This is a genomic window from Bdellovibrionales bacterium (assembly GCA_016714165.1).
Taxonomy (GTDB): domain Bacteria; phylum Bdellovibrionota; class Bdellovibrionia; order Bdellovibrionales; family UBA1609; genus JADJVA01.
On the sequence record JADJNU010000004.1, the window covers coordinates 115,344 to 160,176 of the forward strand.

Below are 44,833 nucleotides of genomic sequence, written 5' to 3' on the forward strand. Positions count from 1 at the left end.
TGATTCACAGTTGGAGTTTTTGGCAGATTCCGTATGGGAGCACTATGCCTACGGCAAGAACGCGGTTTACCAGGAGGGAAGTCATGGCAATGCTATCTTGAGTTGCTTTCCTGTTCGGCAATGGACCAATTTGGATATCTCCACCAACCCCTTAGAAAAACGAGGGCTTTTGCATGTTTCAGTGTTACATCCGAAGTTGGGCGATTTGCATTTGGTATGCCTGCATCTGAATCTCTTGGCCGGAGGTCGGCTACAGCAATTGGATCGCTTGATCATGCGCATTTCTGAAGAGGTGACTGATGGTCCACTCCTTGTTGCGGGTGATTTTAATGATTGGACTCAGGGAGCGAGTCGGCACATTGGAGAGCGCATTCGTGTTCGTGAGGCATTTCATACCCTCTATGGCAGGTATGCTCGCAGCTTTCCAAGTCCGCATCCGTTGCTGTGCCTAGATAGAATCTATTACCGTGGCCTGACTCCAATCGAAGCAGTCGTCATGACAGGTTCGCCCTGGAATCGGCTTTCCGACCATGCGCCTCTGGTTGTTGATTTTAAGCTCCAGTAAGGGCGCATCAAAGCGAGACGAAAATTTGCTGAAATGTTAATAAATTTTCATAAACATTCTTCCGATCATATAGATGATATGTTGGTGCCTGAGAATCAGAGGTACAGAAAGAAGCTTTTTGGAGAGGTGTTGTATGTCATTGCCCAAAGTGCTGTTGGTAGAGGACGAAGAATCTCATCGTTTGGTGATTGGTAAGGCCTTACATGGCCATTGTGATTTAGAAATGGCCAAAAGTTTTGCCGAAGGGGTTTCTAAACTGGAAAAGAGCCGTTACAGCCTTTTTATTCTCGATATTATGTTAGGAGATGGAGATGGATTCGAGCTGTGCAGTCGTATTCGAAAACTTGAGAGGTATGCTCGGACACCTGTTATGTTCCTTTCGGCGAAAAGCGAGGTGTCTAGCAAAGTTCTTGGATTTACCCTTGGTGCTGACGATTATATCGTGAAACCCTGCGACCCCTCCGAACTGCGAGCAAGGGTTGAGGCAAAAATAAGGTGGACCCGCATTGAATCTGAGAATTCCAGAGTCCTTCGCCAAGGACCTTTTACTTTCTTTTTGGATATGCAACGCCTGGACATTAATTATGAAGGCCAGGAAGCCTCAATTAACCTAACGCCCCTTGAATTTAAGCTACTCTACTATCTTGCCTCTCATAAAGACCATATTATCAGTCGAGAACAGATTCTTGATGGAGTTTGGGGAAAATCTACAAATGTTCTAGATCGCAGCGTAGACACCTACGTGGCATCTTTGCGGCGAAAAATGGGTGACTACAAAAGATGCCTGCGCTCAGTTCATGGGGTGGGATACAAGTTTTCCTTGGATGAACTCGCCCACAAGAAGGCGTCTTAATCTCAAAGGATCAACTGGGCCACGGGGCTATTTGATTTCTTTGTGAATCGTATGCTTACGCATATTGGGGTTGTATTTCTTTTTCTCTAACCGTTCGGGGTGGGTTTGAGTATTTTTCTTTGTCGTGTAGCGAGAAGGAGGAATCCCAGCCTTCCGAGACTCGGTGCATTCCAGCGTGATTATCCGAACTTTCCCTTTTTTCTTTGCCATTTCATCAACCTCCGGGATTTGGTCTTATAACGCCAACATTTGGTTAATGCCAGCTAAAATAACAGGAAAAAGATCTCTTCGAGCCAAGAAATCTCAAATCCTGGGCCGGGAGCTCAAAATTTGAAGGGGGAGAGCAGACAAAATCCCTTTCCAGAGGCTCTTCTTCTTCGATTCACTTTGACTAATTCCTGAATATACACGATTGGTCCCCGAGCGGGGCCGCTGGTTTTGGCTGGTACCAAAATCGTGTGGGCTATATCAGCTTCGCCGGGCGGATTCCATGGGAACTGAATGTCTGGCCTTGGTGTCTGCTTTCGCTTAGCGGCCTTGAGTTTTTCAGGTCGGGGAGTTTCCTTTAGTTCTTTTATCTTTTTCGACCTTTTATTTTGAAGCTCCTCCAGAGAAAGGGCCATTGTTATCTCCTAACTGAGTGTCTTTACAGGAACGATTCTGGTGTTCTTTGATGGACTGTATTCGTACTCTTGGTAAGAATGAGGCTTGCCTTGTCGGCAGGTAGGTTTGGAAGCCAAATCGATTTAATTAATTGATTCATTTCAAGTGAGGCATTAGATCCGGGTTGGTATTCGGGGACAGAGAGGTGCATGGCGGTAGCTTCCTCTCCCTGGCCGTGCTCCCGAATGGCAAAGTTCAAACAGTCAGGGATATTCTTGAGATACCATTCAAAAATATCGCGACTGAGGCGCCGAGAGAAATTCAGCCGAGTTGGAACATAGAACTGTCGGAAATTGAGCAGAAGGTCTCTCTGAATTTGGCTAATAAAAACGCGAAACATCTTAAGATTTCTGAAATTGTTGATCTTGCATTCAAGGGGAGAGATGAGGACATCAGAGGCAACAAGGGCGTTTGTGATCAATTGATTCCAATTCGGAGAACAATCGAGCACTACCAAATCAAACTCGCGTTTAAGAGGCTGAATGACGGTTTCCTGTAACCACTGTTCTCGGCGAGGGCGATGCAGAAGGCTCTGCTCGAGTGACACGAGTTCAGGAGTTTCTGGAATATAAAAAAGTGTTGGAATGTCAGTTGGCAAGATAACTGTTTGGACTTCGGCCTTTCCAACAAAAATATCATAGAGGCCGCGCGTACTCTCCATCCATCGGAGGGCGGCCTCTAAATCATTGGCCTCAACTTCCTCCATGTGACCCAGGGACGTTGTGATATCACACTGCATATCAAGTCCAACGACACAAGTCCTGAGACCATGCAAAGCTGCCATTCGGGCAAAATTCAGGGCTAAGGAGGATTTGAGAACTCCCCCCTTCGTGACAAAAAAACTATAGACCAGTGCGGTTGAAGGTTTTCTCAAGAATCCAAGATGTTGACCAATCAGAGGAACATTCTGAGTGGACCAGCCACGAACGCGTCGCTCATCAACATCGTTCCTTGTAGCCTTTGGTATGCTCTTGTTCTTTTCCAAACAAACGAGATTTGCAGGAGAAAGCGCTGTCTCTTTATCGAAAGAAAATAATTTGATTACCTGCGAACGGGAATAAAACATGCCTCCACCTTTCTTCTCAGAAAGAAGAACTCGAAACAGTTCAACAGCTTTCATTTAAGGGGTCAAGGGGAGTCGATTTTTTGATGGAACATGTAATAGGTGTCGAATGAGCCTTATTTGGCAAAAGCCTTTCTAAACCGAGCATCAATATCTTTAATTGGAGTCGGGCCCTCCCAGTGATCAACAACCTGATGTTGCCTATTAAAAACAAAGAAGGCCGGAGTGGTTGACGAGGCGACCGGGGTTAATGACTTTAAGAAAAGGAGGGCCTCCCCCTCGGGTCTCAGGATGGGATAGTCTGGGGTTGATTCAAGACCATCAAAAACAGTTTGAATTCCTTCATCCTCCCCTTCCCGATCCAGGTTAAGAAACTCAATTCCGACCTGATAGGGGGCATAAAAGACTTTCATTTTATGAAGAAGCCGCAATTCACTTCTAAAATTAGGTGTCTGGACCGAAAACGTGTACATCAAGGTGGCCTGATTGCCAGCGGCTTTTAGCATTGCTTGCAGCGACTGGGGATTTATGGAAAGGAGGCGAACGAGAGGGGGCGCTGCTCCCTGAGAGGATTCGGCAGGAGAGCGATGAATATTTTTTGAGTTGAAGTGCGCTTCTGCCGCAAGGTTTTGACCTTTACGCATGCTGACGCTTAGGAACATGCCGAACAAGATAAATGCTCCTAAACCTGCCATCAAGAGTATTTTGCGTCTTTGGTCCATTGAGTGACTCCTCGATTCAGCGGTGAACCCAAGCAGAGGTGGATATGTTCCACTCAAAACCTCGAATTCCAATAAACTACATGAGAAATAACAATTTTGGTTGTTGTGCCAAATTTCCTATAATTCTGGATTCCTGGCAATAGGTCGACAGGGCGTTTGTCTAGAAAATTCTTCTCTCGTTGCGCCATGGCCAACGGTTTCCGATGTAATAGATGTGAAATTTTTTAATAATCTGCGAATTCCAATCAGTTTCAAATTGGTCATTTTGACTTCAATTCTTATTCTCAGTGTGGCGGCTTTCATATCTATTAAGAGTGCCGAGTTATTCGAAAGGATTACAATTTCTCGCGAAGAGGATTCCAATCGAGGGCAGGCAGGTGCTCGGGCGACTGAGGTTGAAAGTCTTGTCATTGCTTATATTGATAAAATCAAAATGATATCATCTTTGCTCTTGAAAGAGTATCCAACTCAGGAAGAGAAGGAAAAGGCGCTGAGCTTGACCTTTAGACAAGATCGAGACCTTGTCTCTCTTGAAATCTGGCACAAAGATAAACCTAAGCCGTTGGATAGAATCGTCAATGTGGACTATCTTCAGCAGTATCGTCTCTCTTCTGACTACATTGACAGAGTGAGAGCTTACCAAGAGCAGAACCAGCGTTTTAGTCGCGGGGCGATCTTTGCCGGAGAAATCGAAATTCGAAATGCGACGATGTCAGGTGGGGCACCTCTTCTTACGATTGGACTTCCCTTTGTGCAAGATGACTACGGCACAATCACCCATATTGCTGTAGCCGAGATACGTCTAGATCGACTGCAGAAAGTTTTTGGCAAGGTGAGCGAGAGGCTCCTCTATTTGGTTGATCGCGAAGGCTTTTTGTTGGCTCACCCAGATGAAAAAATGGTTTTCTCTGGGGCCTCGATGATTCAAATACCCATCGTTAAAGAGGCTTTGCAGTCTAAGCTCAGGCAAGGACAATTGCGATTCAAGAATACGCTTGGTGAAGCTTTTAGCGGGGCCTATTCTCGAACATCGGTGGCCGTTACGGCCATCTCTCAGGCCTCTGAGGAAGTTATCCTTGAAGCGGCCCATTCTGTCAGACGCGAAGCCTTTTACGTTGCAGGTAAGTTTTTGTCGATCTCGCTTTTTCTTATTTTTGTTGTTTCTTTGACTCTTACGGCCCCTCTTGAAAAGTTAGTCGTAATGACTCGCGCGGTCGCGGCTGGCAATTTTAATGTGAAGTCTGGAGTTCGCTCTCGGGATGAAGTTGGACAGCTAGCCATTGCTTTTGATCACATGGTGTCGGGTCTTCAAGAACGCGACAAAGTGAGAAATTTGCTTAATAAATTCCACGGATCGAGTGTTGCCGATGACTTATTAAAAGGTGACCTCCAGCTAGGCGGGAGTCGGAAAAACGTGACCGTCTTTTTTAGCGATATCCGCGATTTTACGAAATTTAGTGAGGGTCACACTCCAGAAGAGGTTGTGACCATGCTAAACGAATATTTCCAAATCATGGTTGGAATTATCAACCGCAACAATGGGGTTGTTGATAAGTTCATCGGAGATGCCATCATGGCCGTGTGGGGGGCTCCTACGGCATCTGATCGTGATTCACAAAACGCGGTCAAGGCTTGTATCGAAATGCGACAAGCGCTTGAAAAACTCAACGAGACCAGAATTTCCCGCAATCAAGTTCCGCTCAAAATGGGTATAGGACTCCACTGTGGGTTTGTCATTTCAGGGACGATTGGAAGTGATGAAAGAATGGAATATACTGTCATTGGAGATACGGTCAATCAAGCATCCAGAATTGAGGCTTCAACCAAGGCTTTCGGAACGGACTTGCTTCTCAGTGATGAGGTTGCGGAGCTTGTTAAGAAGGAATTTGTCACTGAAGAAGCTGGAAAAGTGGAAGTCAAAGGGAAGAGTCAGCCTCTGACTTTATATAAAGTTCGCGGATATTACGATCAAGCGGGACAGCCCGTAAAAGTTCAGACGGCCTACTCCGACTACGAATCAGGCGAAGTAGACAAGGTCAAAGTCGCCTCCTAAGGCAAACTTTATCACATCTCACATCGACGAGGCTAAAAGGAATATTCCAACATGAGATTAAGGTAATGTCCTTCGATTGAAATTGTATTGAGATCCCCAGAAGTAGCAAAACTGTCAGGAAACGAAGGTCCAAAGACCCTTGACTTATAAAAGGCCCTATCCGCACGATAGACATACCCCGCATACCCCATGGTTTGTTGATCCAGTCTGTAGGTTCCGAGAATGCCCGCCTGATATGACAGACTGGTAACGATATCTTGATCATTTGCTCCGATGCCTAGCATAGAAACATAAAGGCGACCTTGGACTTGAATACCCAATCGATCGGACAGGGGGTGCCAAAGTTGTGCTCCTGCGTGAGGACCGTAACTTCGTGTTTTTCCGAGTCCTGAAAAGCCGTTTGTTTGATTTCCCCTCAAGTCCGGTAGTTCCTTGAAAAAAAATCCAGTCGCGTAGCGAATTTGATTATTTCCTAAATAATGCTGCCAAGTGCCGTGAACTTCAGCCGCTGCAAAAGTGTACCTGCTTTCATCCAAATCAAATCCGCTAAGATCAAGGATGCCAAATATTCCCCAGGGAGTCTCTCGGCTGTTGTAACCGATTCCGAGCCGCCCTGTTCCTCCAATCGAACGAAAGGCTGCCCCTGAATTAAGTTCGGGATCTGTGCCTTCATACGTAATCTGAGTGATGAGGTAGCTGGCAATGAAATATCGATTTGTGGACTTGATCAGCGAGTCCTTTAGGCGGGCCTCCGCGAGGGCGTTAGGATCCTTAATATTGCCGCGCACCTCGAAGGTGAGCTCAGCAATCGACGAACTTGGTCGAAGGGGAGCCTTTGCCTGAACTTTGATTTTATAGGTTCCGCTTGGGCGTGACAGGTCAAATGGATAAGCCTCTGATTTGTAAGATTTCACTTTTTGGATTTCTTTCCAACCTCCCTTCGAATTGATGGATAGAATCAGATCGTATTCTTCTGAAAAAGCTGGCTTCGTCCAGGTCAGTTCGGTCACATATTTGTTTAATGGTTTGCTGATCAGAGGAGGATCCAGTCGCTTCCCAAATACTGAAAATGTCGAAGGCCTGTCCGGTAGATCTTGCTTGTCGCCACCATCTACGAAGACTTCGACTGTCCACTTAAAAGCCTCGGCCACCGGAAGAGGAAGGCTCAGTGAATTGGCTTTGGTTGTTTCTATTTTTTTTAAAGATCCATCAAGTGATTCGATCGTAACGGTGTATTCAGGGGCTCCAGCTATCATTTGCCATTCCAACTTTGCCAGATGTTCTCTTTCTTCGTTCGTTGCAATTTTGCTTGCATCTGCGGGAGAAAGTATTGGAGGCGCGGGGAATTTTACAGAAAACTCTGTTGGATCACTCCAATCTCCTGGAACGCTTCTGTCGTCAAAGGAGCGCAGCTCCATTGTGTAGCGTCCAGGATGGAGTGATCCAGTCCATTCTGGATTTTTAACAACAAAGGTTTGACTTTTTTCTCCTTTTTTTAGGGGCGATGACAACCGAGAAATTCTAATTTCATATTGAGTCGCTTCGTCAACTTGTTCCCAACCAAAATTAACAGTTCGAAGATAAGTGTTGGGCGCTGCTAACGCAATCAGGGAAATCGAACACAAAAACAAAAGGGAACTTAGCTCCCAAATGAATTTTTGTCTGCGGATTTTCCGTTCGGGCATTCGCATCTTGTCTCTTTCTCTTTATTTGACCTGTATTCCCTTAATTTTTGGCGCTGCAATGTCACTGACACGTGGAACTTCGATTTTTTTGGTAGATCCAGGTGGACCTGGACGATCATGCTCGTCCAGGCTTTGAACGGAAACTTCGTATTGACCAGGTTGAAGACGATTGAGTTCAGAACCCGTGGATTCAACGATTTCCTTTTTGATGGTTTTTCCGTTCAAGTTTTTCAGGTTGAGTTGGTATTTTTGCGCTCCTTGAACGGGGTCCCATTTTAGGCTCAGATCGCCTTTGCGGCTGGCCTTCAATATCTCAGGGAGATCTGAGGCAAATTGTGGCCCTGGCAGCAGAGGTTTTGGAGTTACCTTGACAGTTTTCTTCGAACTCTTCGCGACGCTCTGCCCATGACTGTTTAGGGCCTCAACCTCGACAAAAAATGTTCCATCCTGATCGAGGTACTTCCGAATCTCAGGATTTTGAGTTGGTACCCAAGAAGACGAGCTGAGTTTTTCTTCGGCGTCTGAAAGGCGATATTGCCAGCTAGCCACAGTACCTGTTGTCCCTTTCAACCATTGCAGAATGAGAGAGGGTCTGGCGGTGTAGTATTGGTACTCTTCAGGCCCGGAACCACGGGCCCACTCGATTTGTGGCATATCATTTATTGAAAAATAATGAAAAGGGGCTTGAACGGATTTTGCTCCTTCGCTGTCAATAGAACGGGCCGTCCAACGGTAGTTTCCCGGTTTTAAATCATTGGCACGAGCCGGGCTCGATTTCAGTTCTTGCGTCAGTATAGTTTCGTATTGGAGACCTGACTGAGATTTTCCATCGTTCTTTTCACCTGTGGAGGCTAATTTTCTTGTGTTGCTTATCTCCTTCTCGATGACCACTTCGTAGTTAAAAAGTCCGGGGATCAGCTCCCAAGAAAGAAAAACTCCCTTCTCCATGACTTGGTTAAACGGGAGACTCTGATTATTGCTGGGCGAACGAAGGACTGGTGGTATGAGTTCGGCGCCAACTTTAACATGAAAGGAGAGGACTTCGCTTGCGGCCGGAATCATTTTATTTTTGAGGTTCATAAATCCGGTGACTCTCCAAAAATAATCACCTGCTACCGGAATTTTGAATTCTGAAACACCATTCTTGCTTTCGATAGATTCCTTAACTATTTGCTCTTTGAGGAGAGGATCTTTGGCAATTTCAATGATGAGTTGTTCAAGCTTTGCAGGATTGGCCCATTTGAATTTCACCATGGGATTTGCCTTTTCGATAACCACCTGGGATTTCTGGAAAGGCTCTAGTGGGACGGGTGGTTGTTTAGCCACTACGGCAAAAGGTATGATTGCTGATTTTAATACCGGACGGCCGGGGGTTATCGGTTCGCCTACGAGTCGCCAAAAATATCTTCCCAATTTAGAAGTAATTTGAACTGAACCCGAATTTCCTAAGCTGCTCTCGCTCAGATCTCGAACCATATTCTGTCGTGAAGTGCCTCGCTCAACGTAAATCTTGTAGTCAGCGGAGAGCTTTTCCCAATAGAGCGAGATTTTTTCTCTCTTTTTTGGATCAATATAGAGGTGATCTCCCGCAAGAGGCGAGGTCATTTGAATTTGGTTTTTTCCCACATCGAGACCACCCTTGTTCAGCGATCCAGATTGGCTTTCATCAAGAGAGAGGGTCTTATTTCCTTGTTTTATTTGCGCTTTGCCCCCGAACACTTGAATGTCAACCTGATCATTGCTTCCCTTTGAAAGAGAAATATCAGCGTTTTGTAAATTGATCTCGCTGCCACCGGATTTTAGAGTGAGGCTTTCCTTTCCCGGTTGTGATCCGGTGCTTTTGACGAACATATTGCCTTTTAGAAAATCGAGGGAGAGTCCTTTATCCGTTTCTTCGAGGACAACCAGGGAGTCAGGTTCAAGCTCGATGAGTGTTCCTGTTTTTATAAACAAAATTTTTGCATCCGCATTACTCGCTGTGCGAATGGCCTCTCCCGCATAGAGATCCTCGTCCTTCGAGATCGTTTCCCAGATCACGCGAGACATAGGTTTTCGTTGAACCTCATTTTTAGATCCTGAAGTTGAGCAATTCTTTCCTGCCCTGTGTGATTGACTCTGCGGCTTTTAGTCCTTTTGTACCAATCCTCGGTTGCAAAGAAGAAGGAAGCCGAACTACAAAAAGCGAGAAGAAGACGACTCAAATATTTAGACATAGGACCTCCTCCCTACTTTTCGGAAAAACACTCGCAAATTCTAATGCTTAGCAGGTACTTCTGGACTCTGATAACCAGACGTTTGTCCTGACTTTGGGATTTGAACTGGAGGACGATCCAAGTCATAATCTGATCAACAGTTCATATCTCAAGGAGGAGAAACGGTGAAAAACAAATGGGCGAGGTTATTTGCGATTTTTGTTATCGGCAGCTTGGGGATAAGCGAAGCATGGGCTGCAGACGGCAGCTCGGGCTGTGGACCGGGGTGGTATGTTTTAAAGGACAATTCTCTCGTTTCATCATCCTTGAGGTCCACAACGAACGGGATCTTATTTCCTGTCTACACAATCGGTATGACAATTGGCACCTCTAATTGCACACAGCACAAACTGGTCTTGAAAGAGCAAGAAAGCCTGCATTTTGCCACGATGAACCATTTTGAGTTGAAGAGCGAGATTGCGAAGGGGCATGGTGAGTATCTCTCAGCATTTGCCGAGACCATGGGTTGCCCTGCTAAGGCCCAGGAGCGCTTGAACGAGCAATTGAGGTTGAAATACTCAAAAATCTATTCTGACTCACAGGTTCATCCCGAAAAGGTTTTGGAGGAAGTTTATAATGCGATTTTATCCGACCGAGATCTGACCAATCAGTGTTCGCTTGGTATCGGTTAGGCGAATAATTTTATTCCTATCCTGCTTTTTGGTTTTAAGAGCCAAAGCACTCTCTCTCGAGAAAGCCAGTGTGGACTCACACTGGCTTCGCATTTACCAGTACGAGAGATCGATGGGGGGATACGAGAGTGACGTTAAGAATCTCTCCTTCTATTTTTCTGAAAACGGCAGAAGGGATCCAAGAGCAGAGATGGAAGCTGCTATTGAAGCATTTGAATCTGCGCATAAGCGATATGGCAGCTTGAACTTGCCGGCTGCTTGCGCATTTCCCGCTCGTAAACGGGTTTTGGAATTGATTCTGAATCGCAACTTTCCAGACTTCGAGTGCCCTGAGTTAAAAACTTGGCAGGAAAGGTTGAACGTCAATAGCGCTCATCTTGTTTATGTCGGCTCATATACAGGTAATCCTGCTTCAATTTTGGGCCACACATTTCTAAGGCTTTCAAATTCGGATCGAGAGAATTCAGGTCGCAGCGGCTTGGATCTTTTGAGTTATTCTGTTGGCTACAGCGCACACACGGATCCTCGAGACAGTCAGGCGATTTTTATGCTGAAAGGACTCACAGGAGGCTATCCGGGATTTTATGATATTGAGCCTCACTACATGAAAGTGGGACTCTATAACAATTCGGAAAGCCGAGATGTTTGGGAGGTCCAGTTGAGTCTCTCCTCCTCAGAAATTGATCTCCTTTCCAAGTTGATTTGGGAATACACGTTCAATGCGGAGATCGATTACTATTTTATCGGAAAGAATTGTTCTTATCGAATACTAAAACTAATTGAGGCCGTAAAGCCTGAAATTCGTGCGAGCGAGCGCTTTGGAGGAGCTGTTTTACCTGCTGAAACAGTGCGAGCATTGACTGACCAGAAGGTCATAAATCCGGGATTGAGGTTTCGCTCCTCGATCAAGAGAAGGATGGAGTTAAAGTTGGCTCTCCTTTCATCAGACGATCAGGGACTCTTTGAGGGAGCAAAGCGGGATTTATTTCAATTAAGAAAAATCCAAAACCCCACAGTTCTCGACGCCTTGATCGATTACTGGATTTATGAAAATTACCAATCTAAGACGGAACTACCCTCTCTCCAAAGGGAAATCATGGAAGTCACTTTCCAGCGAGCGGCCGAGGTAAAGGGTCAATCGTCTTTTCAAATCACAAATGAGGAGATTCGGTCTGAGCACCGACTTTCGCCGCCATTTTTGGGCCACAAATCCAGTTGGGTGGAGGCAGAGGGAGGAATGGCTCATCAGGAAGGAGTGGGAGGTCTGAGCTTTCGTTCCGGAGTTCATCCCGCGTGGTCAAATGATCCCTCTTATCAGGATATTTCGCCGATCGAGTATTTGGGGGGGGAGATTCGCTGGTTTGAGAGGAGGCCGAGTCAGTGGAGCTTATTGGTGGCCAAAATCCAAAATTTGGAAAATTACTTTAACTCGGAAAGACCAGGATCATGGGGCTTTGAGGCCAAATTGACGAACACCTGCGAACTCTGTTTGAGTAGTTCTGCGGCGGCCACGGTGTCAGGTTCTTACGGCCTCTCATTTGAAGTGAACGATGTTCAAATTTCCTTTCTTCCAGAAGTTCAGTTGGATGTGTGGACAGAGAGAAGACAACTGTCAGGACTTTTTGCCTCAGGTTTAAGATCAGTTCTCAGAACAGAGTCAGGCCCTTATGTGTTTCGCCTGGAAGCTGCAGTTCATTGGTTTCAATCCCTGAGAGATGAAAATCTTGATGGAAGGATTGGATATTTGATCAATAAAAATCGTCAAGTTTTTTTGAAATTCAGCGATCGAACCCTTGGGGTCAGTTGGGTTGAATTTATTTGATATTTAAAAAATATTTTTTAAATTTCTCATTGCTGTGAAAGATTCCAAAGGAGTTTTCTCAGTGCTTATGCCGAGAGATTTCAGTATTTCTGTGCTCAAGGGTCGAAGAAAGGGGTTGATCCTCTTTTCCTCTCCCAAGCTTACAGGCAAAGTAGGTAGGTCTTGAGAACGGAGTTTTTCTGCCTTCTGAAGAAAATCCTTCAGTTCCTTGTTGCTGGGATCTAGGTGAAGAGCAAAGCGTCCATTTGCCAAAGTGTATTCGTGGGCACAATACACCAAGGTTTCATCGGGTAGACTCTTTATTTTCGTCAGGCTACCCCACATCTGCTGGGGACTTCCTTCAAAGAGACGGCCGCATCCCAAAGAGAAAAGAGTGTCTCCGCAAAAGAGAAACCTTTCGTTCGGGAACCAAAAAGCAATGTGTCCCAAAGTGTGTCCAGGTATCGACATCACTTGGCAATGACTCTGGCCTATTTCAATTCGATCGCCTTCAACTACTGTTCGAGTAAGACAAGGCAAACGGTGTTTATCTCCTTCAAATCCGATGACTTCACAATCGTATTTCTGAGAGAGCTCTTGAACTCCGCCAACATGATCGGCGTGATGGTGTGTGAGCAATATTTGATCAAGTTTTAAATTTTTTCTATCCAGAATTTTGATGAGAGAAGTCGCTTCGCCGGGGTCTACTGCTGCGGTGGACAGGGTGGAGGCCTCGATGACCAGAAAAATATAATTGTCAGCAAACGCCGGAACGAACTCGACGATCAATCCCAAAAATCACCTCTGTAGAATCTCAAGATACTGAGAAATTGTCTTCTGAAGGCCAAGGTACATGGCCTCACAAAACAGAGCATGACCAATTGAAACCTCGGCCAGATAGGGCAACTCTTTTCTGAGAAAGCCAACATTGTCCAAATTGAGATCATGACCTGCATTGATTCCAATCCTGAGAGCAGCCACTTTTTCGCCAGCAAGCCGATAGATTTTGCTGACATTGGATTGGTTTTCAGTTTGAAAGGAGGAGGCAAACATCTCCGTGTACAATTCGACACGATCAGGTGCGATGCCAACTATTTCATTCAGAAATTTGTCATTTACGTCAAATGGATCTACGAAGAGCGAAATTCTGGCTCCAATGGCTTTTAATCTCTCTGAGACTTCTCTGAGAGATTGCTGGTGTCTATTTAATTTCCAGCCTGCGTTTGAAGTCAGTGCCTCCGGAGGATCGGGGACCAAAGTTACCTGATCCGGACGAATCTCTTCCACCAAGTTTATAAAATCTTCAGAGGGATATCCCTCGATATTGAATTCCCTATAGGCGTCCGGGTTTGTGCTCTCGTTAAATAAATTGATCATAGTTTTGAGATCAAAGACATCTTGGCGGCGAATGTGTCGGCCATCTGGGCGAGGGTGGACGGTGACACCATTGGCTCCGAATTTTAAGCAATCTCGAGCAACCTGTACGACGTCTGGAAGTTTTCCTCCTCGAGAATTGCGTAAAGTAGCCACTTTATTGACATTTACACTTAAAAAAATCATTTTTTATCCCTTACCTCTTGTTCCAAAATATAGCAAAGAGTAACTTTGGGAAAATGACCTGCTTTTCAAGGGACCTACTATCCTGAAAGTCCACTTTGTTGCTCCAAATTGTTGCTCCAAGGCAAAATAAGTTTGAATTCTTGACCTAATCCTAACAATTGGTAGTTGGATGAGGAGCTATACCTATTTCCGTTCCTATTGGGCGAATTGAGAGCAGATGGGTTCTGAAGTCACAGTAGAGCTGTACGAGCTGTTAAATGGACGATCAAATAGACGATTAAAAATGACCAGAAAGAGGATATTTGAATGAGAGATACAATGGCGAAATCGGCGATTATTTTTTTTGGCCTTGTTGTTGGTTTTTTTTCACTTGGTTCCTTTGCCGCAGAAACGGTATTGATCAATGGTGCCGGCGCGACGTTTCCTTATCCACTTTACGCGAAATGGTTTTCGACTTACCGAGAAGTAGATAAATCTGTCGAATTTAACTACCAGTCGATTGGGAGTGGTGGGGGAATTCGCCAGTTCCTGGCTGGTACCACGGATTTTGGAGCCTCGGATGCGCCAATGAAGGATGATGAGTTGGCGCAATCAAAAGTACCTATCTTGCATATTCCCGCAACTCTTGGCGCGGTGGCCGTGACCTTTAATCTTCCAGGAGTAAAGGATTCTTTGAATTTGACACCTGAGGTTCTCGCAAAAATTTTCATGGGTGATATCAAAAAGTGGGATGATGAGGAAATATTGAAGCTGAATCCCAAAGTGGTTATGCCGAAGAATCAATATATCATTGTTTGCTATCGTTCGGACGGAAGCGGGACAACGGCTGTTTTCACCGAATATCTCGAAAAAGTGAGTTCTGATTGGAAAAAACGCATTGGATCTGGGAAGTCCGTTAAGTGGCCTGCGGGACTAGGAGGAAAGGGAAATGAAGGAGTATCTAGCCTTGTAAAGCAAAATCCCGGTTCAATAGGATATGTTGAAATGAACTATGCCTTTGAGAACAAGTTTCCAGTTTTTGCCATTAAAAACGCCAAGGGTGATTTTGTATTGCCCTCTGTGAAGTCCGTCACAAAGGCAGCGGAGGCTTCTCTCAAATCACTGCCAGAAGACTTTCGGGTGTCTATCACCGAAGCGGCGGGTTCAGATGTTTACCCCATATCTGCCTACACTTACCTTTTGATTTACCAGAAAATGGAAAGTCACAAGGGAAAGAAAATTGTAGATTTTTTAAAGTGGTCTATGGGTAAGGGGCAAACAATGGCTTCCGGTCTTAATTATGCGCCACTTCCAAATCAACTCGTGAAGCGAGTTCTGAGCAAGATAGATACGATTGTCTTGGAGGGGAGTTCAGATAAGAAAGAGGCTCATAAATTAAATTGAGTCTTATCAAAGGGAAGGGTAAATGGAAGTAGAGTCAAAGTGGATCCCTTTTGTTTTAGAGAGAATTATACCCGGCATTTCAAGCGCGCGCCGTATTCGGCGTCGCGACGTCAATTGGGGTGATCGGGTTTTTTACTATGGGCTTAAATTGTCTGCATGGGCTCTCGGGGCTCTCTTGCTATACATGATCTTACTTATTTGGAAAATGTCAGAACCGGCATTTCAGATGTATGGTTGGCGTTTTTTTGTCACGAATGATTGGAATTCAGTAACTGGAGAGTTTGGGGCTCTGGCCCTGATTTATGGTACCGTTGTATCCTCTCTCGCAGCGATAGGCTTAGCAGTTCCGGTGAGCGTTGCTGTGGCTCTTTTTTTGAACGAACTTGCTCCCGAGTGGCTCAGCCGTCCGCTGGGATTCCTTGTCGAAATGTTAGCGGCCATACCTAGCATCGTGTACGGGCTCTGGGGCCTTTTTGTGTTAGCACCTTTTTTGCGAAATTATATCCAACCGCCCTTGGCGGACTATCTGGGGTTTACTCCACTGTTTTCGGGACCGCCCATGGGAGTGGGAATGATGGCCGCCGTGGTCATTTTAGCCATCATGGTTATGCCGACAATTACAGCCATTTGTCGAGAGGTCTTTAGGGCCATTCCGAGGTCAAATAGAGAGGCAGCATTGGGGCTGGGAGCGACGCGCTGGGAGATGTTAAAGATCGCTGTCTTGAGATCTTCCCATGCCGGAATATTGGGAGCAACCATACTTGGGCTTGGCCGTGCCCTTGGCGAAACAATGGCTGTCACTATGGTGATTGGAAATAATCCTCTGATCAGTGCTTCTCTTTTCTCTTCAGCGCAAACAATGTCGAGCATTCTTGCCAACCAGTACGCTGAGGCGGATTCCCTGCTTCAGCTTTCCGCTCTTTCGGCCGTGGCCTTTACTCTTTTTTTGGTGAGTCTCCTCATTAATGGTTTTGCTCGACTGATTGTTTGGCGGGTCAATTCTCAGTACAAATCAGGGTGAACGAAATGATGATCAAAAATGTTACTTAAGAAAAATCCCCTGAGGGAAAAAAAACGAAGGTGGCTCAATCGATTCGCTATTGGTGCTCTCGGAGGTGTTTCTCTCATAGGTGCACTTCCCTTTTTGTTTATTTCTGTTTATGTGGTTTCGATGGGTTTTGGCGCTCTCAATTGGGATTTTTTTACCATGATACCCAAAGGGCCAGGAGAGGCAGGGGGCGGAATGGCCAATTCCATTGTTGGCAGTGGAGTTCTTATATTTTTAGGTAGCCTTGGTGGAATTCCTTGGGGTATGGCGGTTGGGGTCTATTTGAGTGAATACAGTCGCGGAAAGACATCAAGAATTTTGCGATTTGTTGTGGATCTCTTGGCCAGCGTCCCGTCCATTGTGATAGGGATTTTTATCTATGGTCTCATTGTAATTCGATATGGATTTTCGGCCTACGCGGGGGTGCCTCCCTCATGATGATTATGATTCCGGTTGTTGCTCGGAGTACTGAGGAAATGTTAAAATTGGTTCCTGGCCATATTCGTGAGGCCGGGCTCGCCTTGGGGATTCCACGCTGGAAAGTGGTTCTGAGAATAGTCATTCCGGGAGCAAAAATGGGCATTATCACGGGAGTCATGTTGGCCGTGGCGCGTGTCGCCGGTGAGACAGCACCACTTTTGTTCACTTCTTTTGGCAATCAGTTTCACTCTCGATCATTAGGTCAAGCGACAGCGTCGTTGCCTGTGCAGATCTACACTTTCGCAAAAAGCGGTTTTATTGATTGGGAGAGGCAAGCCTGGGCGGGGTCTTTGGTTTTGGTACTGTTTGTGGTTATTATTAATCTTTTTACGAGGGTTTTATTGAGACAACGCGGGGCTGGGAATGAACACTGAGACGTGGCAAAGGGAAAAGGCTCAAGTGAATTTACAACATGAAATACTAAAAGTTGAGGACTTGAATGCTTGGTTTGGCGATTTTCACGCTGTAAAGAACATTAGTCTTTCTGTTCGACAAGGTGAAGTGGTTGCTCTGATTGGGCCAAGTGGCTGTGGAAAATCAACATTTATTCGCTGTATAAATCGTCTCCATGAGGAGGTGCCTGGTGCTCGGGTGTCAGGGTCGGTGCGCATTGGGGGAAAAAATATATATGGGCGGGGAATTGATCCCGTGGCCATTCGGCGCCATGTTGGGATGGTATTTCAGAAGCCAAACCCATTTCCTGGGATGTCTGTCTATGAAAATGTTTCTATTGGTTTGAAGCTTTTGGGTATTTCCAAGCGCACTGTTCTTGATGAGCATGTGGAGCGCGCTCTTCAGCAGGCAGCCCTATGGGAAGAAGTAAAAGATAAGCTGCGTCAACCGGGTACCAGTTTGTCTGGCGGACAGCAGCAGAGATTGTGTATCGCCAGGGCCTTGGCGGTCGAACCTCCGGTGATTTTGATGGATGAACCCACAAGCGCTCTTGATCCGATTTCAACCGCGAAAATAGAGGATTTACTCCACAAGTTAAAGGATAATGTCACGATTCTTATTGTTACGCACAATATGCAGCAGGCGAGCCGAGTATCAGATAAAACGGCTTTTTTCTTGTTGGGCGACTTGATAGAATATGGGACGACTGGAGATATTTTTACGAAGCCCAAGAAGCAAAAGACAGAAGAGTACATCACGGGTCGATTCGGATAGTTGGGGAGGTGTCGGTGGAGAGACATTTTGAGACCGAATTAAAGAGTCTCAAGGAATTGATACTTAATATGGGCGGCTATGTTGAGAAATCGATTGAGCAAGCATGTGCCGCAATCAGCGGTCGTGAGGTGGGCCGGTTTGATCGAGTGCACGAGTATGAAAAGCGGATCAATGAGTCGCACAAGCAGGTAGATAAACAGTGCCTTCAGATGCTTGCTCGGCAGGCGCCGGTCGCTGCTGATTTGAGGCTCATACTGGTTGTTGTTAAGATTAATTCAGATCTCGAGAGGATGGGAGATCAAGCTTGCAATATCGCTCACAATGGGAAGGATTATCTTTCTCGTCCTCCAGTTGAAACAAAAACTGATCTTGTGGCGATGGGTAATGTAGTAAAACAGATGGTCCGGGAATCTTTGGATGCCTTTGTAAGGAGAGATGTATCGATTAGTCGTCAGGTCCTTGAGCGAGACGATCAGGTTGACCAAGCCAAGAATGAAATGTTTCGAGAGCTCAAGGAATATATGAAGTCGCACCCTCAGGAAATAGATAGCTGTCTTGACCTCATTCTGATTGCTCGAAATCTGGAACGACTTGGCGACCATGCCACTAATATTGCAGAAGAAGTAATTTTTTTAGCAACTGGAGATGATATACGTCATGGAAACAACCCGTCGCTGCGACTATCAGCCACTTAGCATGGGGGCTGCGGCTATTTTGGCTCCATTTATTTTGGTTGTCGAAGATGAACTTGAGATTCGTGAATTGATTCTTCTGCATTTAAAAAGGCAGGGGATAGAGGCCGTTGGGGTCGAGTCCGCCGAAGAGGGACTTTCTGTCCTAAAAGAGAAGGCCGTTTCTGTGGTTATTTTGGATTGGATGCTCCCCGGAATGACCGGGAGGGATTTCGTCCGCGTGGTGAGAAGTTTTGAGAATGGATTTTCCACTCCCATTTTATTTCTTACAGCTAAGGTCTCCCCAGAGGATCTTGTTTCTGGGCTCGACGCTGGAGCTGACGATTATTTGACCAAGCCTTTCGATAAGAATGTTTTGCTTGCCCGAGTGCGTTCGCTCTTAAGACGGTCAGACTGGGCTCAGCGGAGAGCCTTGAAGGCATCTCAGGTATCGCAGGAGAAGTTTTCGAATTCTGAAAGCCATCTAAGCCATCTGTCTCGGCTCGGTCCCCTAGAGTTAAATAAATCTACTTTTAGAGCCACTCTTTCTGGATCAGAGTTGGAATTGACGAGATCAGAGTTTCGTTTGCTTGAAATATTGATAGAAAGTCAGGGAAGGGTTTTGACCAGAAACCAACTGATAGGTTTTATTCAAGGAGAGGGCGTCTCCGTCGTCGGTCGTACCGTCGACACCCATGTTTTTGGACTTCGTAAAAAACTTGGGGATTTCGGCGAACTTATAGAGACAGTTCGCGGCGTTGGGTATAGGATCGGCTATTTGGAGTCTTGATGACCCGTCGAAAAATCTATTTTCCTTTGCGTATTTTTAAATGGTTTGTTTTTTACCAAATTTTTTGGACTTCTCTTCTCCTCTTATCATATTTTCTCATACAATACGTTAGTTTTCGAACTATTGACGACCTAGAAATTCGGTCAGAAAAAATTTCGGCTCTGCTCAATGCAATCCTTGTTTCTTTTTCGCTCTATATTGGTGTGACGATATTGATGTCAAAGCGACTGCTAACTCCGCTCGGGAATCTCATCGAAAGAACTCGTCGACTCAGAAAAGCTCCTTTTCGTTCAGAGGAGTTTACGATTGAGGAACTTGCAGAAGAAGAAGAAGGAGAGTGGTATGAACTCGAAAGTGCTATCAACAAACTGGGTCGGGAGTTTCGACGTAAAACTGTAAGGCTGTCTCGAGAAAAAACCGAGCTTCGCGCAATCATGAGTGCCGTTGACGAGGCAATCCTTGCGGTCAATCTGGACAATGAACCGCTATTCTATAACAATCGTTTTGCCCTTCTTTTTCGATTGGAGCGATGGGATGGCCGTCAATTAGGGCTTGGAGAAATAATTCGATCGCCTGAAGTGGTGGACGGAATCAGAGAGACAATTTTAACGAAAGGATCGCACGAGAAAAATATCGAATACGTGCTTCCTGGCTCAACGGAGATCTCCTTTTTTCGCGTATCTTTTAAGCCCCTTATGAAAAAGCACAATTTAGAAGTTTATGGAGCTGTTGTTGTACTTCAAGATTTAACCTCCATTCGTGTGAGCGAGAAAATCAGGATAGATTTCGTTGCCAATGCCTCTCATGAGTTGAGAACGCCCGTGACATCTCTCAAAGGATATCTTCAGACATTGAAAGAGGATATTCTAGCGGGGCGCCATGAAGATTCGATTCGCTTTATGGAGATTATTGAAAATAATGTCGTCCGTCTTGTTGCCTTGTTGGATGATCTTTTGGAACTTTCAAAAATGGAAATGGGCGCTGGAATAGTCAGGAAGAGAATTTCAACTCGTGAATTAACTGAGAGTGTGATGCAACAGGTGGACTGTCGGTTTCATTCGATTAGTTCCCTGTTTGGAATAGATTTTCTCGATGCCGATCCAACCCGAGCAGAGCAGGTCTTACGCAATTTGCTTCAGAATGCGATTCGCTACGTGCCGCACGGCGGGAAAATTGATGTTCTTTGGGAAAAGACGCCCGAGGGCAGATCTGCATTGAAGGTAAAGGACACTGGTCCTGGTATTCCAGAAATACATTTAGGACGACTTTTTGAGAGATTTTACCGGGTCGACGGGGGACGATCTCGAGAAAAGGGTGGCACGGGAATAGGCTTAGCTCTTGTGAAACACATTATGCTCGCTCATGGGGGCTCTGTCTCTGTGAAGAGCCAGGTTGGCAAGGGTTCAGAATTTATCTGTGAGTTTTAGATCTCTATTCTTGATGTATGGTATTAATTTTTTAAAAATTCAGGCTGATGCCCATAGCAAAGACGTCATTTTCGTCTCTGAGCTTGTTTTTTCGAAACTGATAGTCGAGTTTGAAAGCGATATTTTCTTGTGGTCGATAGTTTAAACCAAGAGTGGTGAGGCTGCGGTTCAGTTCAGGGTCAGCGGTTGTCCCCGTAGGCACCTCGGCATTGAGGTCATACTGAGAATAGTTCACAAAAAGGGGCAAGGAAGAAGTTCCTCCTCCAGACCCCAAAAGGCGTAGAAGATCTGCAGCCAGACAGATATAATAGCCATTGGCTTTTTCTGGAATAGGAGGGTTTCCTGATGCGATGATGGAAATGGAATCAGCATCCTGTATCGTTCCTTCAGAGACAAGAGCTGAAAAAGTAAATGCTCTCCAAGACATTTTCAAGTGGCCCTCGTAGAGTCTCACGGTTCCATCGTTGATCGTTGGTTGATCCTGGCTTGTTGAGCCCACAAAGGCGGAGATACCGATAGTTCCCCAAAATGAGATAAGATCGAGTCTTCCAACACCGGCCAAGTTTTCAGCTTTTGCCAGTTGACCATTTTGTCGTCCATCACGAATGAAGGTTCCCTCGGTAAAATATTTTCCGAAAAGTGAATTGTAGGCGGCCAGTTGATAGTGGAGTTCTCCTTTCTTTCCCCAGATGGTGATTCCGTTCTCACTCCAAGGGGACGGGATAATATAAGTCTCAACCTCTGGCGTGCGGACACTGTAAAAAGAGAGTCCATCCGGTTGTGGGTTGACCAATCCAAGCGGAATGAATTGCTGACCAACTCGTAAATTGATTCGAGGCGTGTAGAGCAAATCGAGATAGGCGACTTCGACTCGAGTTTGTCCCTTTTGACTGGAGCCCGCAGCATGAGTCTCGCTCCCCGTATGTTCAAAGCTGAATCGTGAATTGAAGATGATATTTTGGTTGAATCGATAAGCTATGTGTGGACTTAGCTTTGAGGTGTTCACAACGGGTGATTCCTGCTTTCTGTCATCAACAAAATTGATCAATTCGGCACTGAGGCCAATTGTAAGAGGAGTAACGCCTGATGAAGTGAAACTTGTAGAAGCCCCATGTTTGTGTTGCAAATTGCTTTCGGCGGCGGAGTCTTTAGCTTCTTTGTTGATGTTTTGCAGCTGGTCCGATAGCTTCTTGATTTCACTTTGAATTGTTCCCTGTTGGATTTGGATGAGATTGAGTTCTTTTGGTATGTCCTGATCTTGATTTGTCGCAAAAGGACTTTTTAAATCGCTGGCCGGATGTTGATTCAGAGTCGGTGCTTTGTTCACTTGAGGATCTGGCGATTTATCTTCAAGATTGATAAGGTTTGGCAATTGTGTTTGAGGCTGTTCCTGGGCAAAACTGTTGAGTGTTCCCGAAGAGAGTAAAATATAAATGAGATACATGAGAAAAGGAAGTGATCTAAAACTTGCCTGTGCTCGAGACAGAAAAATCCTCCACAAAAAGCAAGTCGACGTCATGATTGTCACTGCTGTTGAAAGGGTGGCTTTACGATACTCTCTCGATTGTCCTTAAGCATGTCCAGTGGGTCAATTCTCTGATTCAACTCGGCAAGATTTCTATCCTTAATGGTGGATGCGAGCGAAGATCTTTTGTCTAGTCGGTGCTTCCCGCTTAAATTGGGGACTTGGCGGCAACCCAACTAGGCCGAAGGCCAATTGATTTTTCTAATTTGGCGCCGTCCTACCTTCTCTTCTTTGCGTTTTGCGGTCGAGCTTCTTTCGGAAATGTACCATTTTTAACGTAGGTTTCGAGCATAACTGCAATGAACCGTCGACATGAGCCCCCACAAGCTCCCACTCCGGCAGTGGTTGCATCATAGATCTGATTGAGGTCATGGCAACCCCGGGAGATGGCTTTTTCAATTGTTTCTTGCTCCACGTTGTTGCATCGGCAAACGATTGGACTCCGGGGGAGTCTGTTCTTACCGAGTCTATGGTCTTTTTGTAAATGGCTCCCTCTCGGTATCTTTTGACCCTCGGCTCATGAGTCATTCCTTAAGGTCTTGACTTAGATGGATCTGGCAAAGCCAAACGGTGAAGGATTTGATCAACCACTTCAATTTTTAGCTCTTCGTATTGACCCACAAGTAGGGCGCCAGCGGCGTAGAGGTGTCCACCACCCTGAAAGCCCTCTGCCACACCGAGTATCTCAATTTTTCCTTTGCTTCTGAGACTGAGTTTGTAGACGCCGGAGCTTTCCTCGCGAAAAAGAGCTGCGGCTTGAAGAGAATTGATATTCATGATCATGTCAATGATGTCGCGCGAGTCGTCCATTTCGAGATCATGATCAATGAGATCCTGACTGGCGAGTTTCAAGACGGCCAAACGTGCGTTTCCAAAGAACTCTATTTTGGCCAGCATCTTTGATAGGAAGGCAACTTTTCCAACTGAATGTGTGGAGAAAAGATATTGATGGATTTCTTCGGGGTTGCGTTCGTATTCAAGAAGGTCGGCACAGATCAGATGTGAAGTGGGTGAGCTTTTCACGTAGCGGAACAACTGAGTATCAAAGGCGATGCTTGTATAGAGACAACGCGCGATTTTTTCATCGAGCCGAACACCCAGGCCTTTTACAATGAAGTAAGAGATCTCTCCAGAACTTGCGGCTCGGGTGTCGATAAAGGAGCCTGGCGTCGGTTCTGGCCCTTTATTTAGAACAGGATGATGATCGACGAAGAGAATCTCCTTGCACTTGGCTTCTAATTCTTTGTAAAGAGGTTCAACCAAGCGGCGGTCGTTGGTATCGAAGATGAGGGCTAGTTCTGTGTTGTCGAGCGGGCGATGATTGTCCTCGTAAACCTCTAAGTACCGATCTGGCTCAAGAAAGGCATATTTAGTGGGAACTTTATCGACGGCCAGAACTCGAACCTTGTGTCCGCTTTTGCGGAGGGCGTGAAAAAGACCAAGCATCGCACCCAATCCGTCGCCGTCACATTGCTTGTGTGTGGTGAGAACGACTGATTTCACTGATTGGATTTTTCTCACCAGGCTATCGACATTTAAATTATTTAGACGTGGGGTTAAGATAAAGGCCTCCCTCTGGTACCCATTCTCTTCGGAGTTATGATCTATATGACTAAATAATTTTTCGCTCCGAGTTTTCAGTCTATGGAAAGGCCCGCCCTCTGGCCAGTCAGAACCCGCTGCAGTGATCCAATTTATTTTATTCGATTGATCGGAAGTGTCATAAACCTGATCAAAGTCCTGTCGCAGCAATTCTCTGGTGTTCAATGAGATAATGGTAAAAAATTTCAAAAATTTCGCTCGAAAGTGTTCTGAATGGCATTTGAGTGTCCTGAATGACCATTAAGATTGAATCTTCACGAGTTTAGACGAGGGGAAACTCTCGTAATCTTTGGGAGAACTAAACTATTTACATTCCCTTGTGATTTTCTTCTCTTTTGCTATTGTTTGCCCCGCAGAAATAAATATAATGGCCCCCTTTTGGATCACCTTTTGACGGGAGTGGAAATGGCGACTGATAAACAGCCCATGACCTTTGCGGGTAAGAATAAACTTGAAACGGAACTTAAACGCCTACTTCAGGTCGAGAGGCCCAGTGTTATTCGGGCAATAGAAGAGGCTCGCGGAAATGGTGATTTGAGCGAAAATGCGGATTATGACGCGGCCAAGGAACGTCAAGCCTTTATTGAGGCTCGAATTTCGGAAATTCAGGGAAAACTGGTGTCAGCAGAGGTGATTGAGCCGACATCCATAAAAGCTGATCGCATTGTCTTTGGGGCAACGGTTGTCCTTCGTGACCTTGAGTCTGAGGAAGAGGTTACCTATCAAATTGTAGGAGAAGATGAGGCTGACGTAAAGGGAGGTAAAATTTCGGTATTTTCTCCGCTTTCGCGGTCGATGATTGGGAAGCGAACGGGTGACCTAATTGAACTCAAGAGCCCAAAGGGGGAACGTGAGTATGAAGTGGTTAACTTCAGATACATTTGAATTCTCCCCACCCCTCTTCAAATTGTGGCAGCGCATTTATATACGCAATATATATCCAAATATATAAATTTATTAGTTGAGCGAGCGGCTGCAATAGCTTGTTGAATTGTCGAATTTCTGAGAATAATGATGGTAGGCGCGTTCATTGTGTACCAGCCTTTCAATCCTGGAGCATGAAATTTGGCAAGACACCTTTCTCGCCCAGATAGTGGGTCGCTGTTCCCCTTGGTGGGATTTCGTAGGGGTTGGATTCTCTTTGCGATTGGTTTAACATTTGCTTTTGTTGTGGCATTTTTGCTGAAGACAATATTGAGTTCGGCGCAGATCCGCTATTGGATTGAAGAGTCCCTGGATAAAGCTGATTTGCCTGTTCGAATTGAGTTTTCTAAGGCGAGGATCGAATTTTCACGGTCTTGGTTGCCCTGGTTAGGTCTTGTTGTCGATGAAGTCTCGGTAAAAAGCTCTGATGCCTGTCGGTCTTTGTCTGAATTCAGATCTGAATATGTTCGAATACCTCTGTCTCCCGCCGCTCTGATCAGGAAGAAAGTTCACTTTTCCAGTCTGAATTTCGGCAACAGCCAGCTAAAATATTTGCCAGGAAATTGCGCTTCGCAGGAAAAATATGATCCACTCGGTTCTCAAAATATTCTTGACCAAGAGACTGGCAATATGGGCCGTCAGAGTAATAAACAACAAGTAGACCAAATAAACAATATAGGCGACGCAGACCAAATAGACGAGAGAAATAGTGTACGAGGTGGCTTTCCCCTGGATCCGACTCTTCTCAAAGTTATCGCTCAAAAATATGCTCATGGATTGCAGAAGTGGGAAGAACAAGTTGTATCAGCAATTGATTCTATTTCAGTCCCACGCTTAGAGTTTGTTGATGGCAGAGGTAGCGAGTGGAGGGTGATTGTCCAGAACGCCCAACTTATCTGGAACGAAGTGGGGAAGCGTCAAGGTTTGCAGGCATCGGGAGGAATAGTCATTGATGCAGGAACCTTCAGCAGCAATGCTGCCGGTTCTGTAACTCGGCCCTTGGCATTTCATATTTTTTTAGCACCTAACCTGAGTCAGGTGGAGATTTCGGGGAACTATAAAGAGGGACTCATACGCTGGAATGCTGAAGTTGATTGGCTTTCTTTGACGACTCAGATCTCTCTTGATCAAAAGCAGATTCCTTTGAATCCCGTTTTAAATATTTTCAAGGATCGTCGCCTCATCAGTGAAGATATTCAGCCAAGGTACCTTTGGTTGAATTGTCATTTGGCCTACTCAGGAAAAATACTCGATTTAGAAACAAAGCCTTTGCGATTGGAACCCTGCTTTGTGCGAGGTGATATAGGCTCAGTGAATGTTTTGGAGGGTTCTTGGCATCCTTGGAGAACCCCGATGTTTGATCCGTTACGGATAGACCTGAGGGATGTTGACCTTCAAAAAGCCGTTGAGGTTCTCCAAAGAACAGGGCCGAGTGGGATTTTCAGCCGATTTGGATTTCTCGATGGTCAATTGATCTATGAATCTTCACAGGAGATGAAATTTTCTGGCGAGATCCGGGATCTTGAACTGTCCTTTTCTAATCGGGGTGTGCAGGGCAAGCAACCTGTCAAGAGCTTAAAGGGAGAGCTTTTTTGAAAAAGGAGAGAATATCGGGAAACCTTTTTGACATGAAACTGGAGGGTGGTGATTTCAAAGGGCAGCTGACATTCAATCTAGATCGCGACTTTCGTAGTGGTGCAATACAGATGGCCATTGATCGTCTGGAATTCAACAAATCGATTCAGAATTTAATGGTGGGCGGAGAGATAAGCCAGTTGTCTGCCTTTGGAAAAGGTCGTGTTGAAAATGGTGATTTATCATTTTGGAGAGGCGATGTTGGCATTTCTGAGATCAAAGGCAGTGGTTGGAGACTTCAGGATATTAAGATGAAAACAGATTTTGTTAAAAATTCGTTTTCATCACTTGTTAGAGCAAAGAAAATCAATTTTCCAAGAGATGAGCGATTTTTTCAGGCTTTTAGACCTCTTTTTTTGGATGAATTGAATTTTAATGACGGCCTTGGTCTCTCAGATGTGAGCGGAAAAATACAACTTTCTCGGAACAGTGGAAGTTGGGAGAGGTTTAGGGCCAGTGCGCCTGGCAAGATTGTACTTTTCTCTAGCGGAAAGTGGGATGACTCTCGCAGTTTGGCTGGAGATATTGTCGTCGATTTTCCGAAGATTAAGCAAATGCGCTGGGAGGTTACTGGTACCGTGGATTATGTTCAAGTTCGGCCAAGTGCAGCCATGCTGCAATTGTTGAGCGAGCGTCGCCCTGAGCTAAAGAGACCGGGAACTGTAGAATTTATCCGTTCCAGTGAGATGTTGGTCAAAGAGATATCTGAGCAGGGCGTAGAGAAAATTAAATCCCTCGGAAAAAAAGTGATGGAGACAGCGCGCAGGATCGTTCCGGAAGACCCAGTGAACAGGAAATTGGAAGTCGGGGGAGAAGTCGGGGGAGACAAAAATCAGGACAAGACTGGTGGCAAAAAAACTGATGGAAAGAAATGAAAAACCAGCCCCTCCTGGTGCAGATCCCTTTCGAATGAGAAGTGCATCTGACCGTGAATGTGATTTTTAAATCCTCGCTTCTCTTTTCAAGAACTGTAGCTAAAAATCCTGAGGAGTTGATCGCGAATCAGACGGGCGCTTTGCCCAAAAGCCTTCGAGAGCTTATCACTAAGAGTCTTTTTCTCCTTCATTTCTAGATAAAAGATATCTTTCTCCTTCATTTTCTCCATTACAAGTTCGTCGCTCGTCTTGATTTCATCTATTAAGCCAAGGGCGAGCGCTCTCTCTCCAAACCAGTGTTCGCCGGTTGCTACCGTTTCGAGATTGAGCCGAGGGCGACATTTGTGAACGAATTCTTTGAATAGAAGATGCGTATCTTCGATCTGCTCAGTGAACTTGCGTCGGCCCTTGTCGGTTATTTCTCCTAACATGCTGATAGTGCGTTTGTATTCTCCAGCAGTGATTTCCTCGTAGTCAACATTGTGTTTTTTTAGAAAGCGATTAAAATTAGGCACCTGTGCCACTACGCCAATAGATCCGACAATGGCAAATGGGGCGGCCAAGATGCGATCTCCGGTGCAGGCCATAAGGTAGCCTCCGCTCGCGGCAACTTTATCCACACAAATAGTCAAAGGTATTGATTTCTGACGGAATCTCATGAGTTGGGCTGCAGCTAATCCGTATCCGTGAACCATACCCCCTGGGCTTTCAATCTTCACAATGACTTCGTCACTTTGGTTCATGGCCAAGAGAAGAATAGAAACTTCCTGTCGTAGCCGATCCACTTGATCAGCTTTCATATCACCGTCAAACTCGAGCACGAAAACACGAGCTTTCTTCTCGGTCTTTTTATTTTTTGAATTTGATTTTAAATCCTCCTTTTGTCGCTTGAGCTCTTCCTTCCATTCCTTTTTAGTAAAGATGGACATCTTTAGGAGATTGGCGTACCCGGTTAGCTTCTCTCCCAAATTGTAGATATCAAGATGTTCCCTCTGTTCTTGTTGCTTCCGAGAAACCAATAGGGCAATGCCAACAATAACAACAAGAAAGCCAGCGACAATGACAGCGATCTTTGCGGCGAAAACGCCAACTTCAAATAGGTACTCCATGGACTCCTGCTTTCTTTGAAAATCATAACATAGGGCTACTCTCGATTTAGGTCGAGAGGAAAGTCTTGAAAATTTTCCTTTTTCGGGTACATTCGGGCAAAATCAGGGGTATGACAATAGCAACTGTATCAGCAATGATGACTCTGTTTCTTTTTGTTTCAAACTTTATTCTGCCAGCAAGCGCTCAGAATAATCAGCCCGAATTAGACAAAATTGAGTTCGACCTGAAACTACGAGATCTCAATGAGCGATTCAAGGACTTTTATATTCATCGTGAAAACAGAAAGCGCCAGCTGAGTGAACTGCTTGATTCAGCTGACGAGTATCGTCAAAATCGACTTGTAGAAGAAGGAAAGTATGAGGAGTTTCGACGCGAGTACAAGATTCTCCAGGGAAAGAGGGCTCCTCCGGAAGATTTTGAGCCCGAGTATTTGAAAATGCAAAAGGACAAAGAGCGGATGGAGGATGTCGCCCGCCAAGCTTATGTGAAGAGGCGCAAGAGTTTAGAAAAATTCGAGAATCAGCCAATCTTGTTCCAGAAAATGAAGACGTGGGGCTTTCTGATCCTATTGAGGACTTGCGTTAGATACTTTTTTGAAATCTAAGAGTGAGACGGCGGCTGTTCGTTCGGTAGAATTTGGGCGAAAGTCAGGCCTGTGAGACGCTTGATCCCTCGTATTAAATGCCACATGACCACCATTGAAAAACCCATGAGAGGCAGAGCAATAACGACGAAACCCATCCAAGTCATCCGAGCTATTTGGTCATTGAGAATGGCGCTTTGTTCAAGATTCGGCAGATTTTTATCAATTGACACAAATATTCGAAAGGCCAGAACAAAATTCAAAAAACTACTGATAAAAAAGGACAGAGCAAAATATTGAGTCGAACGGCGCAGATGTGTCACGAAGCGGCTTTCGGTCCCGAGTTCTCGAAGCCGCTCATCGATTAGCTTTATATCAAGTACATGTAAATTATAAGTGATCATTTTCATCAGAGGCTTTTCCGTAAAAGCAGAAAATAGGACTCCAACCCCGAGCACAAAAGGGAATGCCGCCTCTTTTACGGCAAACCAGATTCCTTCTGGCTTTATCAGAGCGAGGCCTCCGGTCAGTAAGAGATTAACTACTCCCAGAACAGCCATCCAACTTTTGTGGCGCCGATTCAAATAGTCCCAGATTGCGTACCCAATTGGGAAAGCCAAGGCCAAAATCAAGGCCAGGAGGGGCCCGCTCTCGCCGAGTCTCTTGGTCAATTGGTTAAGAACGGCAACGGGGAGGGCTATCGTCAAAAAAATAGCGACAAGAGGATTCTCTTTGTTGGCATTTTTAGGGGAAGTGGGAGTGGCGACGATGTTATTGGTCATAAAGGATATAATCTGGCTTGAGTCTGGACCTAAGTCAATCGCGGTTTCAGGTCTTCGGTTCGTAGATGGATATTTTATTCAATCGGGAAATGAGGAATTCCGATGAGTAATTGTCGATAGAGGCAAAAATGGACTCGGGAAAATGGACTCAACTCGAACTCAGCTTTCTCCTACTGGTATTTTTCCAGGTGAAACATTTTTTGGCTGATTTTCCTCTGCAAGTTGAATACATGCTCAAAAAGACGCGAGCGGGCTGGGAATTTATCGTGCCCTTGACTGTTCATTGTACGGTTCACGCAGTTTTGACAGCGTCTTTGGTGTTTTATCTTTGCCCTCGATTGTGGTGGTTGAGCGCATTAGATTTTGTCGTTCACTTTTTCATGGACCGCATAAAGTCGGGCCCTCGTTACCTCGGGCGCTTTAACGATCGAGACAAATCATCGTTTTGGAACTGTCTGGGATTCGACCAAATGGTTCACCATCTTACACACATGTTTATTGTGTGGGTCATTGTCACTTCAGTATAGTGCTAAACGGGCCACAATTGAGTTAATTGAATGAGGTGATTTAAGCCTCAGAGTTGATTGCACTCATATCTCTCATTGGTCAACGGCCCTTTTTTTTCAGATGGAGCTCGCCCTTTTCTTCGGTCGCCACAACAGTCCCCCCCTTTTCGAGAGAGCCAAACAGAATATCGTCAACGAGGGGGCGTTTCAGGTGCTCATCAACAATTCGAGCGAAGGGTCGGGCTCCATAAGCGGGGTCATGGCCTTTATTGAATAGCCATTCTATTGCTGAATCGGAAACATCTAACTTTATTTTTCGCTTTTTGAGCTGCTCAGCGAGTTCGTTGACAAATTTTCGGACCACCCTGAGAAGGATTGGTTTATCAAGATTGCGAAACTCCACTGTTGCATCGAGACGATTGAGGAATTCAGGACGAAATAACCTTTTGATCGCCTCTAAGGAGCGGGCACTGCCCTGATCTGGGTTAATACCCAGGCCTCCTTTGCTTGCCTCGAAGGCCCCTGCATTGGTGGTCATAATGAGGGTCACATGACGAAAATCTGAAACGCGACCGTTTGAATCTGTGAGCTTTCCGTTGTCCATGACTTGCAAAAGGATGTTAATTAAATCGGGGTGAGCCTTTTCAATCTCATCCATCAAAAGAACTGAGTAAGGATTTTTAGTGATGGCATCCGTGAGCAGTCCGCCCTCCTCATATCCGACATAGCCGGGAGGAGCCCCAACCAATCTTGATACTGTGTGTTTTTCCATGTATTCGCTCATATCAAAGCGAAGAAAAGGGACTCCCAGGTGGTGGGCGAGTTGTTTGGCGACTTCAGTTTTGCCAACTCCCGTTGGTCCTGCAAACAGGTAGCAGCCAATGGGCTTGTCCTCTCTGCTCAAGCCCGTGCGTGCAACCTTGACGGCCAGGACCAGTTTCTTAATCGCGTTATCCTGCCCGAAAATAAGTGACTCCAATTTTGGTTTTAAACTGCGCAGGAGCTCTTTGTCGTTTTGAGAAACGGATTCAACAGGTATTTGGGTCATCGCACTCACGACCCTTTCAATGTCAGCGGTTCGAATAACTCTTGTTTCGTTATTTAATGCACGTATACGAGCGGAGGCCCCCACTTCGTCAATGACGTCAATTGCCTTATCAGGCAGGTGACGGCCCTGAATATATTTTGCCGACAACTCAACTGCCACTCGAATGGCACCCTTAGCAAATTTAACATTGTGGTACTTTTCGTAGTGACTTTGTAGTCCCTCTAGAATTTTAACAGCTTCCTCGGTCGATGGTTCTTTGACCTCTATTTTTTGAAAACGCCGGGCAAGCGCCCGATCTTTCTCAAAATGATTCTTATACTCTTTGTAAGTTGTTGATCCAATGCAAGCGAGACTTCCATCAGTGAGTGCTGGTTTGAGCAGATTCGAAGCGTCCATGGTTCCGCCAGATGTGCTCCCTGCCCCGATTACTGTATGAATTTCATCAATAAATAAAATGGCGTGTTTTTGCTTTTTCAAGTCGCCGACAACGGCCTTGAGTCTCTCTTCAAAATCCCCCGATACTTAGTGCCAGCGAGAAGAGAGCCTAAGTCTAAGGAATAAATCACGCAATCACTTAGAACATCGGGAACTTTGCTTTCGACAATTCTCTGAGCTAACCCATCAGCGATGGCAGTCTTTCCAACTCCCGCTTCTCCGATGAGAAGAGGATTGTTCTTCGTTCTTCTTGCAAGAACTTGAATCACCCGATCCAAGACGTCTTCACGTCCAACGAGTGGGTCGGTTTTTCCGGCCCTGGCTTTTTCATTGAGATTAGCGCAAAAGGCTTCGAGAGCAGATTTTTTTTGGACGCCGTCCTCAGAGGGGGGGAGGCCATCAATAGCCCTCTGGCTCTCATTGTCTTGGGATGGTGGGGGGAGAGTTGTTCGTCCATGGGAGATGTAATTGACCAAAGAATAATGCGTGAGTCCTTCTTCCTGCAAATAATAGAGAGCGTGGCTTTCTTTCTCATTAAACAAAGACACCAAGAGATTGGCACTGGTCACAACACGCTTTCCTGAGGACTGAACCTGGATGGCGGCCCTTTGCAGGAGACGATGGAAGGCCATTGTGAGTTCCGGTCGCCACTCTCCCTCTTTGGAATGAGGTGGTCTCTCCAATTTGGGACAGTGATTGAGGATGAAGGACTTGAGGTTTTTTGAGAGATCGGTCAAGTTCAGTCCGCAGGCTTCTAGTATTTCAATGGCGTCGGCATCTTTTTCGATGAGAGCCAACAAAACATGTTCTAAAGTTACGTATTCGTATAGACCATCGCGAGCCGATTCAACCGCATAGTTGAGAGCTCTTTCAAGTTTTGGATCAATCATAGAAATCTCCTCTTAGGCCTTCTCCATAACGCATTTTAGGGGATGTTGACTTTGGCGCGAGTACTCGTGGACCAAATAAACTTTTGTTTCAGCGATTTCGTGGCTAAAAACCCCCGCAATTCCAGCTCCCTGATTGTGGACCTGCAACATTATATTGTTGGCTTCAGCCTCAGATTTTCCAAAAAATTTTTTTAAAATCTGCACAACGAAGTCCATGGGGGTGAAGTCATCGTTGAGAAGAACAACCTTATAGAGGGAAGGTTCTTTTGTTTTAGATCTCGATTTGGTGAGTGTTCCAGTTTGAGATCCAATATCTCCTACATCGTTATCCGCACCTAACAGAGGATGTCCATCGATTCTACTTGGAGGCAAACCACCCCCCAATGCTGGGCTTAAAGCCTGAATGCCAACTAAGACTTTGGACCAGATTCGCATTTCGTTCCTCCCCAATTGATCCCCGAAAATCGGGATGCCAAAGAAAACCACGGAACTCCACCCGACTTATTATGAGTCCAATTCTGCTTTTGTAAAGAGGAGTTAGGGCCGGAATGCATGTGGAGTTAAATCCTGTCTTTGCACCGTTTCAGGACATGGGTCCGGCACCTGACTGATGAAATTGACGGATATTGTCACTTCCCCCTGTTAGAGAGATGCCATAAACTTCTATTCAACCGAAAAACTCCCGATTTGCGAGGGGTTGGAAACTGTATATTCATTTTACGTAAGAGGTGACTGGGTGGAGTATTCTCAAGATGAAATATGATTAAGAAAGCGATCTGTTTCAGATTTAAAAAAGATGACTCAAAACAAAACACATTTTCGGCATCGAGTTTGCTCCTAAGAATAATCAAGACTCTGGTTAAGAAAATCTCTTAAAGGTTCGATAGGGAGAGGCAGATCGAGATGAAAAAAGAAAATTAAGAGAAAGAAAATAAGAGAAGAAGTGAGAATCTTAAATTTTGAAATAAGAAGTATGAAGTAAGAGGGTAGATAAACTAAAACTGTATGGTGAAATAAGCCAGAACGTAATAAGGAGGAATAATGAAAAGAATCACTAATAACGCAAAGGGCTTTTCTCTGATCGAGCTCATGATTGTGGTTGCAATCATTGGTATTTTGGCTGCGGTTGCAGTTCCAAGCTTCCAGCGTTTTCAGGCCAAAGCGAGACAATCCGAAGCAAAAACACTTCTCTCAGGATTGTACACTGCTGAGAAGACCTACAAAATGGAGTGGGGAACTTATCTTGGAGATTTCCGAAATATCGGATATGACCCCAACGGTAACTTGCGCTTCCGAGTTGGTTTTTCTGCTGGTGGCGTGGCTAATATCATCGGTTATCAAGGTCCAGGAGTTGCAGCTGGTGCGGCCTCTGTTCAATTCAATACTTCTGTGTATTGCCCAGCTTCTACAACCTGCACAGAAACTCCATTCGGTCTTGCCTTCGTCGCTATCGCCGGTGACGTTCCTCCCACTACAACTGTTTTCACAGCTATCGCAGCTGGCGATATTGATGGTGACGATGCCGTTCGCGACACTTGGTCGATGGCAGAAGATAAAACTCTTCTTAACTCTATCGTAGATCTGTAGACCGATTTTTCAGCAGGTCTGTTCTTGGAAGAGTTAGTTCGAAACAAGGAAGCCTTCAGTGCTTCCTTGTTTTTTATTTGGGTCGGTGTGTGAGCGGGCTTTTATTTTGATTAAGTAAAATGAATTGTGACTTTTTGGCGGCTGTGGAATCATCATAGCTGGGGAGTTGGGTCCGTAGGTTTTGGATCGGTTCTTCTTCTTATTAATATTTTTTTATTATTGGTCCTATTATTCTTTTTGGGCTCGGGGGAAAAGGGACATGAAGACTGTTTTGTGCTATCTGATTGCAGCCTTCGGATCTTTTTGCGGGACGTATTATTTCGGTTTACAGGTTGCGAATCAATCAGTGGATCGCCATCCAACGCTTCTCCCTCCTGAAAACATCGAGCATTTTACTTTTGGTTATGGGGACTCCATTGCCGACAGTCTCTGGATCAGAAGCATCCAGGACATGGAATTTTGTGGGGCGACATCCGTGACAGCCCAGGTTAGTCAGTTTGATGAGCCCAAATCGCCCGTCCAAACGGATCCCACTGGTGCTCCAAAGTCGCCAGCCCAATGTAAGAAGGGCTGGGCCTTTCACATGCTAGATGAAATAACTGATCTGAGTCCAAAGTTTGAAATCGTGTACACCATGGGGGCGACAGGGCTGAGCATCCTTGTTGACGACCGGGAGGGAGCGGAGATCATTTTTGATAAAGGGGTTGTTGCCTTTCCTCGAGTTTGGCAGATCTCTTATACAGCTGCCTATCATGCGCTTTTTGAGACAGGAAACTTAGAGAAAGGGGCCAGGTTACTTAAGCAAGCGGGAGATTCGGGGGCCCCTGCCTGGGTCTATTTCCTGGCAACCCATGTTTATTCCCAGGCCGGCCTGGCTGAGCTGGGAAAGGCAGTGGTAGAGGAATACATACAAAAATTTCCTCCTGATGAGGTGCCTCTGCGTGCAAAGCAGAGGTTGGCAGAAGTTGAGGCAATCCTCCACAAGGAAAGAGGACTTTCATCGGTAAACCCATCTGTCTCACCGGATTTAAAGAAATAGAAGGACCCCGTGTCTTTCCCGACAAAACTTGGCTTCTGGGGCACGCCTGATGGTTTTGTCGGTTCATCTCAAATCCCCTGTCGATATTATGGGTCATTTAGTTAAAATATGAGAATATTCGTCCTGTTGGCCTTGACGTAGCTTGAGAAAATCCCAGGTTTGGGGGGTGTGTCTGGCCCGATTCGGAGCCTCGCGTATTATTTTATTAAAGGTGGGATATGAGCGGAGATTATTATCAGGTTCTTGGAGTGGGTCGCGAGGCAGATCAGTCCACAATTAAGAAGGCCTATCGAAAAATGGCAATGCAGTTTCATCCTGACAAAAATCCTGGAGATAAGGCCGCCGAAGAGAAATTTAAGGAGGCCGCTCGGGCCTATGAGGTTCTCGGAAACCCTGATAAGCGTTCTCGCTATGATCGATTTGGTCGAGCAGGAGTTGACGGTCCACAAAGTGGCGGGGCAGGATTTTCCGATGTGAACGATGTTTTTAGTGCTTTTGGTGATATTTTTGGCGACTTTTTTGGTGGAGGAGCTCAGCGGTCGACTCAGCAGCGAAATCGTCCTCGAAGGGGGCGTGATCTCAGGTATCTTTTGGAAATCAGTTACCGAGATGTGATGTTGGGGGCTCAGCGTAAGGTTGAGTTTCTTTCAGGAGTTGATTGTGATCCCTGCCGCGGGAGCGGAGCCAAAACAGGAACAGAGCCGGAGAATTGTCTGACTTGTGGGGGGTCTGGGCAAGTTGTTCGGCGTCAGGGTTTTTTTTCAATGGCCACTACTTGTCCTGACTGCAAAGGGCAGGGGCGGGTCATCAGAGACCCCTGCGGGCACTGCCATGGTCGTGGCCGGATAGAGAAAAATCGCGAAATGATGATCAATGTTCCTGCAGGTGTTGATAAGGGGACTCAGTTGAGATTGTCGAATGAAGGAGAAGGCGGTTTTTTGGGAGGCCCCAGTGGCGATTTGTATGTCGAAATTGATGTGACGGAAGAAGAGTCTTTTCGACGGCAGGAAGAACATCTCATTGGGAGCTTAGAGATTAGTTATCTCCAGGCTCTCTTAGGTGCGGAGGTTAACTTCCAGTCTGTGGTAGATCAGGAAAAGGTGCAGATTCCGAGAGGGACATCGAGCGGGGACAGAATTCGTCTTGGCGGCAAGGGCTTCCCCTCACTTCGTGGAGGGCGTCGTGGCGATTTGATTTTGGAAATTGAAGTGAAGATACCAAAGAAATTGGGAAAAAAGGAAGAGCAGCTCCTGCGTGAAATTGCTGGGAGTAAAGGTGAGTCAGTATCTGAGGGCAAAGGTCTGTTTGGTTTTTAAATTCAATCTTACATCTTGACGGCTGAAAATGGCGACCCAGATTAGGTACGTGAAGAGTAAAATTTTTAGAATAAGGGGTATGTGAGTATGGGAAAAATCATTGGGATTGATTTAGGTACGACGAACTCTGTTGTTGCTATCATGGAGGGCGGAGAGCCGAAGGTTCTCGTTAATGAAGAGGGCGGGAGGACGACTCCTTCAGTGGTTGGGTTCACTAAAGATGGACAAAAGTTAGTGGGTCAGATTGCCAAGCGCCAAGCAGTGACAAATCCTGAAAATACGATTTTTTCGGCGAAGCGGTTTATCGGTCGACGTTTGGAGGAAGTCTCCGAGGAGAGTCGGCTGGTGCCTTACAAGGTCGTTAAGAAAGGTACGGATTCTGCTTTTGACATCAATGGTAAGGCCGTCCCTCCGGAGGAAATCTCCGCTTTGATTTTGGGTAAACTAAAAAAGGTTGCAGAAGATTATTTAGGCCATGAGGTGACCGAGGCGGTGATCACAGTTCCAGCCTACTTCAATGATGCTCAACGTCAAGCGACGAAGGATGCAGGTCGGATTGCGGGTCTCGAAGTGAAGCGGATCATCAATGAGCCAACGGCAGCGGCTCTCGCTTATGGGCTTGATAAGAAAAAAGACCAGAAAATTGTCGTTTTTGATTTGGGTGGAGGTACTTTTGATATTTCCATTCTTGAGGTTGGCGATAATGTTGTGGAGGTTAAAGCGACGAACGGGGACACTCACTTGGGTGGTGACAACTTTGATGAACGCATTCTTCTTTGGATTATGGATGAATTCAAAAAGGATCAGGGAATCGAGTTGCGCTCGGATAAGATGGCGCTTCAGCGACTGAAGGAGGCCTCTGAAAAGGCGAAGGTTGAGTTGAGTTCCGCCCAGGAAACAGAAATCAACCTTCCATTTATCACTGCAGATGCTTCTGGTCCGAAACATCTGAACATGAAATTGACTCGGGCTAAGTTTGACCAGTTAACAGGGGATTTAGTGAAGAGGACCATGGAGCCTTGCAAGAAGGCTTTGGCCGATTCTGGTATGTCTATATCGGATATCGATGAAGTCGTGTTGGTGGGAGGTTCTACCCGCATTCCTGCTGTTCAAGCAGCTGTGAAGGATTTTTTTAAAAAGGAGCCAAATCGTTCGGTAAATCCTGACGAAGTGGTGGCTCTTGGAGCCGCTGTTCAGGGTGGGGTGCTTGCGGGCGATGTAAAAGATGTTCTTCTCCTTGATGTTACTCCTTTGTCTCTGGGTATTGAAACCTTGGGTGGAGTGATGACGAAGTTAATTGAGCGTAACACGACAATTCCAACTCGGAAGAGTCAGACTTTTTCTACGGCAGCTGACAATCAGACAAGCGTCGATGTTCATGTGTTGCAGGGCGAACGTGAGCTGGCAGGTGACAATAAGGCGCTGGGACGTTTTGAGTTAGTTGGAATTCCTCCATCTCCTCGTGGCATGCCTCAGATCGAGGTTACTTTTGACATCGATGCAAACGGTATCCTGAATGTGTCTGCCAAAGATGTTGGGACGGGCAAGGAACAGGCAATTAAGATCACAGCTAAATCAGGGCTTTCTGAGGATGATATTCAGCGTATGGTGAAAGATGCTGAACTTCATGCTGATGAAGATAAAAGAAAGAAAGAAACAATCGTTCATCGTAACAGCTTGGACAATTTAATTTATCAAACTGAGAAATTGGTCGCCGATAATAAGTCTAACCTTAATGATGGAGATCGAAAGCCCATTGATGACGCAATTGAGGACGCAAAAAGAGTTCTGAACAATACAGGGGCTTCGGTGAGTGATCTTAAATCAGCAACTGATCGTCTGACAAATTCAAGTCAAACTTTGAGCAGTCTTCTTTACGAAAAACAAAAAGGCAAGGCGAGTGGTGGCGGCGCTCCTGATGGTGGAGCTGGAGGCTCGGGTGACGGCAAGCCAGGTGATGTCATTGATGCAGAATACAAGGACGTCAATTAATTGATTAACAGAGCTAACTTTTCTTTGCTGTAGCAGAGCGAGGACAGAACGGCAACCCCATCCTTTTACAAGGGTGGGGCTCCTCCGCTGTTTTTTCGAGCGAGATTGAGATATCCGATCGATCAATCAGATTAATCATTCAATCAGACGTATCGATTATTCATTCAGTTAATCAAATGACAGGCCATTTTCTTCGTCCCACTGGACGCGAGCTGCGACGGAAAAGTAGGAGAAGGCTTCATGTACATTGAAGCCAACTTCACCTGTAAATGTGATATTTTTCCATTGCTCGGTTTTCCATTCAACGCCGCCGGCCAGTTGGACAGGGAATTTTCCTTCACCCTCTCTGGATGAAACCCCAATAGGAATGGAAGCATAAGAATTCATTTCACCAATTTCTGTTTTTATTTTCTTGCTGATGAGAGGGTGAAAGCGGAGAGATATTTCGTCGATGTCTTCATTTCTGTTTGAGGAATCAAATCCGTCGTATCTTGCATAGATAATACCCGAGGAGAGCCCGATTGCTGGCTGGCCCTCTGTATCTGGATATGGAATCCATTTGAAAAATCCACCAGCATAAAAATCAGTTGTGCCGGAGCCTATGACGGCTCTCAGATTGGCGTCCTGGTTAAACCAGGAATCGAATCGGCCAATCAAATTAACACCCCTATCTCCGTCAGAGACAAATTGAGATTCTAGGCCCGCCCTAAATGAGCCTTCAGAGAGGATATCTCCAGTCTCCATGACTGAATAGAGAGCTCTCGCTTTGGTCGCAAAACATAGACTCAAGATAAAAACAGCAAGTCTTAGGGATGGTCTGTCCAAATTCATTGTCTCATTCCTTTCCATTGTTCCTAGGGGCGGAACCATAACTCTGACTGCCGTGTTAGACAAGCGGCGAGGTTCTGCCTTCTGGGAACGTGTAACTAAAATTATTCTTCATGGGACATATACCGAGCTATATGAAAAAAATATAGGTCTTTAGGTCTTCAGGACTTGTCTGCTGATAAGCTCCTGCGATTGAGCTGAACAGAGACAATTATCTATCTATATTTCGGAAATTCTCAAAATGGTACTAAGGTCGCAGAGGGGAGATGTCGAAAAACTCAAGTGGGATGCGACTGTATCCATTTGTTGTCGGCATCAAGCCATCTTGAGTTGGAAGGTTGGAGAGATAAGTCATGATTAAGTGCATAATAGAGAAAATCCATGAGAGAGGGCTTGTATCTATTGGCAGTGACGGTGGCCCTGGCAGGCCAGAATTGTCCCATTTTGGAATTTCGCGTTTATTGCCATCTTACTTTTTGGTACTGGCGGCCATCTTGGTATTTGGAGTTTGCGTTCCATCATATGCCAGTTCGGGAGATCCATGCGATTGTCCAAAGCTTGACTGCAATTCATGCGAAAACCAAACAGGCCTGACGTTCTATTCGGAAAAGTGTGGAAATAACAGAGTTCGCAGTTGTTCGAGACCAAGTTGTCAATTGAAGGATCCAATCCCACCTGGCTGCGAGGTTTCTCAGAAGAAAGGGGCTTCGGAGGTCCCTGATGGTGATCGAACTCCGGCTTCAGCAGCGGCTGCCAATGAATCCCTACCTCGCGGCGGTGAAATCGGAAAGGTTAGGTGGAGCAAAGGCGAATCCTGGCTCGTGGAACCCTCTGGAAAGCAGCACTCAGTTCGTGTCGGAATATCTGTGCACACGAAGGACAAAGTAAAGACCGAGGCTCAGGCTGAGATCAGGATAGAATTTCAGGATGCGAATGAACTTCATATTCAGCCCCAGTCGGAAGTTCTGATGTCGGAATATGAGTCTGATTCCAAGCTAGATCGGCGAGCCCTGCTAGATTTGATCAAGGGCAAGGTGAGGAGCAAAGTTAAGCAAAAGTACAAGGGTGATACAAGCTCTTACTTCAAGGTTCGAACAAAGAGTGCTGTTGCCGGAGTGCGAGGAACTGACTTTGTGGTCAGTTTTAATATTGGGCACAAGGAGATAACTAAAGTTGAAACTTTGACGGGATCTGTAGTTCTGGCTAATGCAGACCAATCGCAATCTTTGGATGTCAGCAAAGGGACCTATGCAAGTTATGTTGTTGAAGCGAATAGTTCAGAAGTTTTTTCTGACAAAGAGATCAATGAATTTGTAGCTCGTGGATACATGACGCCGGTTCATAAGATGAGTGCCAAAGAAATTGAACAGCTGGATTGGGAATCGTCCGTCGGAGAGAAACCAAAAGGAAAGACAGTCTCCATGCAGGAAAAAGGGGCCTCAAAATCTGTTTGTCAATCGCCTCAAGCTGAAATGGATCAATGCTACTGGGTTTGCGAAAACAATCCAAAGGGCGAAAAGAACTGCCGCACTGATCTTCCTCAGGTCAATTGTCTAAGAAGACGTTGCGATGCCAACGGAAAATGGGCTGATGAGACAAGGCTTCCTGCAAATTTTCATGAGCAATGCCAGGCGAAGGGTGTTCGAGTTGGACCTTGCGACTACTAGGGACTCCATTAGGGACTCCATGTGAATAATACCTAGATATTATTGCCAGCACAGAATCTTAATGCATTGTATTATATTTAACTAAGTTGATATTTGGAGTTCAATTTTTTATAAACAGTCACTGTTATTCTGTGGCGGCCGTAGCTCAGTTGGTAGAGCCCCGGATTGTGATTCCGGTTGTCGCGGGTTCAAGCCCCGTCGGTCGCCCCAATTTTTAGAGCCCCAGATTCAAAAAAATAGGAATGTAAATGAAAATTAAGGATTTAGAAGCAAGTGGTATCAAGGAGATCGCAGCTTCGACATTTCCCAGTCAGTCGTGAGATTTCGGGATTTTCCTATTTTTGTCCTATTTTTGTCCTACGAAAGGTGTCGCTAGCAATACGTGTTCGCAGAGTTTCCTGAGTATCAGGGACCGGCGCGTGTTGAACTAAAGGAGGCACCGAGTGAATACAATCTCATAATCAATTTTAAAAAATAAAAGCCCATGGGCTGCAACCCGTGGGCTTTCAAATTCAAACCTGATCGGGTTTCGAACTCGTTAAATGACCGAAACCTGATCATTCATTAACAGAAGCTGCGGGATGCAGCTGCTGGAGGTACCCCATTATCTTCGATCAAGGGTCCCACCAGTGTCAAATGGAATGGAGGACCAATGAAGTTCAATACCCTCAGTACGAGGACTCTCGCCCCACGAGTCATTCGGGCAGCGAGTTTATCAGAAAACCAAAATGAAGTTACAGTTACGCAGGTAAGAAAATCAACCCTGGTCGAAAAACCGACCCAGGTCGGATCTGAATTAAGCGAAGAACACAAACTGCATGTTCGGCGGGTGACTGAGCAAGACAGTTCTGTGGCCTTAGAATCACGAGCCGTGGAGGGCCTTGAGAAGGGTTATACCCGCATTCCCAATCCTGTTCTGATGCGACTTGTGACAGGGGATTTCACTCGAAATGAAATCAAGGTGGCTCTCATCATTGCTCGCTTCACCATTTCCTTTCGGCGGGAGTTTGCCCCTCTATCTAAAAAGGTTCTAGAGAGACAAACAGGCTTGCGTGGAGCGGCTATCCTTGATGCGGTATCCGGACTTGTCAAAAAGGGTCTCATTCAAAAGCAACAAGGCAATCAATATCGTCCGAATATGCTTGGCCTCATTTTACCAGAGGCCTGGGAAGGGCCCGATAGACCGACCAAGAAAGAAAGTGAAACAGACAAAGGCAATGCTGATTCTAAAGATACACGTCGTTTAGAGACGGCAAAAATTGCGGCCCACCCGGTGGCTGAAAATCCACCTCACCCCAGGTCACAACTTCAACCCAGGGGAGGTTCCAAATTCGACCTCTTTAAAGATATTAATAAATATAAAAACAATAACTCCTCTCTGAACTTCCAAAGTTCCTTCAGGACTACTTCCAGAATCTCAAACCCCTCAAAAAGCGAGAGAGAGAGTGGAAAGTTCTTCAAGAATTGAGACAGGACTACCAGGTTCAAGACATTGTCGATTGCTTCGCCTTGCTCAAAGGCCGCGAGTAAGAGCCGGCCAGTCTGGTGAGTTTCAGGTTTGTCACTCGCCAATGGCCTACCTGTCAAAAGCCATGAATGGGGTGCTCCAGGAGGTTGTTCGAGCCGCAAGATGAACTCCTTGAACGAGACTCGAATATCCCGAGATGCTCAGCAAAAAATGAAGAGTTAGAACTCAAAAACTGGAGGCTCAGCAGTGGCTTGATAAGGCCCAAGCCTTTGAAAGAGCCTATCCCTCACCGAGGAGCAACAGGCTAAAATTAACGAAATCTGCCGGAATAGATTTAACCCAACTCAAATCGTGGGACGTATCTTTGCCATTTCAGAGTGGTGGAAAACGATCGAATGCCAACAAGCAAAAGTGGCCACTTGTTAACAACACCAAGAATACTCAAAGGAGACTCAAATGAAATCCATCAATTTTCTTTTCTTAGCTTTCCGCAAATTTTGTCCCTGGGTCTTTGTAGTGGTTACTCTGGACTTATTTGCGACATGGCCAAAGCGGCCTTTCTTGCTCAAACTCGAGATTCAATATCAGCGGCAAAGTTCAACCAAATGCTCTGGTCAGGAGGAAGATCTCAGAAAAGGTCCAAGCAATTCCAAGGAGGGATAAAATGAAAACCTTTTGCCGAAGAACCTATAACTCCAATTAGTACACTCAAAACCGGGATCGCCTTCTAGATCGGAGGACCATCCGGAAACACACTTTGCACCATGGACAAAACAAAAATCAAAGCCTCAGCGAATCAAGTCAACTTCCCCTGTTTGAATATTCAAACTCAAAGTTGAATGGTTCAAAACCTGGTCAAAGTTTTTGGGTTGAATTTTTGACCAATGCCTTCTTGGTATTTCTAGTTATATCAATCAGTTATTTCTTGCTGAGCGAAGCGTTTGACTTTTATCGTTCAAACAGTGCGAATGTTGAATCTTCAATATTGGCAGCAGTCATTGTTGAACTCTTGCTTTTGGCTTTCTCGGTGATTCATCCGTCAAAACTTGTCTGGAAAATCGCCTCAAAAACTCTCATCCTGCTCCTGTTTGCCTATTCTTCCTAGTCGTTCTGTTCCGGTGTCATTGGCAAGGGTTACGGGGCCATTGACCAGCTGGCCGCCATTGAAACACAAATCTCTCGCATTGAAGCAAGAATCAAAGAACGCAATGTGCTCATTGACGAAAATCTGAAGCTTCGGAGAATCACCCTGGTTCGTCGTATGACCTTGGAGAAGGACAAGCTCAACAGCGAACTCTCTCGGCTTGATGCTGACAGGATGTCTCGATTGGCGACCGCTTCAGAGACACAAATCGTCAATACCTGGTCTATGGTTGCACTTCGCCTCCTTTTGCAAATCTCAAACATTGTCATCGTGCATCACTTGGCCTCAAGGCTTCGGAAAGAGACCAAGCTCAGGCGAGATAGAGGCGCTCGTCGTCGTGCACGCCCGCTACTGCGCTTAGTGAAGGACTCCACTTAAATGGGGCCAAATGGCCAAGCCGCCAAGCGGGCAACAAAGAACTGCCCATCCTACTCGGCCTGTTGGCGTTCATGGAGGGATTCGCTGATCGAGGTGGGGATTGGAATCTGGAGAAAAGCTTCCCCTGAGAATGTAAGGAAATATCAGCCCTACGGTCGTTCCCCTGCCAATAGCTGATTCAATTTCAACTCTTCCTCCCCAGACCTCAAAGAGTTATATGCATGAAATAATCCAATGCCTTCGCCATTGACTTTATTATGAGTGATTTCCTCATTTCCAATCTTTTTCCAGGGATCTGTTGAGGGAATGCCACAACCGAAATCCCTTATGGAAATAACACATTGTCATCGATGACTTCGCACATCATGTGCACAACGCCAAACTCGTCAGTGTAGGCCTCCTTGGCATTATTGATCAAATTGGAGAAGACCGCATTTAACTCCGTTTCGTCGGCATAAATGATCACCTCGGCAAAAACTTCCGGAGTTCGCAACAATATGTAGTTAGGCCGACTGCCTTGATGGTCCAAAATTTCTATTCTGAATGATGTCTCTAAAAATGGTTTAAGCAGGATCTTTTCCAATGCCGGATTGAGAATCATGCATTTCTTGTCATCCGCAATGGGCATTTCCCGAGGAGGCGGTTAGTTAGACGTTTTATATCGGCGGCAGAGTCGCGGATCAC

At 45.6% G+C, this 44,833-nt stretch carries 43 protein-coding genes, 1 tRNA gene and 1 pseudogene (1 of these 45 running past the window's edge); 27 read left to right on the forward strand and 18 right to left on the reverse strand.

The window, feature by feature from the left end:
* On the forward strand, positions 1 to 565 hold the 3' portion of the coding sequence (locus IPJ71_17540) for an endonuclease/exonuclease/phosphatase family protein (GenBank protein ID MBK7845453.1). The gene continues 194 nt to the left of window position 1, outside the view; the window shows 565 of its 759 coding nt (coding positions 195-759); its start codon lies beyond the left edge, outside the window; the stop codon is at positions 563 to 565.
* Between the two features lie 133 nt (positions 566 to 698).
* The gene (locus IPJ71_17545; GenBank protein MBK7845454.1) at positions 699 to 1,418 is read left to right on the forward strand and encodes a response regulator transcription factor; all 720 of its coding nucleotides are present in this window, start codon (positions 699 to 701) and stop codon (positions 1,416 to 1,418) included.
* Positions 1,419 to 1,445: 27 nt separating this feature from the next.
* On the opposite strand, the gene rpmG is transcribed toward IPJ71_17545, so the two are convergent.
* From rpmG to IPJ71_17565, 4 genes are all read right to left on the reverse strand, one after another.
* A complete protein-coding gene (rpmG, locus tag IPJ71_17550) occupies positions 1,446 to 1,628 on the reverse strand; it encodes a 50S ribosomal protein L33 (GenBank protein MBK7845455.1) in 183 nt (60 codons plus the stop codon).
* Between the two features lie 113 nt (positions 1,629 to 1,741).
* Complete coding sequence (locus IPJ71_17555) at positions 1,742 to 2,041, reverse strand: hypothetical protein (GenBank protein ID MBK7845456.1); 300 nt, start codon at positions 2,039 to 2,041, stop codon at positions 1,742 to 1,744.
* Positions 2,042 to 2,064: 23 nt separating this feature from the next.
* The gene (locus IPJ71_17560) at positions 2,065 to 3,201 is read right to left on the reverse strand and encodes a ParA family protein (protein ID MBK7845457.1); all 1,137 of its coding nucleotides are present in this window, start codon (positions 3,199 to 3,201) and stop codon (positions 2,065 to 2,067) included.
* Between the two features lie 59 nt (positions 3,202 to 3,260).
* A complete protein-coding gene (locus IPJ71_17565) occupies positions 3,261 to 3,866 on the reverse strand; it encodes a hypothetical protein (GenBank protein ID MBK7845458.1) in 606 nt (201 codons plus the stop codon).
* Positions 3,867 to 4,098: 232 nt separating this feature from the next.
* Between IPJ71_17565 and IPJ71_17570 the strand changes: the two genes are divergently transcribed.
* Positions 4,099 to 5,919: a HAMP domain-containing protein gene (locus IPJ71_17570; GenBank protein ID MBK7845459.1), complete on the forward strand. Its 1,821-nt coding sequence runs from the start codon at positions 4,099 to 4,101 to the stop codon at positions 5,917 to 5,919.
* A 32-nt stretch (positions 5,920 to 5,951) separates the two neighbouring features.
* Here the strand turns inward: IPJ71_17570 and IPJ71_17575 are convergent, their stop codons facing one another.
* The 3 genes from IPJ71_17575 to IPJ71_17585 are packed head-to-tail and all read right to left on the reverse strand — an operon-like array spanning position 5,952 to position 9,817.
* On the reverse strand, positions 5,952 to 7,604 hold the full coding sequence (locus IPJ71_17575; GenBank protein ID MBK7845460.1) for a hypothetical protein: 1,653 nt from the start codon (positions 7,602 to 7,604) through the stop codon (positions 5,952 to 5,954).
* A gap of 21 nt (positions 7,605 to 7,625) precedes the next feature.
* Positions 7,626 to 9,650, reverse strand: coding sequence for a hypothetical protein (locus IPJ71_17580; GenBank protein MBK7845461.1), 2,025 nt, complete (start codon positions 9,648 to 9,650; stop codon positions 7,626 to 7,628).
* Positions 9,638 to 9,817, reverse strand: a complete 180-nt coding sequence (locus tag IPJ71_17585; GenBank protein MBK7845462.1) for a hypothetical protein — start codon at positions 9,815 to 9,817, stop codon at positions 9,638 to 9,640. Before IPJ71_17585 ends, IPJ71_17580 begins: the two co-directional genes overlap by 13 nt.
* A gap of 164 nt (positions 9,818 to 9,981) precedes the next feature.
* Here IPJ71_17585 and IPJ71_17590 point away from each other — a divergent pair, with 164 nt between their 5' ends.
* Together IPJ71_17590 and IPJ71_17595 are read left to right on the forward strand one after the other, a co-directional pair.
* A complete protein-coding gene (locus tag IPJ71_17590) occupies positions 9,982 to 10,488 on the forward strand; it encodes a DUF3015 domain-containing protein (GenBank protein ID MBK7845463.1) in 507 nt (168 codons plus the stop codon).
* Between the two features lie 70 nt (positions 10,489 to 10,558).
* Positions 10,559 to 12,310, forward strand: a complete 1,752-nt coding sequence (locus IPJ71_17595; protein ID MBK7845464.1) for a DUF4105 domain-containing protein — start codon at positions 10,559 to 10,561, stop codon at positions 12,308 to 12,310.
* Positions 12,311 to 12,313: 3 nt separating this feature from the next.
* Here IPJ71_17595 and gloB read toward each other — a convergent pair whose 3' ends face one another.
* Positions 12,314 to 13,084: a hydroxyacylglutathione hydrolase gene (gene gloB / locus IPJ71_17600; protein MBK7845465.1), complete on the reverse strand. Its 771-nt coding sequence runs from the start codon at positions 13,082 to 13,084 to the stop codon at positions 12,314 to 12,316.
* Positions 13,085 to 13,087: 3 nt separating this feature from the next.
* On the reverse strand, positions 13,088 to 13,849 hold the full coding sequence (locus IPJ71_17605) for a pyridoxine 5'-phosphate synthase (GenBank protein ID MBK7845466.1): 762 nt from the start codon (positions 13,847 to 13,849) through the stop codon (positions 13,088 to 13,090).
* A 318-nt stretch (positions 13,850 to 14,167) separates the two neighbouring features.
* On the opposite strand from IPJ71_17605, the gene pstS reads away from it, so the two are divergent.
* The 8 genes from pstS to IPJ71_17645 are packed head-to-tail and all read left to right on the forward strand — an operon-like array spanning position 14,168 to position 20,815.
* On the forward strand, positions 14,168 to 15,232 hold the full coding sequence (pstS, locus tag IPJ71_17610) for a phosphate ABC transporter substrate-binding protein PstS (GenBank protein ID MBK7845467.1): 1,065 nt from the start codon (positions 14,168 to 14,170) through the stop codon (positions 15,230 to 15,232).
* Positions 15,233 to 15,254: 22 nt separating this feature from the next.
* Positions 15,255 to 16,253 (forward strand): phosphate ABC transporter permease subunit PstC, encoded by a 999-nt coding sequence (gene pstC / locus IPJ71_17615; protein MBK7845468.1) that lies wholly within the window; start codon positions 15,255 to 15,257, stop codon positions 16,251 to 16,253.
* An 18-nt stretch (positions 16,254 to 16,271) separates the two neighbouring features.
* A complete protein-coding gene (locus IPJ71_17620) occupies positions 16,272 to 16,718 on the forward strand; it encodes a hypothetical protein (GenBank protein MBK7845469.1) in 447 nt (148 codons plus the stop codon).
* Positions 16,715 to 17,134 carry an ABC transporter permease subunit gene (locus tag IPJ71_17625; GenBank protein ID MBK7845470.1) on the forward strand — a complete coding sequence of 140 codons (420 nt, stop codon included), beginning with the start codon at positions 16,715 to 16,717 and terminating at the stop codon, positions 17,132 to 17,134. The genes IPJ71_17620 and IPJ71_17625 overlap by 4 nt, the downstream gene beginning before the upstream one ends.
* A complete protein-coding gene (pstB, locus tag IPJ71_17630; protein MBK7845471.1) occupies positions 17,124 to 17,927 on the forward strand; it encodes a phosphate ABC transporter ATP-binding protein in 804 nt (267 codons plus the stop codon). The genes IPJ71_17625 and pstB overlap by 11 nt, the downstream gene beginning before the upstream one ends.
* Positions 17,928 to 17,941: 14 nt before the next feature.
* The gene (gene phoU, locus IPJ71_17635; protein MBK7845472.1) at positions 17,942 to 18,622 is read left to right on the forward strand and encodes a phosphate signaling complex protein PhoU; all 681 of its coding nucleotides are present in this window, start codon (positions 17,942 to 17,944) and stop codon (positions 18,620 to 18,622) included.
* A gap of 1 nt (position 18,623) precedes the next feature.
* The gene (locus tag IPJ71_17640; GenBank protein ID MBK7845473.1) at positions 18,624 to 19,388 is read left to right on the forward strand and encodes a response regulator transcription factor; all 765 of its coding nucleotides are present in this window, start codon (positions 18,624 to 18,626) and stop codon (positions 19,386 to 19,388) included.
* Positions 19,388 to 20,815 carry a hypothetical protein gene (locus tag IPJ71_17645; protein MBK7845474.1) on the forward strand — a complete coding sequence of 476 codons (1,428 nt, stop codon included), beginning with the start codon at positions 19,388 to 19,390 and terminating at the stop codon, positions 20,813 to 20,815. The genes IPJ71_17640 and IPJ71_17645 overlap by 1 nt, the downstream gene beginning before the upstream one ends.
* A 31-nt stretch (positions 20,816 to 20,846) precedes the next feature.
* Here the strand turns inward: IPJ71_17645 and IPJ71_17650 are convergent, their stop codons facing one another.
* The 3 genes from IPJ71_17650 to IPJ71_17660 all read right to left on the reverse strand — a co-directional run bounded on the left by IPJ71_17650 (position 20,847) and on the right by IPJ71_17660 (position 24,107).
* Entirely contained in the window at positions 20,847 to 22,334 is a 1,488-nt protein-coding gene (locus tag IPJ71_17650; protein MBK7845475.1) for a hypothetical protein, read from the reverse strand.
* A gap of 223 nt (positions 22,335 to 22,557) precedes the next feature.
* Positions 22,558 to 22,842, reverse strand: a complete 285-nt coding sequence (locus IPJ71_17655) for a (2Fe-2S)-binding protein (protein MBK7845476.1) — start codon at positions 22,840 to 22,842, stop codon at positions 22,558 to 22,560.
* 29 nt (positions 22,843 to 22,871) lie between these two features.
* Entirely contained in the window at positions 22,872 to 24,107 is a 1,236-nt protein-coding gene (locus IPJ71_17660) for a DHH family phosphoesterase (protein ID MBK7845477.1), read from the reverse strand.
* A 240-nt stretch (positions 24,108 to 24,347) separates the two neighbouring features.
* Between IPJ71_17660 and greA the strand changes: the two genes are divergently transcribed.
* The 3 genes from greA (at position 24,348) to IPJ71_17675 (ending at position 27,376) form a co-directional block, all read left to right on the forward strand.
* The gene (gene greA, locus IPJ71_17665; GenBank protein MBK7845478.1) at positions 24,348 to 24,827 is read left to right on the forward strand and encodes a transcription elongation factor GreA; all 480 of its coding nucleotides are present in this window, start codon (positions 24,348 to 24,350) and stop codon (positions 24,825 to 24,827) included.
* Positions 24,828 to 25,007: 180 nt separating this feature from the next.
* Complete coding sequence (locus tag IPJ71_17670) at positions 25,008 to 26,462, forward strand: hypothetical protein (GenBank protein ID MBK7845479.1); 1,455 nt, start codon at positions 25,008 to 25,010, stop codon at positions 26,460 to 26,462.
* The gene (locus IPJ71_17675) at positions 26,459 to 27,376 is read left to right on the forward strand and encodes a hypothetical protein (protein MBK7845480.1); all 918 of its coding nucleotides are present in this window, start codon (positions 26,459 to 26,461) and stop codon (positions 27,374 to 27,376) included. The genes IPJ71_17670 and IPJ71_17675 overlap by 4 nt, the downstream gene beginning before the upstream one ends.
* 86 nt (positions 27,377 to 27,462) lie before the next feature.
* Here the strand turns inward: IPJ71_17675 and sohB are convergent, their stop codons facing one another.
* Positions 27,463 to 28,485 carry a protease SohB gene (gene sohB, locus IPJ71_17680; protein MBK7845481.1) on the reverse strand — a complete coding sequence of 341 codons (1,023 nt, stop codon included), beginning with the start codon at positions 28,483 to 28,485 and terminating at the stop codon, positions 27,463 to 27,465.
* 110 nt (positions 28,486 to 28,595) lie between these two features.
* Here sohB and IPJ71_17685 point away from each other — a divergent pair, with 110 nt between their 5' ends.
* Positions 28,596 to 29,090 (forward strand): hypothetical protein, encoded by a 495-nt coding sequence (locus IPJ71_17685; GenBank protein MBK7845482.1) that lies wholly within the window; start codon positions 28,596 to 28,598, stop codon positions 29,088 to 29,090.
* Here IPJ71_17685 and IPJ71_17690 read toward each other — a convergent pair.
* Positions 29,087 to 29,851: a hypothetical protein gene (locus IPJ71_17690; protein MBK7845483.1), complete on the reverse strand. Its 765-nt coding sequence runs from the start codon at positions 29,849 to 29,851 to the stop codon at positions 29,087 to 29,089. The genes IPJ71_17685 and IPJ71_17690 overlap by 4 nt on opposite strands.
* Before the next feature lie 128 nt (positions 29,852 to 29,979).
* On the opposite strand from IPJ71_17690, the gene IPJ71_17695 reads away from it, so the two are divergent.
* Positions 29,980 to 30,378 carry a DUF3307 domain-containing protein gene (locus IPJ71_17695; protein MBK7845484.1) on the forward strand — a complete coding sequence of 133 codons (399 nt, stop codon included), beginning with the start codon at positions 29,980 to 29,982 and terminating at the stop codon, positions 30,376 to 30,378.
* Positions 30,379 to 30,457: 79 nt separating this feature from the next.
* Here the strand turns inward: IPJ71_17695 and clpA are convergent.
* Both clpA and clpS read right to left on the reverse strand, forming a co-directional pair.
* Positions 30,458 to 32,730: pseudogene (gene clpA / locus IPJ71_17700) on the reverse strand (ATP-dependent Clp protease ATP-binding subunit ClpA).
* A 12-nt stretch (positions 32,731 to 32,742) separates the two neighbouring features.
* Complete coding sequence (clpS, locus tag IPJ71_17705) at positions 32,743 to 33,165, reverse strand: ATP-dependent Clp protease adapter ClpS (protein MBK7845485.1); 423 nt, start codon at positions 33,163 to 33,165, stop codon at positions 32,743 to 32,745.
* 606 nt (positions 33,166 to 33,771) lie between these two features.
* On the opposite strand from clpS, the gene IPJ71_17710 reads away from it, so the two are divergent.
* The 4 genes from IPJ71_17710 to dnaK all read left to right on the forward strand — a co-directional run bounded on the left by IPJ71_17710 (position 33,772) and on the right by dnaK (position 38,664).
* The gene (locus tag IPJ71_17710; GenBank protein ID MBK7845486.1) at positions 33,772 to 34,317 is read left to right on the forward strand and encodes a prepilin-type N-terminal cleavage/methylation domain-containing protein; all 546 of its coding nucleotides are present in this window, start codon (positions 33,772 to 33,774) and stop codon (positions 34,315 to 34,317) included.
* Positions 34,318 to 34,576: 259 nt separating this feature from the next.
* Complete coding sequence (locus tag IPJ71_17715; GenBank protein ID MBK7845487.1) at positions 34,577 to 35,356, forward strand: hypothetical protein; 780 nt, start codon at positions 34,577 to 34,579, stop codon at positions 35,354 to 35,356.
* Between the two features lie 218 nt (positions 35,357 to 35,574).
* The gene (gene dnaJ, locus IPJ71_17720) at positions 35,575 to 36,672 is read left to right on the forward strand and encodes a molecular chaperone DnaJ (protein MBK7845488.1); all 1,098 of its coding nucleotides are present in this window, start codon (positions 35,575 to 35,577) and stop codon (positions 36,670 to 36,672) included.
* 87 nt (positions 36,673 to 36,759) lie between these two features.
* Positions 36,760 to 38,664: a molecular chaperone DnaK gene (dnaK, locus tag IPJ71_17725; protein ID MBK7845489.1), complete on the forward strand. Its 1,905-nt coding sequence runs from the start codon at positions 36,760 to 36,762 to the stop codon at positions 38,662 to 38,664.
* Between the two features lie 168 nt (positions 38,665 to 38,832).
* Here dnaK and IPJ71_17730 read toward each other — a convergent pair whose 3' ends face one another.
* The gene (locus IPJ71_17730; protein ID MBK7845490.1) at positions 38,833 to 39,495 is read right to left on the reverse strand and encodes a hypothetical protein; all 663 of its coding nucleotides are present in this window, start codon (positions 39,493 to 39,495) and stop codon (positions 38,833 to 38,835) included.
* A gap of 350 nt (positions 39,496 to 39,845) precedes the next feature.
* On the opposite strand from IPJ71_17730, the gene IPJ71_17735 reads away from it, so the two are divergent.
* From IPJ71_17735 to IPJ71_17755, 5 genes are all read left to right on the forward strand, one after another.
* A complete protein-coding gene (locus IPJ71_17735; protein MBK7845491.1) occupies positions 39,846 to 41,159 on the forward strand; it encodes a FecR domain-containing protein in 1,314 nt (437 codons plus the stop codon).
* Between the two features lie 134 nt (positions 41,160 to 41,293).
* A tRNA-His gene (locus tag IPJ71_17740) sits at positions 41,294 to 41,369 on the forward strand.
* A 442-nt stretch (positions 41,370 to 41,811) separates the two neighbouring features.
* Positions 41,812 to 42,627, forward strand: a complete 816-nt coding sequence (locus IPJ71_17745) for a replication protein (GenBank protein MBK7845492.1) — start codon at positions 41,812 to 41,814, stop codon at positions 42,625 to 42,627.
* A gap of 835 nt (positions 42,628 to 43,462) precedes the next feature.
* Positions 43,463 to 43,732: a hypothetical protein gene (locus IPJ71_17750; GenBank protein ID MBK7845493.1), complete on the forward strand. Its 270-nt coding sequence runs from the start codon at positions 43,463 to 43,465 to the stop codon at positions 43,730 to 43,732.
* 105 nt (positions 43,733 to 43,837) lie between these two features.
* Positions 43,838 to 44,149, forward strand: a complete 312-nt coding sequence (locus tag IPJ71_17755; protein ID MBK7845494.1) for a hypothetical protein — start codon at positions 43,838 to 43,840, stop codon at positions 44,147 to 44,149.
* Between the two features lie 325 nt (positions 44,150 to 44,474).
* Here the strand turns inward: IPJ71_17755 and IPJ71_17760 are convergent, their stop codons facing one another.
* Entirely contained in the window at positions 44,475 to 44,777 is a 303-nt protein-coding gene (locus IPJ71_17760) for a hypothetical protein (protein ID MBK7845495.1), read from the reverse strand.
* Between the last annotated feature and the right edge of the window lie 56 nt (positions 44,778 to 44,833).

Excerpts from the sequence above, each read along its gene's own strand:
- IPJ71_17545 (MBK7845454.1), top strand. The coding sequence starts at position 699 with ATGTCATTGCCCAAAGTGCTGTTGGTAGAGGACGAAGAATCTCATCGT.
- rpmG (MBK7845455.1), bottom strand. The coding sequence starts at position 1,628 with ATGGCAAAGAAAAAAGGGAAAGTTCGGATAATCACGCTGGAATGCACC.
- IPJ71_17555 (MBK7845456.1), bottom strand. The coding sequence starts at position 2,041 with ATGGCCCTTTCTCTGGAGGAGCTTCAAAATAAAAGGTCGAAAAAGATA.
- IPJ71_17560 (MBK7845457.1), bottom strand. The coding sequence starts at position 3,201 with ATGAAAGCTGTTGAACTGTTTCGAGTTCTTCTTTCTGAGAAGAAAGGT.
- IPJ71_17565 (MBK7845458.1), bottom strand. The coding sequence starts at position 3,866 with ATGGACCAAAGACGCAAAATACTCTTGATGGCAGGTTTAGGAGCATTT.
- IPJ71_17575 (MBK7845460.1), bottom strand. The coding sequence starts at position 7,604 with ATGCCCGAACGGAAAATCCGCAGACAAAAATTCATTTGGGAGCTAAGT.
- IPJ71_17580 (MBK7845461.1), bottom strand. The coding sequence starts at position 9,650 with ATGTCTCGCGTGATCTGGGAAACGATCTCGAAGGACGAGGATCTCTAT.
- IPJ71_17585 (MBK7845462.1), bottom strand. The coding sequence starts at position 9,817 with ATGTCTAAATATTTGAGTCGTCTTCTTCTCGCTTTTTGTAGTTCGGCT.
- IPJ71_17605 (MBK7845466.1), bottom strand. The coding sequence starts at position 13,849 with ATGATTTTTTTAAGTGTAAATGTCAATAAAGTGGCTACTTTACGCAAT.
- pstS (MBK7845467.1), top strand. The coding sequence starts at position 14,168 with ATGGCGAAATCGGCGATTATTTTTTTTGGCCTTGTTGTTGGTTTTTTT.
- pstC (MBK7845468.1), top strand. The coding sequence starts at position 15,255 with ATGGAAGTAGAGTCAAAGTGGATCCCTTTTGTTTTAGAGAGAATTATA.
- IPJ71_17620 (MBK7845469.1), top strand. The coding sequence starts at position 16,272 with ATGTTACTTAAGAAAAATCCCCTGAGGGAAAAAAAACGAAGGTGGCTC.
- IPJ71_17625 (MBK7845470.1), top strand. The coding sequence starts at position 16,715 with ATGATGATTATGATTCCGGTTGTTGCTCGGAGTACTGAGGAAATGTTA.
- pstB (MBK7845471.1), top strand. The coding sequence starts at position 17,124 with ATGAACACTGAGACGTGGCAAAGGGAAAAGGCTCAAGTGAATTTACAA.
- IPJ71_17640 (MBK7845473.1), top strand. The coding sequence starts at position 18,624 with ATGGGGGCTGCGGCTATTTTGGCTCCATTTATTTTGGTTGTCGAAGAT.
- IPJ71_17645 (MBK7845474.1), top strand. The coding sequence starts at position 19,388 with ATGACCCGTCGAAAAATCTATTTTCCTTTGCGTATTTTTAAATGGTTT.
- IPJ71_17650 (MBK7845475.1), bottom strand. The coding sequence starts at position 22,334 with ATGACGTCGACTTGCTTTTTGTGGAGGATTTTTCTGTCTCGAGCACAG.
- greA (MBK7845478.1), top strand. The coding sequence starts at position 24,348 with ATGGCGACTGATAAACAGCCCATGACCTTTGCGGGTAAGAATAAACTT.
- sohB (MBK7845481.1), bottom strand. The coding sequence starts at position 28,485 with ATGGAGTACCTATTTGAAGTTGGCGTTTTCGCCGCAAAGATCGCTGTC.
- IPJ71_17685 (MBK7845482.1), top strand. The coding sequence starts at position 28,596 with ATGACAATAGCAACTGTATCAGCAATGATGACTCTGTTTCTTTTTGTT.
- IPJ71_17690 (MBK7845483.1), bottom strand. The coding sequence starts at position 29,851 with ATGACCAATAACATCGTCGCCACTCCCACTTCCCCTAAAAATGCCAAC.
- IPJ71_17695 (MBK7845484.1), top strand. The coding sequence starts at position 29,980 with ATGGACTCGGGAAAATGGACTCAACTCGAACTCAGCTTTCTCCTACTG.
- clpS (MBK7845485.1), bottom strand. The coding sequence starts at position 33,165 with ATGCGAATCTGGTCCAAAGTCTTAGTTGGCATTCAGGCTTTAAGCCCA.
- IPJ71_17710 (MBK7845486.1), top strand. The coding sequence starts at position 33,772 with ATGAAAAGAATCACTAATAACGCAAAGGGCTTTTCTCTGATCGAGCTC.
- IPJ71_17715 (MBK7845487.1), top strand. The coding sequence starts at position 34,577 with ATGAAGACTGTTTTGTGCTATCTGATTGCAGCCTTCGGATCTTTTTGC.
- dnaJ (MBK7845488.1), top strand. The coding sequence starts at position 35,575 with ATGAGCGGAGATTATTATCAGGTTCTTGGAGTGGGTCGCGAGGCAGAT.
- dnaK (MBK7845489.1), top strand. The coding sequence starts at position 36,760 with ATGGGAAAAATCATTGGGATTGATTTAGGTACGACGAACTCTGTTGTT.
- IPJ71_17730 (MBK7845490.1), bottom strand. The coding sequence starts at position 39,495 with ATGAATTTGGACAGACCATCCCTAAGACTTGCTGTTTTTATCTTGAGT.
- IPJ71_17735 (MBK7845491.1), top strand. The coding sequence starts at position 39,846 with ATGATTAAGTGCATAATAGAGAAAATCCATGAGAGAGGGCTTGTATCT.
- IPJ71_17745 (MBK7845492.1), top strand. The coding sequence starts at position 41,812 with ATGAAGTTCAATACCCTCAGTACGAGGACTCTCGCCCCACGAGTCATT.
- IPJ71_17760 (MBK7845495.1), bottom strand. The coding sequence starts at position 44,777 with ATGCCCATTGCGGATGACAAGAAATGCATGATTCTCAATCCGGCATTG.